Origin of the sequence: Paraburkholderia dipogonis (assembly GCF_046027395.1) — a bacterium.
GTDB classification, from domain to species: domain Bacteria; phylum Pseudomonadota; class Gammaproteobacteria; order Burkholderiales; family Burkholderiaceae; genus Paraburkholderia; species Paraburkholderia dipogonis_A.
The window spans coordinates 1-41,760 of the sequence record NZ_JAQQEG010000059.1; the positions used below are offsets into that span (position 1 = coordinate 1).

37 protein-coding genes and 1 pseudogene are annotated in these 41,760 nt (G+C 64.9%); 31 read left to right on the plus strand and 7 right to left on the minus strand.

All coding sequences use genetic code 11. The annotated features are described in order from the left end of the window. Nucleotides 1–98: 98 nt before the first annotated feature. On the minus strand, nt 99–503 hold the full coding sequence (locus PQR32_RS38165; protein WP_408239835.1) for a hypothetical protein: 405 nt from the start codon (nt 501–503) through the stop codon (nt 99–101). A gap of 393 nt (nt 504–896) precedes the next feature. On the opposite strand from PQR32_RS38165, the gene PQR32_RS38170 reads away from it, so the two are divergent. The 4 genes from PQR32_RS38170 (at nt 897) to PQR32_RS38185 (ending at nt 4,616) form a co-directional block, all read left to right on the plus strand. Next, nucleotides 897–1,823: an ABC transporter ATP-binding protein gene (locus tag PQR32_RS38170; protein WP_408239838.1), complete on the plus strand. Its 927-nt coding sequence runs from the start codon at nt 897–899 to the stop codon at nt 1,821–1,823. Beyond that, complete coding sequence (locus PQR32_RS38175) at nt 1,820–2,581, plus strand: ABC transporter permease (protein WP_106282490.1); 762 nt, start codon at nt 1,820–1,822, stop codon at nt 2,579–2,581. Before PQR32_RS38170 ends, PQR32_RS38175 begins: the two co-directional genes overlap by 4 nt. A 56-nt stretch (nt 2,582–2,637) precedes the next feature. Beyond that, complete coding sequence (locus PQR32_RS38180; RefSeq protein WP_408239841.1) at nt 2,638–4,053, plus strand: amidase; 1,416 nt, start codon at nt 2,638–2,640, stop codon at nt 4,051–4,053. A 272-nt stretch (nt 4,054–4,325) separates the two neighbouring features. Beyond that, complete coding sequence (locus PQR32_RS38185) at nt 4,326–4,616, plus strand: hypothetical protein (RefSeq protein ID WP_408239844.1); 291 nt, start codon at nt 4,326–4,328, stop codon at nt 4,614–4,616. A 99-nt stretch (nt 4,617–4,715) separates the two neighbouring features. On the opposite strand, the gene PQR32_RS38190 is transcribed toward PQR32_RS38185, so the two are convergent. The 4 genes and pseudogenes from PQR32_RS38190 to PQR32_RS38205 all read right to left on the minus strand — a co-directional run bounded on the left by PQR32_RS38190 (nt 4,716) and on the right by PQR32_RS38205 (nt 8,613). Then, entirely contained in the window at nt 4,716–5,582 is an 867-nt protein-coding gene (locus tag PQR32_RS38190) for an SDR family NAD(P)-dependent oxidoreductase (protein ID WP_408239847.1), read from the minus strand. 109 nt (nt 5,583–5,691) lie between these two features. Further along, a pseudogene (gene ribBA / locus PQR32_RS38195) lies at nt 5,692–6,789 on the minus strand (bifunctional 3,4-dihydroxy-2-butanone-4-phosphate synthase/GTP cyclohydrolase II); the annotation flags it as partial. 37 nt (nt 6,790–6,826) lie between these two features. After that, nucleotides 6,827–7,630: an enoyl-CoA hydratase/isomerase family protein gene (locus PQR32_RS38200; RefSeq protein ID WP_408239850.1), complete on the minus strand. Its 804-nt coding sequence runs from the start codon at nt 7,628–7,630 to the stop codon at nt 6,827–6,829. Nucleotides 7,631–7,641: 11 nt separating this feature from the next. Then, nucleotides 7,642–8,613, minus strand: a complete 972-nt coding sequence (locus tag PQR32_RS38205) for an alpha/beta hydrolase (protein WP_408239853.1) — start codon at nt 8,611–8,613, stop codon at nt 7,642–7,644. A gap of 270 nt (nt 8,614–8,883) precedes the next feature. Here PQR32_RS38205 and PQR32_RS38210 point away from each other — a divergent pair, with 270 nt between their 5' ends. After that, a complete protein-coding gene (locus tag PQR32_RS38210) occupies nt 8,884–10,065 on the plus strand; it encodes a helix-turn-helix transcriptional regulator (protein WP_408239856.1) in 1,182 nt (393 codons plus the stop codon). A 69-nt stretch (nt 10,066–10,134) separates the two neighbouring features. On the opposite strand, the gene PQR32_RS38215 is transcribed toward PQR32_RS38210, so the two are convergent. Further along, complete coding sequence (locus tag PQR32_RS38215) at nt 10,135–10,485, minus strand: VOC family protein (protein WP_408239859.1); 351 nt, start codon at nt 10,483–10,485, stop codon at nt 10,135–10,137. Nucleotides 10,486–10,792: 307 nt separating this feature from the next. On the opposite strand from PQR32_RS38215, the gene PQR32_RS38220 reads away from it, so the two are divergent. The 26 genes from PQR32_RS38220 (at nt 10,793) to PQR32_RS38345 (ending at nt 40,680) form a co-directional block, all read left to right on the plus strand. Beyond that, nucleotides 10,793–11,947, plus strand: a complete 1,155-nt coding sequence (locus PQR32_RS38220) for an LLM class flavin-dependent oxidoreductase (protein ID WP_408239862.1) — start codon at nt 10,793–10,795, stop codon at nt 11,945–11,947. Nucleotides 11,948–12,071: 124 nt separating this feature from the next. After that, nucleotides 12,072–13,265, plus strand: coding sequence for a flavin-dependent monooxygenase (locus PQR32_RS38225; protein ID WP_408239865.1), 1,194 nt, complete (start codon nt 12,072–12,074; stop codon nt 13,263–13,265). A gap of 11 nt (nt 13,266–13,276) precedes the next feature. Next, a complete protein-coding gene (locus PQR32_RS38230) occupies nt 13,277–15,037 on the plus strand; it encodes an FAD-dependent oxidoreductase (protein WP_408239868.1) in 1,761 nt (586 codons plus the stop codon). Further along, entirely contained in the window at nt 15,034–15,552 is a 519-nt protein-coding gene (locus PQR32_RS38235) for a flavin reductase family protein (protein WP_408239871.1), read from the plus strand. The genes PQR32_RS38230 and PQR32_RS38235 overlap by 4 nt, the downstream gene beginning before the upstream one ends. Before the next feature lie 17 nt (nt 15,553–15,569). Beyond that, nucleotides 15,570–17,267: an FAD-binding protein gene (locus PQR32_RS38240; RefSeq protein ID WP_408239874.1), complete on the plus strand. Its 1,698-nt coding sequence runs from the start codon at nt 15,570–15,572 to the stop codon at nt 17,265–17,267. Nucleotides 17,268–17,288: 21 nt separating this feature from the next. Next, entirely contained in the window at nt 17,289–18,053 is a 765-nt protein-coding gene (locus tag PQR32_RS38245) for a glucose 1-dehydrogenase (RefSeq protein WP_408239877.1), read from the plus strand. Nucleotides 18,054–18,064: 11 nt separating this feature from the next. After that, nucleotides 18,065–19,138: a 2Fe-2S iron-sulfur cluster-binding protein gene (locus PQR32_RS38250; RefSeq protein ID WP_408239880.1), complete on the plus strand. Its 1,074-nt coding sequence runs from the start codon at nt 18,065–18,067 to the stop codon at nt 19,136–19,138. Nucleotides 19,139–19,205: 67 nt separating this feature from the next. After that, nucleotides 19,206–20,843 (plus strand): FadD3 family acyl-CoA ligase, encoded by a 1,638-nt coding sequence (locus PQR32_RS38255; protein WP_408239883.1) that lies wholly within the window; start codon nt 19,206–19,208, stop codon nt 20,841–20,843. 76 nt (nt 20,844–20,919) lie between these two features. Beyond that, a complete protein-coding gene (locus tag PQR32_RS38260; protein ID WP_408239886.1) occupies nt 20,920–21,816 on the plus strand; it encodes a VOC family protein in 897 nt (298 codons plus the stop codon). A gap of 6 nt (nt 21,817–21,822) precedes the next feature. Next, nucleotides 21,823–22,707, plus strand: coding sequence for a CoA transferase subunit A (locus tag PQR32_RS38265; RefSeq protein ID WP_408239889.1), 885 nt, complete (start codon nt 21,823–21,825; stop codon nt 22,705–22,707). Nucleotides 22,708–22,717: 10 nt separating this feature from the next. Then, a complete protein-coding gene (locus tag PQR32_RS38270) occupies nt 22,718–23,515 on the plus strand; it encodes a CoA-transferase subunit beta (protein WP_408239892.1) in 798 nt (265 codons plus the stop codon). Nucleotides 23,516–23,523: 8 nt separating this feature from the next. Beyond that, nucleotides 23,524–24,441 (plus strand): enoyl-CoA hydratase, encoded by a 918-nt coding sequence (locus tag PQR32_RS38275; protein ID WP_408239895.1) that lies wholly within the window; start codon nt 23,524–23,526, stop codon nt 24,439–24,441. Then, nucleotides 24,438–25,520 carry an NAD(P)H-dependent flavin oxidoreductase gene (locus tag PQR32_RS38280; protein WP_408239898.1) on the plus strand — a complete coding sequence of 361 codons (1,083 nt, stop codon included), beginning with the start codon at nt 24,438–24,440 and terminating at the stop codon, nt 25,518–25,520. Before PQR32_RS38275 ends, PQR32_RS38280 begins: the two co-directional genes overlap by 4 nt. Before the next feature lie 43 nt (nt 25,521–25,563). Next, nucleotides 25,564–26,373, plus strand: coding sequence for an enoyl-CoA hydratase family protein (locus PQR32_RS38285; RefSeq protein WP_408239901.1), 810 nt, complete (start codon nt 25,564–25,566; stop codon nt 26,371–26,373). Then, nucleotides 26,370–27,551, plus strand: a complete 1,182-nt coding sequence (locus PQR32_RS38290; protein ID WP_408239904.1) for an acyl-CoA dehydrogenase family protein — start codon at nt 26,370–26,372, stop codon at nt 27,549–27,551. The genes PQR32_RS38285 and PQR32_RS38290 overlap by 4 nt, the downstream gene beginning before the upstream one ends. 87 nt (nt 27,552–27,638) lie before the next feature. Beyond that, entirely contained in the window at nt 27,639–28,703 is a 1,065-nt protein-coding gene (locus tag PQR32_RS38295; RefSeq protein ID WP_408239907.1) for an acyl-CoA dehydrogenase family protein, read from the plus strand. After that, nucleotides 28,700–29,851 (plus strand): acetyl-CoA C-acetyltransferase, encoded by a 1,152-nt coding sequence (locus PQR32_RS38300; RefSeq protein ID WP_408239910.1) that lies wholly within the window; start codon nt 28,700–28,702, stop codon nt 29,849–29,851. Before PQR32_RS38295 ends, PQR32_RS38300 begins: the two co-directional genes overlap by 4 nt. Nucleotides 29,852–29,878: 27 nt before the next feature. Beyond that, nucleotides 29,879–30,754 carry an SDR family oxidoreductase gene (locus PQR32_RS38305; RefSeq protein WP_408239913.1) on the plus strand — a complete coding sequence of 292 codons (876 nt, stop codon included), beginning with the start codon at nt 29,879–29,881 and terminating at the stop codon, nt 30,752–30,754. A 4-nt stretch (nt 30,755–30,758) separates the two neighbouring features. Continuing rightward, the gene (locus PQR32_RS38310; protein ID WP_408239916.1) at nt 30,759–31,997 is read left to right on the plus strand and encodes an acyl-CoA dehydrogenase family protein; all 1,239 of its coding nucleotides are present in this window, start codon (nt 30,759–30,761) and stop codon (nt 31,995–31,997) included. Beyond that, complete coding sequence (locus PQR32_RS38315) at nt 31,997–33,190, plus strand: acyl-CoA dehydrogenase family protein (RefSeq protein ID WP_408239919.1); 1,194 nt, start codon at nt 31,997–31,999, stop codon at nt 33,188–33,190. The genes PQR32_RS38310 and PQR32_RS38315 overlap by 1 nt, the downstream gene beginning before the upstream one ends. After that, the gene (locus PQR32_RS38320; protein WP_408239922.1) at nt 33,187–33,990 is read left to right on the plus strand and encodes an SDR family oxidoreductase; all 804 of its coding nucleotides are present in this window, start codon (nt 33,187–33,189) and stop codon (nt 33,988–33,990) included. Before PQR32_RS38315 ends, PQR32_RS38320 begins: the two co-directional genes overlap by 4 nt. After that, entirely contained in the window at nt 33,990–34,484 is a 495-nt protein-coding gene (locus PQR32_RS38325) for a MaoC family dehydratase (protein WP_408239939.1), read from the plus strand. The genes PQR32_RS38320 and PQR32_RS38325 overlap by 1 nt, the downstream gene beginning before the upstream one ends. A 31-nt stretch (nt 34,485–34,515) precedes the next feature. After that, nucleotides 34,516–35,721: an acetyl-CoA C-acyltransferase gene (locus PQR32_RS38330; RefSeq protein ID WP_408239924.1), complete on the plus strand. Its 1,206-nt coding sequence runs from the start codon at nt 34,516–34,518 to the stop codon at nt 35,719–35,721. 121 nt (nt 35,722–35,842) lie between these two features. Then, nucleotides 35,843–36,841 carry a WD40/YVTN/BNR-like repeat-containing protein gene (locus tag PQR32_RS38335; protein WP_408239927.1) on the plus strand — a complete coding sequence of 333 codons (999 nt, stop codon included), beginning with the start codon at nt 35,843–35,845 and terminating at the stop codon, nt 36,839–36,841. Between the two features lie 110 nt (nt 36,842–36,951). Beyond that, entirely contained in the window at nt 36,952–39,447 is a 2,496-nt protein-coding gene (locus PQR32_RS38340) for an efflux RND transporter permease subunit (RefSeq protein WP_408239930.1), read from the plus strand. A gap of 156 nt (nt 39,448–39,603) precedes the next feature. Continuing rightward, nucleotides 39,604–40,680: a 3-ketosteroid-9-alpha-monooxygenase, oxygenase component gene (locus PQR32_RS38345; protein WP_408239933.1), complete on the plus strand. Its 1,077-nt coding sequence runs from the start codon at nt 39,604–39,606 to the stop codon at nt 40,678–40,680. A 56-nt stretch (nt 40,681–40,736) separates the two neighbouring features. Here PQR32_RS38345 and PQR32_RS38350 read toward each other — a convergent pair whose 3' ends face one another. Then, nucleotides 40,737–41,534, minus strand: a complete 798-nt coding sequence (locus PQR32_RS38350; protein WP_408239936.1) for a tyrosine-protein phosphatase — start codon at nt 41,532–41,534, stop codon at nt 40,737–40,739. Nucleotides 41,535–41,760 lie beyond the last annotated feature (226 nt).

The window sequence follows — 41,760 nt, forward strand, 5'->3', positions numbered from 1 at the left end:
CCCCCCCCCCCCCCCCCCCCCCCGCGGCGCCGCGCCCCCCCCCCCCCCCCCCCCGCCCCGGTTCGAACCGAGTGACTCAATGCACGGGTAGCCGTGTTTTACTGGCCGTTTTGCATCGTGCCGCCGGTGCCGTTGTTCATGCCATTACCGGTGCCGCTGCGCGTACCGTTGTTCATGCCGTTACCCATGCCACTGTTCGAGCGGTTCATCGACGGGCTATTCGGCGTCGCGCCGGTGCCGGTGCCCAGACCGCCGCCGGTACCGGTGACGCCCGGCGAACCGTAGCCCGAATCGCTCGGGCTCTTCATCGATCCAGCGCCGACGCCGGGCGTAGCAGTCCCGCCCGCGCCCCCAGTCGTGCCGCCGCCCGCGCCCACGCCAGTGCCGCCGCCACCCGCGCCGCCGCCGGCTCCTCCCGCGCCGCCGCCAGCCTGTGCATAGGCGCCGCCCGACAATGCCATCACGAGCGCTGAAGCAAAAATCGTCCTGGTAATGCGTTTCATGGTTCACCTCCATAGAGTCGGTTTGATGTCACGCAAGCGCTTGTCGCTCGCATACATGGAGTGCCGCAAGCGGTGTGCCTCGCTCGAGTGCGTTACGCTTGAACAGGAGGGCGCGGCAGCATGCCAACAATCGAGCATGGGGCGTTCCCGGCGTCGCGTCATCAAAACCGATACGGAAACCGAACTATTTTGCGGTGCAGCGAAACAGGTCTAGCGTGCGCGTCTTGCCGTGCCGTCGCGGCTCGCCTTGTCCGACGCCTCGACCCTACGTGTTACCGGTGGACCGCGCGCGATGCGCTGCACGCTTTCGCACTTTCCATTACATTGCGGGTGCGGCGGCGCTTCAGCATCGCTCCCTCCAATCAAACAACGGTATCTGCCATCGTCGATTCCATGCAGCCAATCGTCTCAGTCACGAACCTGTCGAAAACCTATGCCACCGGTTTTCATGCACTCAAAAACATCAATCTGGCGATCAACCGCGGGGAAATCTTCGCCTTGCTCGGCCCGAACGGCGCTGGCAAAACGACCCTCATCAGCATCATTTGCGGCATTGTCAACGCGAGCGAAGGTAGCGTGACCGTGGACGGCCGCGACATCGCGACCGACTATCGCGGCGCGCGCTCGCTGATCGGCCTCGTGCCGCAGGAACTGACCACCGATTCCTTCGAAACCGTCTGGGCGACCGTGTCGTTCAGCCGCGGGCTGTTCGGCAAGCCGAAAAACCCGGCATACGTCGAAAAGGTGTTGCGCGATCTCTCGCTGTGGGAAAAGCGCGATAGCAAGATCATCACGCTCTCGGGCGGCATGAAACGGCGCGTGCTGATCGCCAAGGCGCTCTCGCACGAGCCGCGCGTGCTGTTCCTGGACGAACCGACCGCCGGCGTGGACGTAGAGTTGCGCCGCGATATGTGGAAGCTGGTGCGCTCGCTCGCCGAGAGCGGCGTGACGATCATCCTGACCACGCACTATATCGATGAGGCCGAGGAAATGGCCGACCGCATCGGCGTGATCAGCGCGGGTGAGATCATGCTGGTCGAAGAGAAAACGGAGCTGATGCGCAAGCTCGGCAAGAAGCAGTTGACGCTGCAACTGGAGAGCCCGCTCGCGCAAGTACCGGCCTCGCTCGCCGGCTACGGGCTCGACGTCGCGAAGGGCGGCAACGAACTGGTCTACACCTATGAAGGCGAGGGCGGGCGCACCGACATCATCGCGCTGCTCAAGGCGCTCGACGACGCCGGCATTCGCTTCAAGGACCTGCACACCACGCAGAGTTCGCTCGAAGACATCTTCGTCAGTCTGCTCCGAGGTGACCAATGAACATCTACGCCATTCGCGCGATCTACAAGTTCGAGATGGCGCGCACCTGGCGCACGCTGATGCAGAGCATCATCGCGCCGGTGATTTCGACTTCGCTTTATTTCGTCGTGTTCGGCGCGGCGATCGGCTCGCGCATCAAGGAAGTGGACGGCATCAGTTACGGTGCGTTTATCGTGCCGGGTTTGATCATGCTGTCGCTGCTGTCGCAAAGCATTTCGAATGCGTCGTTCGGGATTTACTTTCCGCGCTTTACCGGCACGATCTACGAGTTGCTGTCGGCGCCGGTGTCGTATCTGGAAATCGTCGTGAGTTATGTGGGCGCGGCGGCCACCAAATCGATTCTGCTCGGGCTGATCATTCTCGCGACCGCGGGCTTGTTCGTGCCGCTGCAAGTGCAGCATCCGTTCTGGATGATCCTGTTTCTCGTGCTCACGGCGGTCACGTTCAGTCTGCTCGGTTTCATTATCGGCATCTGGGCGGATAGCTTCGAGAAGCTGCAACTCGTGCCGCTCCTGATCATCACGCCGCTGACTTTTCTCGGCGGCAGTTTCTATGCGGTCAATATGTTGCCGCCGTTCTGGAAGGTCGTGACGCTGTTCAATCCGATCGTCTATCTGGTTAGCGGATTTCGCTGGAGCTTCTATGGTCTCGCCGATGTGAATGTCGAGGTGAGCCTCGGCATGACCGCGCTTTTTCTGGCGGTGTTTTTGTTGATCGTTGCGTGGATCTTCAAGACCGGTTACCGGCTCAAGACCTGAAGGGCGCGCCTCATGCGAAACTCTCGGACACCCCTAACACGGAGCCAATAGCCATTATGTCCGTCGATCTCAGTCTGATTGAGCGAAGCGCGTGCGAAGTCGTCGATCTGTTGCGCGAGGAAGCGGTGAGTCCGCACGACCTGCTCGACACGCTCGCCGCCCAGATGGCGCGCGTCGAGCCGCAGGTCAACGCGCTGCCCACGCTGTGTTTCGAGCGCGCGCATGCTCATGCCGACGCGCTGCTGAAGAAGCCCGTGGCCGAGCGCGGCTTGCTGTGCGGCCTGCCGGTGCCGATCAAGGATCTGACCGACGTGGCCGGCGTGCGCACCACGCGCGGTTCGCTGGTTTACCGCGACCGTGTGCCGGAAACGTCGGATGCCGGCGTGACCTTGCTCGAAGCACGCGGCGGCGTGGTCTATGCAAAATCCAACACGCCCGAGTTCGGCTCCGGCGGCCATACGTATAACAGCGTGTTCGGCGTGACGCGCAATCCGTGGAACCCGGCGCTTTCGGCGGGCGGTTCGTCCGGCGGCGCGGCAGCCGCGCTGGCGTCGGGCACAGCGTGGGTCGCGCAGGGCTCCGATCTGGCGGGGTCGCTGCGCACGCCGTCGGCGTTCTGCGGCGTAGTCGGCTTGCGGCCGACGCCGGGCCGGGTCGCGTACGGTCCGGCCGCCAATCCCTACGACACGCTCGGCATTCACGGACCGATGGCGCGCAGCGTGACCGACGCAGCGTTGCTGCTCGACGCGATGTGCGGCCAAGTCGAGAGCGCGCCGTTGTCGCTGCGTGAGCCGGCGACCTCGTTCCTCGAGCATGCGCGCCGGCCGCAACGGCCGGCGCGTGTGGCATTCAGCGAGGGACTCGGCATCGCCACCGTCGAGCCGGAAATCCTGGCGATCTGCCGCAAGACGATGGACCGGCTTGCGGCGGAAGGCGTCGGCGTGGAGGAGAGCGATCTCGACCTGAGCGCGGCGACGCAGGCGTTTCACACGCTGCGCGGCATTGCCTACGCGACGAATTACGAAGACGTGCTGGCGCAGCACCGCGACGTGCTGAATCCCAACGTGATCTGGAACATCGAGTTCGGTCTGCAACTGGACAACCGCGCCATGCGATCGGCGCAGCGCACGCGCGCGGAACTCTTCTACAAGCTGAATGCGCTGCTGCAGCGCCATGACGTGCTGATCTGTCCGGCTTCGATCGTGCTGCCGTTCCCCGTCGAAGCACGCGATATCCGTGACGCGGCCGGGCAGCACTTCGAGACTTACATCGACTGGCTCGCGATCACGTATGCGCTGACGCTCACCGGCATGCCGGTCATGGCGATTCCTTGCGGGATGAGCGCGAGCGGGCTGCCGGTCGGTATTCAGATCGTCGGCAAGCCGCGTGGCGAGGCGGCGTTGCTTTCCGCGGCGCGCGCAATCGAAGAGATCATCGGCACCTGGGCCACCGGCAAGCCGCAAGTCTTGTGAAAGTCGTCACCGCGTCGATCTCACTGCCTTGATCCGACGTGACGGCGCTCGCCGTCACGTCCGCGACCTCGTTTTACTTCCTCCGCAATCCCCCTTAGTCCGTCCGGACGATGCCCGCGCGGGCCGAATCACCGTCAATGTCCGTATGAACCGGCAAGCGGCGCAGCCTCGATCGTGGCGCGCCGTATTGCGGAAAAAACGCCGTGCGGCAGGCATTCAGGCCGCGAGCATGGACAGGCACGGAGACAGGCATGAGGCAGGAGGGCGGCAAAATGAAAGCGAGAATTCAGCGCGATGGACTGGTAGCCGGTTTGCTGGTGGCGATCGGCGTGATCGGCGTGTCGGTGCGGCAGTTATACGCGTGCGCATGGAGCGACGAATTTCCCGGCATGGTGTGCACGGCGGGCTCGTCGTTGTCGCTGTTTCTCGGCATCACCGGACTGGCCGCGCTGGCAGGCCGGGTGTGGGCGCGCCGTTCAGGGGCGGACGAGCAATGCTTTACGTTTCTCGGCGCGGTAGGCGGCGCCGCGGTCGTGTTCGCGATGGTGGTGAGCGGTCTCTAGCGCAAAGCACGTCTGTTTACATTGAGCGCAACCGGACATGGCTCGATACGGCGCTTGCTTATGACGTATCGAGCCTCTCCATGTGCCCACGGTAACGTATCAGGCAACGATAGCAGGATGCGCCTGCACCGGCCCGCCCAATGCTTCGCGATGCGACGGCGGCCGGCGTCCGTCGAGTTCGGTGACGCCGTACTCGTCAGCAAGCTCAGCGCCGACCAGCACCATGCCCGACTTTTGCATCCGTTGCGGATCGCGATACAGCGCGTCGATCACACGCCCGGTGAACTGCGGCGTCTCCGCCAGTTCGCTGAACCCGGCATATTGCTCGGGATGTGCGGCGATCACGCGCGCGGTGCGCTCCGTTTGCAACATGCCCATCCAGATCGACACCGCAGCCACGCCATACGGTTTCAGATCGACGGCCATATCCTTGGCGAATTTATCGACGCCCGCTTTCTGCGCACCATATGCCGCGCCGTGCATATAGCAACTCGCACCGAACGACGACGTGAACGCGATCAGGCCGCTGCCCTGCGCGGCCATCATTTGCGCGGCGTGCCAGCTCGCCACATACGCGGATCGCAAGCCGACGTCGAGAATGTCGACGAGATCGAGCGGCTTCTCCCAGAACGGCGCGGGGCGAATCAACTCGTCGTGCAACGTGGTGGCGTTGTTGACGAGAATATCCAGCCGCCCGCTGGCATGGCGAATGTGTTCGAAGACTTCCGCGACTTGCTGGTCGTCGGCGTGATCGCAGGTCAGGGCGATGCCCCTGCCGCCCAGTCTGTCGATTTCGATTGCGGTTGCGTGCACCGTGCCGGGCAAGGGCGCGTCGCCTTCGCGTTGCGTCCGGCCGGTCACGTAGACGGTTGCGCCGGTTGCCGCAAGCGCGAGGGCGATGCCTTTGCCTGCGCCTCGCGAGGCGCCGGTGACGAGGGCGACGTAGGGTTGTGTCCGTGCAGTCATGGAGGATTCAGCAGGAAGCAGTGTGGAGTTCGGACGAAGCGTTTCGAAAGCTGGCCTGTGTCGATGAGAAGGAATGACGAACGCCGGCCTTTTGCGGCATGGATTCGAACGCATGCGGATTGTCGAGATCCGCTTCGCCCAGCGGAATGAACGCCATGATCTCCAGGTCGTGGCCCGAAAGCGCCGGCAGTCTGAAAGGACTCGACAGCACGTTCAGTCTGCGCACGCCGAGATCGCGCAGAATCTGCGAGCCGATACCCGACAGGCGTCCATCCTTGCGAGTGGTGGCGCACGACGCACTGCGGCTCGCATCCGCATGCATGTCGCAATCGAGCAGCACCGCCACGCCGCATCCGGCCGCGTCGATCTTTTGCAATGCCGCGTGCAGCGGCCACGAATGCGCGGACGGCTCGGCATCGAGCAGATCGAGCAGCGAGAAACATTCGTGCACGCGCGTCAGCACCGGCACTTCGGGCATCGGGGTGCCGCGCATCAGCGCGAGATGCGTGGAAGCGCGCACGGTGTCGCGATACTGGATCGCGCGGAACGGGCCCCACGGCGTGTGCAGCGGCCGCTCACCGACACGTTCCACGAGCGATTCGTTGATGCTGCGATAGTGGATCAGATCGGCGATGGTGCCGATCTTCAGTTTGTGGAGTCCGGCGAATTCGATCAGTTGCGGCAGGCGCGCCATGGTGCCGTCGTCGTTCATGATCTCGCAGATCACGGCGGCAGGCGTCAGGCCGGCGAGCGCGGTGAGATCGCAACCGGCTTCCGTGTGTCCGCCTCGCACCAGCACGCCGCCCGCACGCGCCGCAATTGGGAACACATGTCCCGGCTGCACCAGATGCTCGGCGCGCACGTCTGCGTGAACCGCGGTACGGATCGTGTGCGCGCGGTCGGCGGCGGAGATGCCGGTGGTCACGCCTTGCGCGGCTTCGATGCTGATGGTGAACGCGGTGCCGTATTGCGTGCCGTTCTGTTGCGCCATCGGCGTGAGCTTCAGCCGTTCGCAATGTTCGGCGCTCAGCGTCAGGCATACGAGGCCGCGTCCGAAGCGCGCCATGAAATTGATCGCTTCGGGTGTGACGTGATCGGCGGCGATCAGCAGATCGCCTTCGTTCTCGCGATCTTCCTCGTCGACCAGAATGATCATGCGGCCGGCTTTCAGTTCGGCGACGATTTCGTCGGTGGTGGCCAGTTTCATCGTGGTGATCCGTGCGGGGTGAAGAACACAAACGGCGTCAGCGTGCGCCGGAGCCGAAAACGGGGGGACGTCTGCCGAAAAACGCGTCGATGCCTTCGCGGAAATCGTCGCCGGCCGCGCAGTGCAGGAAGCTGCGCTGTTCCGCGTACAGATGCTCGCCAAAGCTACGCTGCGGCGCGTGCAGCAGCAGATCCTTGGTGTGTGCGAAGGCATCCGGCGCGAGCGCGCCCATGCGTTTGAGCAGCGAGCGCGTGGCCGTGACGAGTTCGTCGTCCGCTACGACCCAGTTGACGAGGCCGGCACGCAGCGCTTCATCGGCGCTGTGGGGTTCGTCCAGATATAGCCACTGCGCGGCTTGCCTTGCGCCGAGCGCGCGCGGCAGCATATACGTGGCGCCGCCGTCGGGCGAGGTGCCGATGCGGCCATAAGCGGACTTGAATGTAGCGCGTTGCGCCGCGATAGCCAGATCGCAGGCCGCCACGAGGCTCAAACCGAAGCCCGCGACCGCGCCGTTGATGCTGGCAATCACGGGCTTGCGCGAACTCGTGATGGTCTCGACCACGCTTTGCGCGAGCCGCACCAGTTTGCCGATCGCGCGGTCGCGGGCCGCCGGCTGGGCATCGAGGGCGGCGCGCATGGCCTGTAGATCGCCGCCCGCCATGAAGGCGTCGCCGGCGCCGGTGAGCACGATGGCGCGGATTTCGTCGTGATTGGCGAGGCGCGTGAGCTTGGCGTTCAGTTCGGCCGCCATGGCTTCGTTCAAAGCGTTCAAGGCGTCGGGGCGGTCGAACGTGAGCGTCGCGATGCCGTCTTCGGCCGCAAGGCGAATCAATGCTGTCATGTCAGGTCGGATCAACGAAGTACGAAAGGCTCGACATGCAGCGCGTAATACAACGCGCGCGCGGCTGTCGTGATTGCATGATCGGCGGCATCGAGCACGCTGAGCAGGCTGGCGAAGCCATGCATCTGGCCAGGCCAGCGCATATGGGTGGTCAGCACGCCGACTTGTGCGAGCCGTTGCGCGTAGTGTTCGGCTTCGTCGCGTAGCGGGTCGTACTCGGCGCTGATGATGGTGGCGCTCGCCACGCCGCTGAGATCGGCGGCGGCGAGCGGGCTGGCGAGCGGATCGGCGCGATCGGCGCTGCTGTCGAAATACTGGTTCTTGAACCAGCGCATCTGATCCGCGCTCAGGAAGTAGCCATTACCCATCGATTCATATGACGGATGTTCCGTTGCGCAATCCACCACCGGATAAAGCAGCAACTGGTGCGCGATATTCACGCCGCTATGACGCAACTGTTGTGCTGCCACGGCGGCGAGATTGCCGCCCGCGCTATCGCCGGCGACAGCCAGCGTACCCGCGCGCACGCGCAGATCGGCTGCATTGGCGGCGGCCCAGCGCACGGCGTCGAGCGCATCGTGCGCGGCGGCCGGGAAGCGCGCTTCGGGCGCGAGCCGGTAATCGACCGAGAGCACCACGGTTTGCGCCCGTTGCGCGAGGCATCGGCACAGGTTCGCGTGCGTATCGAGCCCGCAGGCTACGAAGCCGCCGCCGTGAAAAAACACGGTGAGCGGCAGCAATGCGTCGCGCTCGACGCCGCCACTTGTGGCCGCCTGTACAGGCCGATAAAGACGCGCGGCAATCGAACCGTTCGCCGTGGGAATCAGCAGGTCTTCTTCCGCCGCGACCGTGTCGCCGGGTGCAAAAGCGCCGCCCGCAGCGATCATCGCGCGGTAAGCGGGCGCGCTGAGTTGCGTGAAGTCGAGTGCGGGTATGCCGGCGAAGGCGGCGAGCACGGCCTGCGCCTGGGGATCGAGCGCCATCGGGTCTCCTGAGAAGGCTGTTATGAAAGCGGAAATACCGGGTATTGCAAAGCGAGCGCGAGCCACGCGACGAGCGAATGGCCGCGCCTGCAAGCGCTGATTGCATTGAAGCGCGGCGCCATGACGCGGGCATCGTCCGATTGGACGAGAGTTCATTTGCACGCTCAGCGAAACTTCCCTCAGCTAAGTAGTTCCACCGATGCCAGCAGCCGGAGCGCCCCGTAAGCTTGACGTCGCGATGCAAAGTCGCATGGAGGACGGAGCGTGTTGATGGAGACAAAATGGGCCCCTGAAGAGGGCCAGGCCGCGGGCGAACTCGCGGACATGAGCGTGGCGCAGTTCAGTGAACTTGCCGCGCGTATTTATCAGGGTCCGCTCGAAGCCACGCCGTGGGCCAGTGCGCTGGAGTTGATCCGCACCTCACTCGGCGCGAGCTACGCGACGCTGATTCTGCGTTCGCCTTCGAGCGACCGGCGCGGCCTGATGGTGCATGCATCGGAAACCGGGCCCGGCGTGCCGGGCGAAGCGTCGTACAACAACTACTACTATTCACTCGACCCGTTCGTCGGCTTGCCCGCCGATCGCGTGGTGACGGTCGACGAAGTTTTCGGCGACACCGGCTGGCTCACCAGCGAGCTGTACAAGCAGTTCCTGAAGCCGGCGGATATCCGCTACATCATGGGCGCGGATCTGCGCACGGAGTCCGGCGTGGAATGCCGTTTCCGCGTGTGCCGCAGTCATGGCGCGACGCATTTTTCCGCACGCGACAAGGCGTTTTGCGCGCTCCTGCTGCCGCATTTGCGCCGAGCGGTCGAACTGCATTCGCGGCTCGATATCGTCGAATCGGAACGCACGCTGTATGCGAGCGCAATCGACCGGATGCTGGTGGGCACGGTCACGCTCGACGAGAGCGGGGCCATCATGCGCACCAACAGCGTGGCCGACGAAATTCTCGCGCAGGCCAATGGGCTGCGTATCGTGCATGGCCATGTCGAGGCCACCGACGCTCAGGAGAACCGCAATCTGCAGCGCCTCGTGCGTCATGCGTTGATGGGCCACTTCGGCACCGCCGCGCCGATTGTCGAAGCCATGCCGATCACACGCGGTTGCGACAAGCCGCGACTCGGCGTGCTGGTGCGCACGATTCCGCTCTCGGACTGGTCGGAGGACAACAAGCGCCGCCCGGCGACGGTGCTGTTCCTGCGCGATCCGGATCGCAAGTCGCAGGGTTCGCAGGAGATCGTGCGCAAGCTGTTCGATCTCACGCCGGCGGAGACGTCGCTTGCCTTGCTGTTGACCAACGGCTTGACGCTCGAAGAAGCCGCCGACGAACTGGGCATCAGCAAGAACACCGCGCGTGCGCATCTGCGGGCGATTTTCTCGAAGACCGGTGTGACGCGTCAGGCGACGCTCGTGCGGATTCTGCTGGGCAGCGTGGTGCCGCTCGGTTAGTGCTTTGGCGGTTGCATGCCCGCCACGCTTTTCCTACGCGCGGCGGGCGCTGTAACACACCAACGCGTTTCAACCCACGCGCTTCTGCGACAACACCAGCAACGCGCCGTGTTTGTCCTCCAACACCGCGCGCCATTCGTGCGGACCTTGCTGCACCGGCACCCTCACTGAAGCACCGGCCGCCACGACGCGCGCCATCGCTGCATACAGGTCGTCGTTTTCGTCCACACGAAACACCAGCGCCGCGCGTTCGACGATCCTTTCCTCGCCCGCCACTAGCGCCACCGTCAGAGCGCCGCCATCGAGCGCGCAATAGCGCTCGCCGTCGCGGAATTTCACCGCCAGTCCCAGCCCGTCGACAAAGAGCGGCAGCGCCGCGTCGATCGTATCGACCGGGTACAGCATCATCGAAGCCTTCATTGCATTGCACTCCCATCGGTTGAGCATCGTTGCATCGTCGTTGCACAGCGCTTCGATCGTGCGCCACGCACGCGCGCCGCACGAGGTCCAATCGGACTAGCCCGCACACGAAAAACCGGCGCGAAACGCCTTCGATCAAAGCGTCCACGTCAAAGCACGCGCCGTTAATCCAAATAGACGATGCCGGCAAGCACGCGCGATCTGAAACTCCATTCCGTGGACCGTCACGATCTTCGCGAGGTTCATCGCCGGGTCGCGGGCGGACCGCCCGTTTCAGCACAGTCCAAAATTCATGGAGACGCACGCAATGAAGTTTTCTCTGATCTACGAAGCCCAGACAACGGACGCTTCGCGGGAAGGCGATCACCGGGTATTCAAGGAGACCGTCGAGCAGGCGCTCCTCGCCGAGCAGATGGGTTTCGATACCGTATGGTGCGTCGAACACACGTCGCTGACCAACTACGCGCACATGAGCGCGCCGGAAACCTTTCTCGCGTATCTGGCGGGCCGCACGACCCGCATCGGTCTCGGCCATGGCGTGATCTGCCTGCCGCCCGCGATGAACCATCCGATCAAGGTGGCGGAGCGTGTCGCGCTGCTCGACATCCTGTCCGGCGGCCGCGTGCATTTCGGCGTCGGCAAGGGCGGCAGTCAGCAGGAAGCCGGCGCGTTCGGCTACGACCTCGCCGAGCTGCAGCCGATGATCGACGAATCCATGTACCTCGTGCCGAAGATGTTCGTGCAGGACGAGATCGAGCACGACGGCAAATACATCAAGATCCCTAAGCGACCGATTCACCCGAAGCCGTTCCAGGACCCGCATCCGCCGATGTACATGGCGTGCACCAACAACGACGGCCTGCTGCGCGCCGGACAACGCGGCCTCGGCGCACTCGTGCTCGGTTTTGGCGGCCCCGATGAAGTGGCGAAGAAGAACGCGATCTATCGCGAAGCCTGGGCGACGCGCAAGCCCGAGGACCAGGTCGGCTTTCGTCCGACCCAGCATCTGGCCGCGCTGTGCCCGACCGTGGTCATGAGCGACGGCCAGCAGGCGCGCAAGATCGGCATTCGCGGCCAGCGCTATTTCATGGAGTCGCTCGCTTACTGGTACACGGGCGGCGAGCGTCCTGATCCGGCGAACTGGGGCGACGATCTCGTGAAGGGCAATACCGGCGAAATGGTGATCCGTTCGCGCTTCGCTTCGGAAGAGGTGGTGGTCGATTTCAGCGACCCGGCCCTTTCGATGATGAACCCCAACCACGCGTACGGCACCGTGGACGACTGCATCGGCTACGTGGGGCGCTTGATGGAAGCGGGCGTGGACGAGGTGCTGTTCCTTTGCCAGATGGGCACCGTGCCGCAGGAAGCGCAGCTCGAAACGATCCGCAATATTGGCGAGCACGTGATTCCTTATTTCAACCGCGTGAAGGCGGGCAAGCAGAAGGCGCAGGCCGTGGCGTAACGGCGCTGAAGCCTGAACCGGCGCGTCGCTAGTCCCTTCAGACGATGCGACGCGGCCGCCGCGCCTCGAAGATGAACCCAACAGAACAAGCGCGAAACCTCTCGCGCCGACCCAGGAGACAGCCGTGCATCGCGACAACGACTCGAACGCCCTTGCCGCCGAACTGATCGCCCGCGCCGAAGCGCTCGCGCCGGTGTTGGCCGGCCGCGCCGCGCAAGCCGAGGCTAACGGGCGCATTCCCGCCGAAACAGTGGCCGATTTTCAGGCGGCCGGACTGTTCAAGGTGCTGCAGCCGAAACGCTATGGCGGCTACGAACTCGACCCGCAAACTTTCTTCGAGATTCAGATGGCGGTGGCGCGCGGTTGCATGTCGAGCGCCTGGGTGTACGGCGTGGTCGGTGTGCACAACTGGCAGCTCGCGCTGTTCGACGAACGCGCGCAAGAAGATGTGTGGGGCAAGGATCAAAGCACGCTGATCGCGTCCACCTATATGCCGGTGGGACGCGTGACGCCGGTTGAAGGCGGCTTCCGGCTGTCGGGCCATTGGAAGTTTTCGAGCGGCAGCGAATTGTGCGACTGGGTGTTTCTCGGCGCGCTGGTGCCGCCGGGCAAAGACGGCGAGCCGCCGGAATACCGCACCTTTCTGCTGCCGAAGAGCGACTACACGATCCAGCAGGACTGGGACGTGCTGGGCTTGCGCGCGACCGGCAGCCACGACATCGTGGTGAACGACGTATTCGTGCCGGACTACCGCACGCATAAAGCCATCGACGGGATGATGGGCACGAGTCCCGGCCTCGCGCTCAACGACGCGCCGCTGTTTCATCTGCCGTTTGCACAGATATTCGTGCGCGCCGTCTGCACGGCCTGCATCGGCGCATTGCAAGGCGCGCTCGACGATTTCACCGCGTACGCCGCCACGCGCGTGAGCGCCAACAGCGGCGCGAAGACCACCGACGATACGGGCGCGCAAACGGCCTGCGCCGACGCGTCGGTAGCGCTCGACGAGATGAAGCTGCTGCTCAAGCGCAATTTCGCTGAACTGATGGCAGCCGCTAACGGCGGCCCTGAAGTGTCGATCGAGCGGCGCGTGCTGTTTCGCTATCAATCCGCGCAGGTCGCGGAGCGTTGCGCGCAGGCTGCCAACGCGCTGTTGCGCTACGCGGGCGGCAACGGCATCTACAACCGCAATCCCCTGGTACGGCGTTTCCTCGATCTGCATGCGGCGCGCGCGCACTACGCGAATAACGTCGACCGCTTCGGTCAGAATCTCGGCGCCGTGATGCTGGGACGCCCGAACACCGATTTCTTCATCTGACGGATGCGCTCATGAGCGAACAGCAAACGCAGCAGATGCATGTGTTCGACGTGGTGGTGGTCGGCTCCGGCGCGGGGGGCATGCTGGCCGCGTGCCGCGCCGCCGACCGTGGCCTCAGCGCGGTGGTGATCGAAAAGAGCGAGGTGTACGGCGGTACGTCGGCGGTATCGGGCGGCGGCATCTGGATTCCGTGCAATCACCATATCGCCGAACTCGGCGCGACCGACACGCGTGAAGCGGCGCGTACCTATCTTGATGCCTGCACGAAAGGCGTGACCGCTTCGGACAGACTGGACGCGTACCTCGACGTCGCGCCGGAAATGCTGCGCTATGTCGAAGCGAATACGCCGGTGCGGTACGAGTCGTTGCCGAAATACGCGGACTACTTTCAGCATCTGCCGGGCTCGATGCCGGGCTATCGCGCGCTCGATCCGTTGCCGGTTGATGGCGCGTCCCTCAGCGCGGAATTCGCGCGGCTGCGCTTGCCTTCGCCGGGCACGCTGATCGGCGGACGCGTGGCGGTGACGTCGAAAGAAGCGCATGTGCTGTTGTCGAAAGCGCCCGGTTATATCGGGCTCGCGTTGAAGCAATTTGGGCGCTACTGGTTCGATTGGCGTGCGCGTTTTCACTCGCGGCGCGATCGGCGGCTTACGCTCGGCAATGCGCTCGCGGGCGGCTTGCGCCGCGCCTTGCTCGATCGCAACGTGCCGCTGTGGCTGAATTCGCCCATGCGTGAACTGCTCGAAACCGACGGCCGCGTGACGGGCGTAGTGGTCGAATACGGCGGCCAGCGCGTGCGCGTGCAGGCCAAACGCGGCGTGATTCTCGCGGCCGGCGGCTTCGAACGGAATCAGGCGATGCGCGAGCGCTTTCTGCCGCGTCCGACGCAAGCGCAATGGAGCGCCACGCCACCCCACAACACGGGCGACGCGATCGCCGCCGGCATGCAACTCGGCGCGCGCGTCGCGTTAATGGAGCACGTGTGGGGCGCGCCGACCGTGCACGTCGATCATGAGGAAAAGCAGCGCGCGTTGTTCGTAGAGCGCAATTTGCCTGGATGCGTGGTCGTCAACGGACTCGGCAAGCGCTTCGTCAACGAAGCAGCGCCGTATTCCGAGTTCGTGCCGGCGATGTATCGCGACCATGCGCAGACGGGCGCGAGCGTGCCGGCGTGGATGGTATTCGACGCGCGGTTCCGCCATCAATATCCGTGCGGGCCGATCATGCCCGGCGCGATGATGCCCGACTCGCGCATTCCCGCGCCGTTCCGTCCGCTGCTTTACAAGGCCGAGTCGCTGGATGCATTGGCCGCGCAAATCGGCGTGGATGCGCAAGGCCTGCGCGACACAGTGGCGAAGATGAATCGCTACGCCGCGAGCGGCGTGGATGAAGAGTTCGGCAAAGGCGGCAACGCGTTCGACATCTACTACGGCGACCCGAACGTCAAACCGAACCCGTGTCTCGCGCCACTCGAAACCGGCCCGTTCTACGCGGTGCGGATCGACGCGGGCGACATCGGCACGAAGGGCGGACTGTTGACGGATGCCTCGGCCCGCGTGCTGCGCGAGGACGGCTCGCCGATCGCCGGCCTCTACGCGATCGGCAACACCAGCGCCTCGATGATGGGCGCGAGCTATCCGGGCGCGGGCTCGACACTCGGCCCGGCGATGACCTTCGGCTACATCGCCGCCAATCATCTCGCCGACGGCGAGCCCGTTGCATCGGACAGCGCCCGTGCTTCAACCAGCGAACTTCGCGGAGTCACACCATGACCGATTTCAACTCTCATCCGCTGCGCGCCGACATGTTGCTGGCCATGCGCCGTCTCGCGCGCTCGGTCGCCGTCATCAGTTGCAGCGACGACGAGCGGCGCTATTCGATGTCGGCGACCGCGGTCGATTCGCTGTCGACCGAGCCGCCTTCGCTGCTGATCTGCATCAACCGCAACTCGTCGATCTTTCCGCCGCTCGATCAGGGCGTGCCGTTCTGCGTGAACGTGCTGTCGGCGCAGCATCGGCATATCGCGATCGATTGCAGCGGCCGCCTGAAGGGCGAGGAGCGCTTTACCACCGGAAACTGGCAACGCTCGGCGCAGGGCGTGCCGTTTCTGCTCGATGCGCAGGCCAGTCTGATCTGCACGCAGGACGGCCGCTTCGACTACGGCACGCACGCGATCTTTATCGGCCGCGTCGAACAGGTGTTGATCAGCGGCGAGGTCGACCCGCTCGTGTACGTGGATGGTGTTTATACAACCGCGACGGCGCCAGCGCGCTGCGTGACGGCTTGAGCGAGGCGCACCGCGACATGCACGACTCATCGTCCGCACAACAGGACTTCGCGACGCCGGTGGATGCGCCGCTCGTCATCGACGATCCCGCGCGCATGCGCTGGGATGATGTCTGCGACGTGCTGGTCGCGGGCTTCGGCGCGGCAGGCGCGTGCGCCGCGCTGGAAGCGGCGTCGGCAGGCGCGAAGGTGCGCATTGTCGAACGCTTCGAAGGCGGCGGCGCGAGCGCCAAAAGCGGCGGCGTGGTGTATGCGGGCGGCGGCACGCGCTATCAAAACGAGGCCGGCTACAGCGATACGCCCGAAGCGATGTTCGCCTACTTGCAGCAGGAAGTCGGCGAAGCGGTGTCCGCCGCGACGCTCGCGCGTTTTTGCGCGGGCAGCGTCGATATGCTGCGCTGGCTCGAACGGCTCGGCGTGCGCTTCGCCGCGTCGGTGCCGCCGCGCAAGACTTCGTATCCGCAGAATCGCTATTACCTGTACTACTCCGGCAACGAGGCCGTGGGCGATGCCGTGCGCAGACACACACCCGCGCCGCGCGGACACCGCGTAGTCGGCGACGGCATGTCGGGACGTGTGCTGTACGACACGCTGCGCCGTGCCGTCGAAGCGCAGCCTTTCATCGACACCTTGCACCACGCAAGCATCCGGCGGCTCGTCACCGATCGCGGCGGGCGCGTGATCGGCGCGCAGGTCTGGCAAGTGGCGCCGGGCCGCGCGCAGCGTGCGCATCGGCGGCTCGCGCGCTGGGCCGAACGTCTGCACAACGGCATGCCCGCGTGGGCGGACCGCTTGCGCGCCGCGTTGCATCGTATTGAAATGCGCGAGAGCCGCCTCATCACGATCAAAGCCGATGCGGTCGTGCTGAGCACCGGCGGCTTCATCTTCAACCGTTCGATGCTGGCGCAGCACGCGCCGCGTTATCTGCCGAACTGGCGGCTCGGCACCACGGGCTGCGATGGCAGCGGCATCCGGCTCGGCGTGTCGGCGGGTGGTGTGGCCGCGCGGCTCGAACGCGTGTCCGCGTGGCGCTTCATCAATCCGCCCTATGCATGGGCGCAAGGCTGCGTCGTGGACCGTCGCGGTGAGCGGTTCTGCAACGAGGAAGTGTACGGCGCAGCACTCGGCCACGCGATGTGCGAAACACGCGAAGGCCGCGCTTGGCTGATCCTCGACGCGCGCCTCGTCAAGCAGGCGCTCAACGAGTGCGTGCGCGGCAAGCTCTGGGCATTTCAAAGCGTGCCCGCGCTGCTGCTGATGCTCGCGGGCCGCAAGCGCGGCAACTCGCTGGCGGAGTTGGCTACGCGCATCGGCTGCGATCCGGCCGTGCTCACGCGAACCGTCGTCCGATACAACACCGCCGCGCTGAACGGCAGCGATAGCGAATTCGGCAAATCCGCCGCGATGCTGCAGCCGCTCACATACGGCCCGTATTACGCAATCGATATCTCGGCCAACAGCCGCATGTTCCCGTGTCCGTCGATCACGCTCGGCGGCTTGCGGGTCGACGAAACCAGCAACGCGGTGTTGTCCGCGCAAGGCGAGCCGGTCGAAGGCTTGTTCGCCGCTGGCCGCGCCGCGTGCGGACTCGCATCGAATCATTACGTGAGCGGTCTTTCGCTCGCGGACTGTATCTGGTCCGGCCGCCAGGCGGGCCGGGCCGCAGCGGGCGTGGTTCTCGCGAACGCCGCCCATTCCCTGACTGAAACTGACTGACACTGACAAGAGAGAATGAAGATGGGAGACAGACTCAAAGGCAAGATCGCGATCGTGACGGGCGCCGCGAGCGGCGTCGGCAAACAGGATGCGCTGCTGTTCGCTCGCGAAGGCGCGCGCGTCGTGCTGACCGACGTCAACGAGGAAGCGGGCCGCGAAGTGGCGGCGCAAATCGGCGATGCGGCGCTTTTCGTGCGTCACGACATCACTTCCGAGGCGGGCTGGAACGATGTGTTCGGCGCCGCGCAGAGCAGCTTCGGCACGCCGGACGTGCTGGTCAACAACGCGGCCGTGCTGTTGCTCGGCAATATCGAGGACACCACGCTCGAACAATGGCAGCGCGTACTGCGCATCAACGCCGAAGGCTATTTTCTCGGCTGCCGCGCGGCGGTGAAGGCGATGAAGGAGAAGGGCGGTTCGATCGTGAATATGTCGTCGGTCGCGGCGTTGGGCGGACTCGGCGCGTTCTGCGCATACTCGGCCAGCAAGGGCGCGGTGACGGCGCTGACGCGCGCGATCGCCGCGCATTGCAAGCAGCAGGGGTACAAGGTCCGTTGCAACACCATTCACCCCGATGGCATTCTCACGCCGATGACCGCGCCGTTCTTCGGCGCAGCCGAAGAAACGCGCGAGGCGCTCACGCAATCCGTCGATCCGCATGCGCGCATGTGCTTGCCGGAAGACATTGCGAATCTGGTGCTGTTCCTTGCATCGGATGAATCGCGCTTTATCAACGGCAGCGAGTATCGGATCGATAACGCGCAGCTGATCATGGGCGTGGCCTGAGTTCGCGCGCCATGGCCGATTCGCGTTTTCACCGGCTCAAAGTGACGGACGTGATCGCGGAGAGCGCCGACGCGCGCTCTTTCGTGTTCGATCTGCCGCAGACATTGCGCGATGCGTTCAGCTATCGCCCGGGGCAGTTTCTCACGCTCAAGGTGCCGTGCGCCGACGCGACCGTGCAGCGTTGCTATTCGCTTTCGAGCGCGCCGGGTATCGACCATGCGCCGAAGATCACCATCAAGCGCGTGCGCGACGGACGCGCGTCGAACTGGATGTGCGACAGCGTCCAGCCCGGCGACGAACTGGACGTGATGGCGCCGGCGGGCGTTTTCACACCGCGCTCGCTCGACGGCGATCTGCTGCTATTCGCGGGCGGCAGCGGCATCACGCCGGTGCTGTCCATCCTGAAGTCGGCGCTGGTGAACGGGCGCGGCACGCTGACGCTGATCTATGCGAACCGCGATGCACAGTCGGTGATTTTCGCCGATGAACTGCGGCAACTCGGGCAGCGGCATGCGGGCCGTTTGCGGGTGATCCACTGGCTCGACAGCGTGCAGGGTATTCCGCAGCAGCGTCATCTGGAAGAGCTGGCGCGGCCATGGAGCATGCAGGAGTGTTTCATCTGCGGACCGGCGCTGTTCATGGAGAACGCGCTGGCGGCGATGCTTGCGTTAGGCTTGCCGCGCGCAAAAGTGCATGTGGAGCGGTTTGCTTCCTTGCCTGATTTGCCGGCGGCTGTGGTGAAGTCCGCCGCGCAAGCAACACCGGCAGCAACGGAATCGATCGGGACGGAAGCGGAAACCGCAGCCGCCGCGGCGAAAATCGAAACCGTGCTCGACGGCGTCACTTTCCATGTAGTGAGCGAACCCGGCGAAACCCTGCTCGACGCCATGTTGCGCGCCGATGTTCCCGCGCCCAACTCCTGCCGCAACGGTTTATGCGGGGCCTGCATGTGCCGGGTCGTCGACGGCAGCGTGAAGCTGAACGCCAATCACGTGCTCGACGCGGCGGATCTCGCCGAGGGCTGGACGCTCGCGTGCAGTGCCACACCCGCCAGCGCGACGCTGCGCGTGGCTTTCCCCGACTAGGTTCGCGGCGCGCACGCGCGGCTCTCGTGTGTTGCGCGTGCCGCGAACCCTCTTCATCGAATTCATCATGACGCTGAACCACATTCTGACGACGCCCGCGTTGATCGCGCGAGGCGCCGCGCGCTACGGCACGCGCATCGCGATCGAAACGGTACAGGGCAATCTCAGCTACGCGCAACTCGACGCCGCGCGGATCACGGCAGCGCGCGCGTTGATCGGTTGCGGTATCGAGCCGGGCGAGCGCGTCGCGATCTGGGCGCCGAACGTCGCGCTGTGGATCGTCGCGGCGTTGGCGATTCACAGCGCGGGCGCGGCGCTGGTGCCGATCAATACGCGCATGAAAGGCCTCGAAGCCGGCGCGATTCTCGAGGACAGCGGCGCGCGGCTGCTGTTCTGCTGCGGTACGTTCCTCGGCGAGTCGTATCCGGCGATGCTGGCCGCGCATCGTCCGGCGTCGCTGGAGCGCATTGTCGTGTTCGACGGTGAGGCGGAACACGCCACAGCCGGCGCGCATGGTCGCGACGAAACGTGGGACGCGTTCCTGCTGCGGGCTGCGGGCACGTCGATGGAGACGTTTCGCAGCCGTGAAGCGCAAGTGCGTCCCGACACGTTGATGGACATCATGTTCACGTCCGGCACGACGGGCCGCCCGAAAGGTGTCATGACCACGCACGGCCAGAATCTGCGCGCGGTTCATGATTGGGCGCAAATCGCGACGCTGCGCGAGGCCGACCGTTACCTGATCGTCAATCCGTTCTTCCATGCGTTCGGCTACAAGGCCGGCTGGCTCGCGGCACTGGCGAGCGGCGCGACGGTGTTGCCGCATCTGGTGTTCAACCCGGAGCGCGTGCTCGAACGCATCGTGCGGGACCGCGTCTCCGTGTTGCCAGGGCCGCCGACGCTGTATCACGCATTGCTCGACATGCCGGGTCTCGCTGAGCGCGATCTGTCCTCGCTGCGCGTGGCGGTGACGGGGGCTGCGGCGATCGCGCCGAGTCTCATTGAACGAATGCGCGCGCAGCTCGGCTTCGAGACGGTGCTGACCGGCTACGGTCTGACGGAATCGTGTGGCTTCGCCGCGCTGTGCCGGCGTGGCGATGACGCCGAAACCGTCGCGCACACCTCGGGCCGCGCGATGCCGGGTGTCGAGATACGTATCGCCGACAGCGACGGCAGCGCGCTTGCGCCGGGCCAAACCGGCGAAGTGCTGATTCGCGGCTACAACGTCATGCAAGGCTACTTCGGTCAGCCGGAAACGTCGCTCGACACGATCGACGCCGACGGTTGGCTGCACACCGGCGATCTCGGCACGCTCGACGAACGCGGCTATCTGCGCATCACGGATCGTATCAAGGACATGTTCATCGTCGGCGGCTTCAATTGCTATCCGGCGGAGATCGAACGGCTTTTCAGCGCGCATTCATCCATCGCGCAGGTGGCGCTGGTCGGCGTGCCCGACGCGCGGCTCGGCGAAGTAGGGCACGCCTATATCGTGTTGCGCTCGGGCGAGCACGCGAGCGTTGAGGAACTGACCGAGTGGGCTCGCCAGAACATGGCGAACTACAAGGTGCCGCGCTATCTCACGCTGGTCGATCAGTTGCCTGTCAGCGCGGCCGGCAAGGTGCTCAAGTACCGCCTGCGCGAGGGTGCCGCAAGCACTGTCGCGGGCAGCGAAAAAACGGCTGAAAACACCGCCGCGAGCTAGTCCCAACAGACGATGTTGCACACGCTGCGCACCGCCAGAATAAGCCTGACAACAACAGCTTCTGGAGGAGTCGGAGATGATCGATGTGCGGGCTTTAGGCTACGTCGTCGTGCAGTCGGCCAAGGTCGACACATGGCGCGATTACGCCGAAAACGTGCTGGGCATGCAGGCGCAGGAAGCAACGGATGGCGCGCTGTATCTGAAGATGGACGAGCGCGATTTCCGCTACCTGGTCGTGCCCGGCGACACCGATCGCTACTTCGCGTCGGGCTGGGAACTGGCCGACGCTGCCGCGTTCGACCACGCGATTCGCACGCTCGAATCGAACGGTGTCGAAGCGGTCCGCGCGAGCGCCGACGAAGCGACACTGCGCCGTGTGCAGGCGATGGCGTGGTGCGTCGATCCGTCCGGCAACCGTCACGAGTTTTTCTGGGGCGTGCGCGCCGATTTCCGACGCTTCGCTTCGCCGCTCGGCGTGCCCGGTTTCGTGACCGGCGCCATGGGCCTCGGCCACGCGGTGCTGCCCGCGCCGCACTTCGACGCCACCGATGAATTCCTGCGCAACGTGCTGGGCTTCGAGCTGTCCGACATCTTCCGCGTCCGCTTTACCGACGACCCCGCCGAGCCGGAAAAGCGCATCCACTTCCTGCACTGCAAGAACGCGCGTCACCACAGCCTCGCGATCATGGATCTGGCGGTGCCGTCCGGCTGCATTCACGTGATGGCCGAAGTCGATTCGATGGACGAAGTGGGCCGCGCGCTCGACCGCGTCGCGGCGCAAGGCGTGAAGCTCTCCGCCACGCTCGGCCGCCATTGCAACGACCACATGGTCTCGTTCTACATGAAGACGCCGGGCGGTTTCGATCTGGAATACGGCTACGGCGGACTGACGGTCGACTGGGCACAGCACTGCGTCTATGAAGCGACGCGCGTGAGCCTGTGGGGACATGACTTCAGCGTGGGATTTCGCTAGGCCGATATGAAAACACTCGACAAACAACTCAGCGCGCGCGACGTGGTCGCGCAACTCGCCGACGGCATGACGATCGGCATCGGCGGATGGGGTCCGCGGCGCAAGCCGATGGCACTGGTGCGCGAAATCGTCCGCTCGAATCTGAAGGACCTCACGGTGGTCGCGTATGGCGGCCCGGATGTCGGCCTGCTGTGCGCGGCGGGAAAAGTGCGCAAGGTGGTGTTCGGCTTTGTCTCGCTCGATGTGATTCCGCTCGAGCCGCATTTCCGCCGGGCGCGCGAAACCGGCGCGCTCGACGTGTGGGAACTCGACGAAGGCATGTTGCAGCTCGGCCTGCGTGCCGCCGCCGCGCGCTTGCCGTTTCTGCCCACGCGAGTCGGCCTCGGCACCGATCTGCTCAAGCATGCGCAGCATCTTCGCACGGTCGAATCGCCGTACGGCGGCGAGACGCTGCTCGCCATGCCCGCCATCGAACTCGACGCCGCGCTGCTCCACGTGAACGCGGCGGACCGGATGGGCAATACGCGCATCGACGGCCCCGATCCTTTCTTCGATGCCTGGTTCGCGCGTGCGGCGGCGAAGTGCTTCGTCAGCAGCGAGACGGTCGTGGACTCGCTCGCGAGCAGCGACCTCGATCTGGCGCGCCGCAACACCTTCGAGCGTTCGCTTGTAACCGGCGTGGTGCATGCGCCGTGCGGCGCGCATCCGACCTCGTGCGCGCCGGCTTATGGCTGGGATCTGCCGCATCTGAAGACGTATTGCGCGAGCGCCGAGGGCGAGGCGCAAACAGCGGCTTATCTGCACGACACGGTAGGCACCGACGAAGCCGGCTACCTGCAGCGCGCAGGCGGCCGGTCCCATGTGGCGGCGTTGCCGTTGCCGATTCTGTAATGGAGCGCAGATGAGCGACTCTCTCGATTATTCTCTCGCCGAACTCATGATCATTGCCGCGGCGCGCGTCTGGCGCGACGACGGCGAAGTGCTGGCGACCGGCATCGGTACAGGTCCGCGCCTCGCTGCAGGTCTTGCACGCCTCGCCTACAACGCCGGTTTGATGCTCACCGATGGCGAAGCCTATCTGGTCGAAAGCCCGGTGCCGCTCGGGCCGCGCGAAGCAAGCTACCGCGTCGAAGCATCGGGCCTGATGACCTATGAGCGCGTGTTCGATTGTGTGTGGCATGGCAAACGGCATGCGCTCGTGATGCCCACGCAGATCGACCGCTTCGGCCAGGCCAACATTTCCTGGCTCGGCGACGACTATTCAAAGCCGAAAACACAACTGCTCGGCGCGCGCGGTTTCCCGGGCAACAGTATCAATCACGCGAATTCGTTTTTCGTGAGCGGGCATGGCAAGCGAACGTTCGTGGCCGGTGAAGTCGACATGGTGTGCAGCGTGGGCTACAACCCGGCCCGCGAGATTCCAGGCATGCGCGCTTTCACGGATCTGCGCAGCATCATCACCGATCTGTGCGTGCTGGACTTCGGCGGCCCGGATCATGCGGTACGGGTGCGCTCGTTGCATCCAGGCGTCGGCTTCGACGAAGTCCAGGACGTCACCGGCTTTCCGCTGCTCGCGCATCCCGACATGCACATAACGCCGCCGCCGACCGGGAGCGATCTGCGCATCGTACGCGCGCTCGATCCGCACAACCTGCGCGCGAGCGTCGTGCGCAACAATCCGGCGCCGCGCCGCGCGTGAGGGACGTCATGTCGAACCAGACATCCACGGCGGAATCGAAAGCCGAAGAGCCGGTCGTCGAGTATCGCGTGAGCGACGGCATTGCGACCATTACGATGAATCGCCCCGAGTACCACAACGCGCAGAACTCGAAGATGACTTACGCGCTCGACGCGGCGTTCAAACGCGCATCGAACGACGACGCGGTGAAAGTCATCGTGCTCGCCGGCGCGGGCAAGCATTTTTCGGCGGGCCACGACATCGGCACGCCGGGCCGCGACATCGATCAATCGTTCGAGCGGGAATCGCTCTGGTACGACCACGTCGGCAAGGAAGGCGGCGAGTTTCTCTACGCCCGCGAGCAGGAAGTCTATCTCGGCATGTGCCGCCGCTGGCGCGATCTGCCCAAGCCGACCATTGCGATGGTGCAGGGCGCGTGCGTGGCCGGCGGGTTGATGCTGGCGTGGGTCTGCGATCTGATTGTCGCGTCCGACGACGCCTTCTTCTCCGATCCGGTCGTACGCATGGGCATTCCCGGCGTCGAATATTTTGCGCATGCGTATGAGCTGAATCCGCGCATCGCCAAAGAGTTTCTGTTTCTCGGAGAGCGGATGGATGCGGCGCGCGCCTATCAGATGGGCATGGTGAACCGCGTCGTGCCGCGTGAGCGCCTGCAGGACACCGTCACGGAGATCGCCGCGAAGATCGCACGCATGCCGAGGCTCGGCTTGGCGCTCACCAAACAGGCGGTGAATCACGTCGAAGAACTGCAAGGCAAGCGCGCCGCAATGGATGCCGCGTTCGCATGGCATCACTTTGCCCACGCGCACAACGAACTGATCAGCGGCGACCGGCTCGGTGGCTACGACGCCCGCAAGATGGCCGACTCGCAACGTGCAACGCCCGCCAACGTTGCGGATGCGGCGGCAAAAGGAGAAGCGGCATGAGCGCGGCGCTGCATACGCCGCTCTGCGATCTGCTCGGCTGCCGCTATCCGATTGTGCAAACGGCGATGGGTTGGGTCGCCGACGCGCGGCTCGTGGCCGCGACCTGCAATGCGGGCGGCTTCGGTTTTCTCGCCGGCGCGACGCTCGAAGCCGACCGCGTGGAAGCGGAGATTCTGCGCGTGAAGGAACTGACCGACCAGCCCTTCGGCATCAACTTCCATATGTTCCAGCCGAACGCGGCGCAGGTCGTCGATCTGGCGATTCGCCACAAGCTGCGCGCCGTGAGTTACGGACGCGGCCCCGACGCGAAAACGATCCGCCGTTTCAAGGACGCGGGCGTGATGTGCATTCCCACCGTCGGCGCGCCGAAGCATGCGCAGAAAGCGGTCGAACTCGGCGCCGACGCGGTCACGGTGCAGGGCGCGGAAGGCGGCGGCCACACCGGTTCGATGCCGACCACGCTGCTGCTGCCGCGCGTGCTCGATGCGGTGAACGTACCGGTGATCGCCGCAGGCGGTTTCTTCGACGGACGCGGCCTTGCTGCTGCGCTCGGCTACGGCGCGGCCGGCATTGCGATGGGCACACGCTTTCTGATGACCGAAGAGTCGCCGGTGCCGCGCGCGACGCTCGAACGTTACGTCGCGGTGAACGACCCGTCGCACATTCGCGTGTCGGCCGCGCTCGACGGCTTGCCGCAACGCATGATCGACAACCCGTATCTATTGCGGCTCGAAGCCTTCGGTCCATTGCGCCGCACGCTGTTCGCCTTGAAGACGGCCGAAGCATGGCGCCGCCAGAGCGGCATGAGTTTCGCGCAGATGGTGTCGCTCGGACTCAAGGCGTTACGCGATCACAACTACACCGCGAGCCAGACGCTGATGGCGGCCAACGCGCCGTTTCTGATCCAGCGCGCGATCGTCGATGGCGCGCCCGACGAAGGCGTGTTGCCCAGCGGCCAGGTGGCCGCGGTGATCGGCGCGCTCGAATCGTGCGAAGGCCTGATCGCCCGCATCGTCGACGATGCGGTGGCGCGACTCGACGCGCTTGCCGCGGTGCGCGGCATCCCGGTTCACGCCTGAACCGCCAAAGCACATCCACACCATTCATCAGGGACGACAGACCATGACACAAGCCCTCGACAGCGTCCGCTCGCTGCCGTTCAGGATCGAACGCGAAGGCGGCATCGGCGAGCTGGTGATCGATCAACCGCCGGTCAATGCGCTCGACTCGCAAGGCTGGCAGGCGCTCGCCGATGCGATCGACGCGCTCGGCTGCGACGACAGCGTGCACGTAATCGTGTTGCGCGGCGCGGGGCGCGGCTTTTGCGCGGGCGTCGATATCAAGGAACTGGCCGCGCATCCGGAGCGGATCGTCGCGGTCAACGCGGGTAACTATGCGACTTTTCGTGCGGTGCACCGCAATCCGAAGCCGGTGATCGTCGCGGTGCACGGCTTCGTGCTCGGCGGCGGAATCGGCATCTGCGGCGCGGCAGACGTGATCGTCGCGTCGGAATGCGCGCGCTTCGGCGTGCCCGAGATCGACCGCGGCGCGATGGGCGGCGGCGCGCATTTGCAGCGCCTGTTCGGCGTGCAGAAAGTGCGCGCGATGTATTTCACCGGCGAGATGGTCGATGCCGCCGAAGCCTATCGCCTGGGCGCGGTCGAACGCGTCGTGCCGCGCGAACAATTGCGTGACGCGGCGTTGGAATTGGCCCGCAAGATCGCGGCGAAAAGTCCCGCGATGCTGCAACTCGCCAAGGAAGCGCTGAACGGCGTCGAGGACGGCGACCTCGAAGACAAATACCGCTGGGAACAGGGCTTCACGTTGCAGGCCTACATGACGAACGATTCGGCCGAAGCACGCTCGGCGTTCGTCGAAAAACGCGACGCGCAGTTCGATGCCGCCCAACGTCAGGCCGGAGCGCGCGCATGAAGCTCGATTACACGCCGGCGCAGCGCGCGTTTCGCGCCGAGATTCGCGGCTGGCTCGCCGAGCATGTGCCGCGCGAACCGCTGCCGAGTTTCGATACCGAAGCGGGCTTCGCCGCGCATCGCGCATGGGAGCGCACGCTGCATTCGGGCCGCTGGAGCATGGTGACGTGGCCGCGCGAGTTGGGCGGACGCGGTTGCGATCTGATCGAGTGGCTGATTTTCGAAGAAGAATACTGGCGCGCCGACGCGCCGATGCGGGTGAATCAGAACGGCATTTTCCTGCTCGGCCCGACCTTGATGGACTTCGGCACCGAGGGGCAAAAGGCCCGCTTTCTGCCCGCAATGGCGGCCGGCGAACACGTGTGGGCGCAAGGCTGGTCCGAGCCGAATGCGGGCTCGGACATGGCTGCGATTCGGGCGAGCGCGACTCGCAGCGACGGCGGCGCGGGCGGCGAGTACATCCTCAACGGCCAGAAGATCTGGTCGACGCGCGCGGTCTGGGCCGACTGGCTGTTCGGCCTGTTTCGCAGCGATCCGCAATCCACGCGCCACCACGGCCTGACTTTCCTCATGGTGCCGCTGAACACACCCGGCATCACCGTGCGGCCGATCCGCCAGCTGAACGGCCACACCGGCTTCGCGGAGATTTTCTTCGACGACGTGCGCGTGCCGCTCGATCACCGTCTCGCCGGCGAAGGCATGGGCTGGCAGGTCGCGATGGCGACGGCCGGTTTCGAGCGCGGCCTGATGCTGCGCTCGCCGGCGCGCTTTCAGCGCACCGCCGAAGCGTTGCGCGAGCTCTATCTGGCGCATCGCGCCGAGGCCGATCGCGATCCGGCTCTGCGCGAACGCGTGATCGACGCATGGATGGATGCGCAAGCCTACGCGCTTTCGACCTACGCAACCGCCAGCCGCTTGCAGAAGGGCGGCCATATCGGCGCGGAGTCGAGCACCAACAAGGTGTTCTGGTCCGAACTCGATCTGCGCATGCATCAGACCGCGCTGGACATTCTCGGCGCACGCGGCGAAGTGGTGCCGCGCACGCGCGAGCAACACGCCGCGCTTGGCAACTGGCTCGACGGTTTTCTGTTCGCGCAGGCCGGGCCGATCTATGCGGGCACCAACGAGATCCAGCGCAACATCGTCGCGGAACGGATGCTCGGGATGCCGCGCTCGTGAAAGCCGCGCTTGTTGCCGCGTGCGTTGCAGATGCGGCACGCCGCATCGAGGCCGCATTCAGACGCTTAAAGGATTGAGCGAGGAACTATGGATTTCGTAATCAACGAGGATCAGGAAGCGCTGGTTAGCAGCGTCAGGCGTTTTCTCATGACGGAGATGACGCCCGAGCTGATCCGCGAGTTGTGGAACACGCCGACGGGGCGCTCGGACAGCATCTGGAATCTGTTCGCCGCGCAAGGGCTGACGGCGCTCTCGGTGCCGGAGAGTCATGACGGCATGGGTCTCGGCGAAGTGGAGTGGGCATTGCTTGCGCAGACCTACGGCTACTTTGCCGCTCCCGAGCCGTTGCTCGATACCGCGCTGGTGGCCGTGGGCATGCTCGAAGCGCTGCCCGCGAGCGAGCGGCGCGACACGTTGTTGCGTGACATCGCGGCGGGCTCGGCGCGCGTGTCGATCGCGCATCCGGTGAACCCGTATGTCAGCGACGCGCATGTTGCTCAGGTTTTGCTGGCCGAGCGCGATGGCGAGTTGCACTGGCTCACGCCGCACGCGTGCCGACTGAATGCGGTGGAAAGCGTCGATCCGTCGCGGCGTCTGTTCGAAGTCGAATGGGAGCCTTCGTCGGACACGCGCGTGGCATTGCGCGACGAAGCGGCGCCGATTCTTGCCGGCGCGCTGGATCGCGGCGCATTCGCCGTCGCCGCGCAATTGCTCGGCCTGACGCAGCGCGTGCTGGACATGGCGATCGACTACAGCGCGCAGCGCAAGCAGTTCGGCAAACCGATCGGCTCGTATCAGGCGCTCAAGCATCTGCTTGCCGACGTCGCGATCCGCTATGAGTTCGCGCGGCCGGTGGTGTATCGCGCCGCGTGCGCGATCGCCGACAACGATCCGCAACGCGCGCTGTATGTCTCTCACGCCAGGCTCGCCGCCACCGCCGCGGCGCAACTCGCCGCGCGCCACGCAATGCAGGTGCATGGCGCGATCGGCTACACGTGGGAACTCGATCTGCAGATCTTCATGAAACGTATCTGGGCGCTCGCAAGCAGTTGGGGCGATACGACGTTTCACAAGGCCCGCGTCGCGGCAGCGCTGATCGATGTGCGCGTGCCCATCGGCCCGGCCCATACTTTCGAACTGGAGTCACGATGAAACAGGCTTATATCGTCGACGCGCTGCGTACGCCGACCGGCCGCCGCAAAGGCGGACTCGCGCAGGTGCATGCGGCGGACCTGGGCGGCTTCGTGTTGAAGGAACTGGTCTCGCGCAACGCGATTCCCGCAGAAGAATACGACGACGTGGTGTTCGGCTGCGTCGATACGATCGGCCCGCTGGCGGGCAATATCGCTCGCACCTGTTGGCTCGCCGCGGGTTTGCCGCTGACAGTGCCCGGCGTGACCGTGGACCGTCAGTGCGGTTCATCGCAACAGGCGGTGCATTTCGCCGCCCAGGCGGTGATGAGCGGCACTCAGGACGTGGTGGTCGCGGGTGGCGTGCAGACCATGACCCAGATTCCGATTTCATCGGCGATGACGGCGGCCGTGCCGCTCGGTTTCACCGATCCCTTTTCCGGCAGCATCGGTTGGCGGGCGCGTTTCGGCGATGCGCCGGTCTCGCAGTTTCACGCGGCGCAGCGGATCGCGGATCACTGGAATCTGTCGCGCGAAACGATGGAACAGTACGCGCTCGAAAGTCACCGGCGCGCATTGGCCGCGATCGAGAGCGGCTACTTCGCGCGCGAGATAGTGCCGTTCGCGGGCGTCGCCGACGATGAAACGCCGCGCAAGGACACCACGCTCGCGAAAATGGCGTCGCTCGAACCGTTGATGCCGGGCGGCGCGCTGACAGCCGCCGTCTCCAGTCAGACTTGCGATGCGGCAGCGGCCTTGCTGATCGTCTCCGAAGACGCGCTCAAACGCTACGGCCTCACGCCGCGAGCGCGCATCCATCATCTGAGCGTGCTCGGCGACGATCCGCTGTGGATGCTCACCGCGCCGATTCCCGCGACGCGTCACGCGTTGCGCAAAGCCGGCCTGACGCTTGACGACATCGATGTCGTCGAACTCAATGAGGCGTTCGCGTCGGTCGCATTGGCGTGGCTCGCCGAAACGCGCTATCCGCACGCACGCACCAATCCAAACGGCGGCGCGATCGCGCTCGGCCATCCGCTCGGCGCCACCGGCGCGCGGCTGATGACCAGCCTGCTGCACGAACTCGAGCGCACGCAAGGCCGCTACGGCTTGCAGACGATGTGCGAGGGCGGCGGGCTCGCCAACGTCACCATCATCGAGCGCCTGTAAGCGCAACACTGTCTACGAGGATCAAGCATGGGAATCTGCAATGGCCGCACGGTGATCATCACCGGCGCGGGAGGCGGGCTGGGCCGCGAATATGCATTGGCGTATGCCGCCGAAGGCGCGGCGGTGGTGGTCAACGACATTCGCCGCGACGCCGCGCAAGCCGTGTGCGACGAGATCGCGCGGGCCGGCGGGCGGGCGCTCGCCAACGCGGACGACATCACGCGCATCGACTCCGCGCAACGCATCGTCGATGCCGCGCATGAGGCGTTCGGCGAGATTCACGTGCTGGTGAACAACGCGGGCATCTGCCGCGACCGGATGTTCGCCAGCATGACCGAGGACGATTGGGACGACGTGATGCGCGTGCATCTGCGTGGCCACTTCTGTCTTTCGCAATTGCTTGCGCGTGCATGGCGCGAGGCGTCGAAGGCGGGCGCCGCCGTAGATGCTCGCATTATCAACACCAGTTCCGGCGCCGGTCTGCAAGGCTCAATCGGCCAGGCGAACTATGGCGCGGCGAAAGCGGCCATCGCGGCGCTCACGTTGATGCAGGCCGCCGAGTTGCAGCGCTACGGCATTCGCGTGAATGCACTGGCGCCCGCCGCGCGCACCTCGATGACCGAGGGTGTGTTCGCCGACATGATGAAAAAGCCCGCCGACGGTTTCGACTACTTCGATCCCGCCAACGTCGCGCCGCTCGTGGTGTGGCTCGGCAGCGAGCAGTCACGCGATGTCACCGGCCAGGTGTTCGAGGCCGCCGGCGGCATGATCGCGGTCGCTGAAGGCTGGCGCACGGGACCGCGAATCGATCATGGCGCGCGTTGGAACGTCGCCGAGATCGGCGGCGCGGTCGCCGCGCTGGTCGCACAGCGCGAGCCGGCCCAACGCGTCTACGGAAGCTGATCCGATGAACCTCGCTCTCTCCGAAGAACAGATCATGATTCGCGACGCGGCGGCCGAGGTGCTGACCGAACGCAGCGCGTCGGCGGCCGTGCGGCACGCGGTCGAACACTGCGCCGGTCGTGACGAAGCGTTGTGGCGCACGCTTGCGGGAGAACTCGGCTGGTGCGCGCTGACGGTGCCGGAAGCGTCGGGTGGCGCGGGTCTGGGCGCGACCGAACTGGTGCTGATGATGGAGCAGATGGGCCGGCGTCTTGCCTGCGTGCCTTACTTCGGCACGGTCTGCCTCGCGGCGACGGCGCTCGCGCACGGCGACACCGAAGCGGCCCGCGAGCGGCTCGCGCGAATCGCGAGTGGTGAATCGAGTGCAACGCTGGCGCTGCCGCTTTCCGCAGGTTTCGATTTCGCCGACGCACGGCGCGTGCCGCTGTTCGCCGAAGAAACCGCTAGTGGCTATCGGTTGTCGGGCACGTTGGCTCAAGTAGTGGACGGCGTGAGCGCGGAGCTTCTGCTGGTGCCGGCACGTATCGCGAATGAAGCGCAGGCGGTCGCGCTATTCGAGTTGCAGGGCGTGGATGTCGCAGGTCTGACGCGCACGCCGCTCGTTACGCTCGATGCAACGCGTCCGTTGGCGCGGCTCGATCTGCGTGCCGTCGAGGTGCCGCGCTCGGCATTGCTCGTGCGCGGCAGTCGGGCTGAGCGCGCGCTTTCGCAGTCCGCCTGGTTTGCCGCGCTGGCGCTCGCCGCCGAGCAGGTGGGCGGCGCGCAACAATGCCTCGACCTCACGCTCGCCTACACGGCTGACCGCGTGCAATTCGGCCGCGCGATCGCCTCGTTCCAGGCCGTCAAACACCGCTGCGCGCAGATGATGGTCGAGATCGAGGCGAGCCGTTCGATGGTGCTCGGCGCGGCGCAGGCGTGGGATCGCGCCGCTGCCGCTGCAATCGATGTTGATGACGATGACACGCTCGCCGACATCGCCGCCGCAAAAGCCGCCGCCAACGACGCTTTCCGTTTCTGCGCGCAGGAAGCCGTTCAACTGCACGGCGGCGTGGGCTTCACCTGGGAATACGACCCGCAACTGTATTTCAAGCGCGCGCAGGCAGCGGGCGCGATGTTCGGCACGACCTCGCAGATGCTGTCGTTTATCGCGCAACACGTGATGGCTCGCGACGAGCGGGCGTCGAACACGGCGGCGCTTGCGCATGCCAATCACACGCAAAACGTGCTCGCGGGAGTCCTGTGATGAACAGCGAAACGCAATTTCAGCGCTTGCGCGTCGAAGTCGCCGACTGGATGCGCACGCATCTGAGCGGCGAGTTCGCTTGCCTCAAGTACCGTGGCGGTCCCGGCGACGAGGAAGCTTATCCTGCGCTGCGCAAACAATGGGAACGCGAACTCGCGGCGGCGGGCTGGACTGGCCTCGGCTGGCCCGCCGGCGAAGGTGGCCGCGGCTTCAGGGTGGCCCAGCAGGTGATCTTCCACGAGGAATATGCACGCGCCGGCGGGCCGGGCCGAATGGGCCACATCGGCGAAGGCTTGCTGGGACCGACCCTGATCGCCTGCGGCACCGAAGATCAGCGCAAGCGCTTCCTGCCCGGCATCCTCGACGGCACGCAGTTCTGGTGTCAGGGCTTTTCGGAACCGGGCGCGGGCTCCGACCTCGCGAATATCCGCACGCGCGCTGTCCGCGACGACCAGGGCAACTGGCGCGTGCACGGCCAGAAAGTGTGGACATCGCTTGCGCACGACTCCGACTGGATCTTCGTTGTCGCGCGGACCGATCCGGAGTCGCGTGGCAATCGCGGGCTCTCGTTCCTGCTCTTGCGGCTCGATCAACCCGGCATCGAGATTCGTCCGATCAAGCAGATGAACGGCGGCGCCGAATTCAACGAAGTGTTCTTCGATGGCGCGCTCGCCGCTGCTGATGACCTCGTCGGCGCACCGGGCGACGGCTGGCGTATCGCGATGACCTTGCTCGGCTTCGAACGGGGCATGTCCACGCTCGGCCAGCAGATGCAGTTCATCCGCGAACTCGAATGGGTGATCGATGCCGCTCACGAAGCGGGTGTCGCGCACGACGCGGTGATCCGACAACGCATTGCACGCGCGTGGGCCGGCTTGCGTGTGATGCGCTACAACGCGCTGCGCATGCTGGCCGGCGCCGACGAATCGTCCGGCGGCGCATTGGGCCGCGAAGCGCTGATCTACAAGTATTACTGGTCGAACTGGCACCGCGAGTTGGGCCAGCTCGCGATGGACGTACTTGGACTCGATGCCAACCTGATCGCCGCCAACGATGAAAAGCGCACCCGTCTGCAAGGCGTCTTCCTGTTCTCGCGCGCCGACACGATCTACGCGGGCACCAACGAAATCCAGCTCAACATCATGGCCGAGCGCGGGCTCGGCATGCCGAAGGAACCCAGAGGAACGCTATGAACGAGTCTCAAACGGTGCGCAGCGCGCCCGCTTATGTGCCCGGCCATCGGTTGCTGGCGGGCAAGTCCGTGCTGATTACCGCCGCGGCCGGCGTGGGGATCGGTTTTGCCGCCGCAAAGCGGTGCGCGGAAGAATGCTGCCGCGCGCTCTTTATCTCCGACATCCACGAGAGACGGCTTTCGCAGGCGGTCGAAACGTTGCGCGCTGAAACCGGCTTGCAGGCGATCTACGGGCGCCTCTGCAATGTTTCAGTGGAAGACGACGTGCGCGCGCTGGTGGCCGACGCCGAGGAAAAACTGCAAGGCGTGGACGTGCTGATCAACAACGCCGGACTGGGCGGCGCGCGTCGCATCGTCGAAATGGACGATGCGGAATGGTCGCGTGTGATCGACATTAGCCTCACCGGCACCTTCCGCATGACGCGGGCGATGTTGCCGCACATGCAGCAGCGCGGGCATGGCGTGATCGTCAATAACGCATCGGTGCTCGGCTGGCGGGCGCAGGCGGAACAGGCGCACTACGCCGCGGCGAAAGCCGGCGTGATGGCGCTCACGCGCTGTGCCGCGCTGGAAGCCGCGCCTTACGGCGTACGTATCAACGCCGTGGCGCCGAGTATCGCGCTGCACGATTTTCTGAAGAAGTCGGCTTCGGCCGATCTGCTCGATCAACTGGCGTCGCGCGAAGCATTCGGACGCGCCGCCGAAGTGTGGGAGGTGGCGAACGTGATGGTCTTTCTGGCAAGCGACTACGCGTCGTATATGACCGGCGAAGTGCTGTCGGTCAGCAGTCAGCATGCGTGATGGAGAACGCCGTGGCTGAAGCATATGCGTTGGAACCTGGCGCGCGCGTATTCGCGCATCCGCGCGAGTTGATCGAGGCGGCCGGTGAACAGCTCGGCGCGAGCGCGTGGCTCGAGGTCGATCAAACGCGCATCGACCGTTTCGCCGATGCGACGCTGGATCATCAATGGGTCCACGTCGATGCCGAACGCGCCAGGGACGGTCCGTTCGGCGCGTGTATCGCGCACGGTTTCCTCACGCTCTCGCTGGTCAATTTCTTTTTGCCGCAGATCGTTTGTATCGAAGGCGCGCGGCTCGGCGTCAACTACGGCTGCGACCGGATACGCTTTCCCGCGCCGGTGCGAGTGGGAGCGCGCGTTCGCGGCGTCGGCGAGTTATTGCGCGCCGAAGCGTTCGAAGGCGGCGTGCAGGCGTGGATACGCGTGAGCGTCGAGATCGAGGGCGAGTCCAAGCCCGGTTGCGTGGCCGACACCATCAGCCGTTACTACCTGTAGAAACCTGTAGAACCCGTAGAGGAAAGAGTTCATGAACGAAGCGGTCATCGTGTCGGTTGCACGCACACCGATCGGCAAAGCGTATCGCGGCGTGTTCAACGATACCGAAGCGCCCGCGTTAGGCGGCCACGTAGTGCGGGCGGCGCTGGAGCGCGCGCAACTGGAAGGCGCCGAGATCGACGACGTGCTGATGGGCTGCGCCGCGCAGCAGGGCACGCAGGGCTACAACATCGGCCGGCTTTCGGCTGCGGCGGCGGGGTTGCCTGCTTCGGTGCCGGGCATGGCGATGGACCGCATGTGCTCGTCGGGGCTGATGACGATCGCGACCGCCGCGCAGAACATCGTATGCGGCGACGCGCGGATCGTGATCGCGGGCGGCGTCGAATCGATCACGCTCACGCAGAACAAACACAAGAACGCGTACCGGGCCCGCTCGAACGCGGTGTTGGCGAATCAGCCTTCGGCGTATATGGCGATGATCGAAACGGCGGAGGTCGTGGCGCGCCGCTACGAGATTTCCCGCGAGGCTCAGGATGAGTACGCGTTGACGAGCCAGCAGCGCACGGCGGCTGCGCAGGCAGCGGGCCGCTTCGATGAAGAAATTGTGCCGCTGGAAGTGCAGCGCGCCCTGTTCGACAAGGAAGGCAAGCAAACGGGCAGCGAAACCGTGCGCGCCACGCGCGACGAATGCAATCGCGCCGACACGACGGCGGAGAGCCTCGCTGCGCTGAAGCCGGTGTGGAGCGGAGGTGAAGCGGTCGCACAGGGCGAGTTCATCACGGCGGGCAACGCGTCGCAATTGTCTGACGGCGCCGCAGCCGTGGTGATGATGAGCGCGGCGGAAGCGAAACGACGCGGCCTCGCGCCGCTCGGCATCTATCGCGGCATGGCGGTAGCCGGTTGTGACGCCGACGAAATGGGCATCGGCCCGGCGCTCGCGGTGCCGAAGCTGTTGGCGCGGCATCGGCTGACGGTGAACGACATCGGCCTGTGGGAAATGAACGAGGCGTTCGCGTGCCAGGTGATCTATTGCCGCGATCAGTTGCGCATTCCTGATGAGCGGTTGAACGTGAACGGTGGCGCGATCTCGGTAGGCCATCCGTTCGGCATGTCGGGCACGCGCATGACTCTGCATGGTCTGCTCGAAGCGCGGCGCCGTGGGGTGCGCTACGTGGTCGTGACCATGTGCATCGGCGGCGGCATGGGTGCGGCGGCGCTCTTCGAAACAGCGGCGTAGATCGCGGTCGGAGGTTTGCATGGGACCAGAGTAAGCGCTAAAGCGCCAACTCTGGTCGACCGCTCTGCATGGGACCAGAGTAAGCGCTAAAGCGCCAACTCTGGTCGACAGGAGACAAAGTATGAAATCGACACTGCCTGGTTTGCTGCTCTCGGCGGCCGTGCTGGGCGCGGCGCTATTCGCGTTCTCGCCACGGCCGGTGCCGGCGTTCGCGGCCACGGCCATCGAAGCCAATCATCTGCAGATCAATGGGCTCGCCAGCGCGGGCATGGGACTCGTCGCGGTGGGCGAGCGCGGCGTGATCCTGCTGAGCGGCGATAGGGGCGCATCGTGGCGGCAAGCGGCGGTGACGCCCAATGAAGCCTCGGCGCTCACCCAGGTGTTCTTCGTCTCGCCGCGCATCGGCGTCGCGGTCGGCCACGACGGCTGGATCGTGCGCACCGTCGACGGCGGCGCGCACTGGAGCGAAGTGCGCTTCGGTCACAAACATTCGGACCCGCTGCTGTCGGTGTGGGGCAATGCGGCCGGGCTCGTATTCGTGACCGGCAGCTTCGGCCAGCTGTTCGTCTCGCACGATGCCGGCGCGAGCTGGACCCAGCAGAAGACGCCCGCCGACGACCGTCATCTGAACGCGATTGCTGGCGACGCCAGCGGCCGTCTGATGATCGCCGGCGAAACCGGCACGCTGCTGCGCTCCACCGATTACGGCGCGACCTGGGAGAAGCGTCCCGTGCCGTATCAAGGCTCGCTGTTCGGCATGCTGAAACTGGCCGATGGCGACTGGCTCGCGTACGGCATGCGCGGCAACGTGCTGCGCAGCACCGATCAGGGCGAGACGTGGACGCATGTGGATAGCGGCGTCGGCACCTCGTACTTCGGTGCGGTGCAACTCGCCGACGGCGAACTGGTGCTGGTCGGCCAGGGCGGCGCGATCGTCACCTCGCGCGATGGCGGTGTGACTTATACGGTGCGCAAGGTCGGCGGCGTGCAGAGCCTTGCCGCGGTGGTCGATGCCGGACATGGCGAACTGGCGCTCGGCGGTGAAGCAGGCGTTGCGCTATTGCCGGTCACGGCGCCGCCGCGAGCCGGTCAGGCCGCAAACGGCGCGCCGTCTTCCTGACACTGCGGCTCGCACCGCTCCCTCATCGTTCGCCGATTTTTGCCATGCGCTCGCTGGCCGTTAGTCAGCCGCGTGCGCGGGCTTTCCGTAGTCCTGCCGTGAGACGCACCATGAACGCATCGTCCCATTCTTCCGAGTCCCGCTCTCCGTCGCGTTTGTCACGCTTTGTCGAGCGCTGTGCCGACGCCATCATGCGTCACCGGCGCATCCTCCTGACGCTTTGTCTCGCGCTGACGGTTGCGCTGGGTTGCTCCGCGACGCGTTTGCGGCTCGACCCCGGGTTCAACAAGATGATCCCGATGCAGCATCCGTACATGCAGGTGTTCAATCGCTACGCGAGCGCCTTTCCCGGTGCGAACACGATTCTCGTGAGCCTGCGCTGGAAAGGTCATGGCGACATCTACAACCAGGCGTTCATGGACGATCTGCGCCACGCCACCGACGACGTGTTTTTCATCCCCGGTGTGAATCGCTCGCGCGTGTTCTCGCTGTTCACGCCGAACGTGCGCTATACCGAAGTGACCGAAGCCGGTTTTCGCGGCGACGTGGTCGTGCCTGGCCAGTTCAGCAGCGCGAATCCCGCCGATCTCGCCACGGTGCGCCGCAACGTCGCGCGTTCCGGGCAGATCGGCCGGCTGGTCGGTAACGATCTGCATTCCGCGTTGATCCGCGCGGAGTTGCGCGAGACCGATCCAGCGACCGGCAAGCATCTGGACTACAGCGCGGTGGCGCGGCAACTCGAAGAGATTCGCGCGCGGTATTCGAAGCAGGATGTCGAGGTCGACATCATCGGCTTCGCGAAACTTGTCGGCGATGTGGAGGCGGGCATTAGTGGCGTGATCGGTTTCTTCGCGTTGGCGTTTCTGATTACCGCGGCGTTGCTGCTGCTCTACACGCGTTCCGCGAAAACCACGGCACTCGCGCTCTTTGTCGCGCTGCTGCCGGTGGTTTGGCTGCTCGGCGCGCTGCCGATTCTTGGGCTCGGCATCGATCCGATGTCGATACTCGTGCCGTTCCTGATCTTCTCGATCGGCGTCTCGCACGCGGTGCAGATGACGAACGCATGGAAACAGGCCCTGGTGGCCGGCATGCCTTCCGTCGACGCCGCGCGCGACGCGTTTCGCAAACTGTTCGTGCCGGGCACCGTGGCCTTGCTGACGAATGCGCTGGGCTTCATGGTGATCATGCGTATCCAGATCGAGATCGTGCGTGAGTTGGGCGTTACGGCGTGTCTCGGCGTGCTGCTGATGATCGTCACCAACAAGGTGTTTCTGCCGATTCTGCTGTCGTATACGCGGCTCGAAACGGCCACGCTGGCGCGCGCGCAGCGCCGCGCGGCGGCCGGCGGCAGCCGGCTGTGGACGCGTTTTGCCGTGTTCGCGCGGCCCGTGCCTGCGCTCGGCGTGTTTGCGGTCGCGCTGGTGTTGCTCGCGTTCGGCGCGAAGGCGTCGCGCGATCTGCAGATCGGCGATATCGGTTCCGGCGCGCCCGAGTTGCGCGCCACCTCGCGCTACAACCTCGACAACACGCGCATCACGAGCGAATACAACATCGGCGTCGATGCGCTCTCGGTGATCGTCGAGACCAACGGTTTCGACGATGCCTGTCTGCACTATCCGGTGATGAGCGCGATCGAACGCTTCGAAATGGAGATGCGCGGCGTGGCGGGCGTGCAATCGGTGGTGAGCGTGCCGTCGCTCGCGAAGATTTCGATTGCCGCGTTCAACGAAGGCAATCCGCGCTGGGGCGCGCTGCCGCGGTCCAGCGATGGCCTCACGCAAGGCGCCAACGCGTTCGATCCCGACAACGGTATGAACACCGCGAACTGCCAGACGATCCAGGTGTTGATCTATACGTCGAATCACGAGGGCAAGACCATCGCGCACATCGTCGATGAAATCAAACGCGTTGCCGCGCAGGATCACACGCCGAATGTTGCGTTTCGGCTCGCGGGCGGCAATGTCGGCGTGATGGCGGCAACCAACGAGGCGGTCGGCGACGCCGAAGTCGCCATGCTGCTGTCGATCTTCGGCGCAATCACGCTGTTGTGCGTCGTGACGTTCCGTTCATGGCGCGCGGTGTTGTGCATCGTCGTGCCGCTGACGGTGGTGTCGATTCTGTGCAATGCGGTGATGGCGTGGCTCGGCATCGGCCTGAAGGTCGCGACTCTGCCGGTGATTACGCTCGGCGTCGGTGTCGGGGTCGATTACGGCATCTATCTGTATGAACGCTTGCAGCACGAACTGCGCGGCGGGGCGAGCCTGCCCGACGCGTTCGCGGCCGCCATGCGTCAGCGCGGCACTGCCGCATTGTTCACGGCGGTGACGATGTTCATCGGCGTGGGGACGTGGGCGTTTTCCGCGCTGAAGTTCCAGGTGGATATGGGCGTGTTGCTCGCCTTCATGTTCCTCGTGAACCTGTTCGGCGCGGTATTTCTGCTGCCGGCGCTCGCGGCGTGGCTCGGTGTCGAACGCGCGGAGCGGCGCGCGGGTGGCGCGACGGCTGCCACTCCTGCAGCGCTGACCGTGAGCGCTGCGCCGTCCGCTGCCGCCTCCGCGAAAACCGCGCAGCCTGCCACGTTGGAGCATGGCAATTCGGCGCGTTAGGGCTAGTTGAGCTACCTAGTCCGTCGAGACGATGAACGAACTTCGAGCCGCGTCTATCGTCAGGCGTGAGCGCGCGAATCCGCGCGCTTTCCAAAAACCATGCCTATGACGGCGGCGGGCTGGCAACGCCGCGTTTTCCATCGGAGGAGATAACAGATGTCCGCACGTCCCTACAAAATCGAGGCGCAGCCGCTCGTGCAGCGCTATGCGCGCGGCTGGCATTGCCTCGGTCTCGCAAGCGAATACAAGGACGGCCAGCCGCACACGCTGAATATTTTCGGCCAGCGTCTTGCCGCGTTCATGGACTCGCATGGCCGCGTAAATGTGGTCGACGGCTATTGTCCGCATATGGGCGCCGATCTGAGCACCGGACGCGTCGATGGCGATACGCTGGTCTGCCCGTTTCACGGCTGGCAGTGGGGCGGCGACGGCAGTTGCCAGTCGATTCCCTATTGCAAGAGGATCCCGCCGAAGGCCAGGATCGGCACCTGGCAGACCTGCGAGCAGAACCAGTTGCTGTTCATCTGGCACGATCCTGAAGGCAACCCGCCGGGCGATGAAGTGGCGATTCCGCGAATCGAAGCCTGCTTCTCCGCAGAGTGGTCGGATTGGGTGATCGACCGCATGGTGATCGGCACCAATTGCCGCGAGCTGGTCGACAACATCTCCGACATGGCGCACTTCGCGACCGTGCACGGCGCGCCGGTCGATTACTTTGCGAATCTGTTCGAAGGGCATAAGGCGACGCAACTGCTGGTCGGTCGAAGCGAGCGCCTGGGTGACGATGAACTGATCGCACTGTCCACGTATTTCGGCCCCGCATATCACATCACCGAGATGACGGGAAAGAGCGGCGGGCATCCGATTCATTCGATCCTGCTGAACTGTCACGTGCCGATCGATATGCACAGCTTCGAGTTGCGTTACGGCGTGATGGTGAAGAAGGTGCCGGGTTTGTCGGAGGAGCAGAACATGGAGATTGCGCGCGCGTATTCGAGGCAGGCGCAGGCCGCGTTTTACGAGGACGTCGCGATCTGGGACACCAAGACGCGGATCGACAATCCTCTGCTGTGTGAAGGCGACGGGCCGCTCTATCAGATGCGCGACTGGTACTCGCAGTTCTATCTCGACTCGGCGTATGTGCGTCCTTCGAGTACGGCGAAGAAGGTGGTGGAGATCAAGGTGCGCGAGGGTGGGGCGCCGCCGCCGTTACGACACGTTTTTGAAGGCTGATCGATGTTTTGAGGGCGGTGCATGCACCGCCTTTTTTTATGGTGCGGCCTGATTGATTATGAAGGCTGCTCAGGCGCGCTGAGATAGTTTGCGCGGATCTTGTCGACGTTGACGTGCAGGACATCGACGAGGTAATGCTGCATGCCGCCGTATTGCTGGTCGATGACTTCCATGGCCGCGCCGATGTAGTCGGGGTCGACGGCGAGCAACGGCGCCAATACGTCGGGGGCGACGCCGATTTTTTCTAATTGCGCGGTGGCTTGTGCGTTGGCTGCGGCGTTGTAGCGGTTCGATTCCAGGTAGTTCGCGATGGTGGTCGCGCGGTCGACGCCGAGCGCGGATAGCAGCAGGACGGTGGCGAAGCCAGTGCGGTCTTTGCCTGCGGTGCAGTGGTAGAGGATGGTGCGGTTGGCTTCGGCTAGCTTCAGGAAGCGGGTGAATTGGGGTTGGTATTTTTCTGGGAATTGTTTGTATAGCGAGATCATGAAGTTATGCGTTTGCGTGGGGGTTGAGCGCTTTAGCATTGGGATGATTGCTTCCGGTGCCAGGTTGCCGGCTAGTACTGGGTCTGCTTCGTATGGGAATTGTTTTGTGAAGCTTTGTTCTGTTGGGGTTTTTTCGCTTGCGGCGCGGAAGTCGACGATTGTGTCCAGGTGCATTGATTTTAGTTCTTCAATGTCGGATGGGCTGGCTGAGGTGGGGTTGCCGCTGCGGTACAGGCGATGTGGGTTGATGTGACGGTTGTCGCGGGTTTCTATTCCTGATAGGTCTCGGGTGTTTTGTACTTTTTCTAATGGGATGTGGTGGTCTGTTGTCCAGACTGTTTGTGCTGGGGCTGGGAGTGTTGAGGCCATTAGGAATGTGGTTACGGTTATTGATTTGAGCATTTTTTTTGCCTGTTGGTTGTCTGGCTTTCTGGTTGGTTGTGGTGATGGGGCTTTGGCCTTTCCTTGATTTCTTAGTGGTCTATTAGCGTTGCCCCTGTGCGGGGCGGCACCTACTTCTCTTTGCCGCCGCAAAGAGAAGTAGGCAAGAGAAAGCGGCTCACACCGCTAGCTTATAAGCGGGTCCCCCGCACAG

Bases quoted from the DNA above. Each gene is read 5' to 3' on its own strand.
- PQR32_RS38350 (WP_408239936.1), bottom strand. From the start codon at position 41,534: ATGGCCTCAACACTCCCAGCCCCAGCACAAACAGTCTGGACAACAGAC.
- PQR32_RS38280 (WP_408239898.1), top strand. From the start codon at position 24,438: ATGAGCGCGGCGCTGCATACGCCGCTCTGCGATCTGCTCGGCTGCCGC.
- PQR32_RS38205 (WP_408239853.1), bottom strand. From the start codon at position 8,613: ATGGCGCTCGATCCCCAGGCGCAGGCCGTGCTCGCCGCCTTCGCCGGC.
- PQR32_RS38310 (WP_408239916.1), top strand. From the start codon at position 30,759: ATGAACCTCGCTCTCTCCGAAGAACAGATCATGATTCGCGACGCGGCG.
- PQR32_RS38320 (WP_408239922.1), top strand. From the start codon at position 33,187: ATGAACGAGTCTCAAACGGTGCGCAGCGCGCCCGCTTATGTGCCCGGC.
- PQR32_RS38220 (WP_408239862.1), top strand. From the start codon at position 10,793: ATGAAGTTTTCTCTGATCTACGAAGCCCAGACAACGGACGCTTCGCGG.
- PQR32_RS38340 (WP_408239930.1), top strand. From the start codon at position 36,952: ATGAACGCATCGTCCCATTCTTCCGAGTCCCGCTCTCCGTCGCGTTTG.
- PQR32_RS38200 (WP_408239850.1), bottom strand. From the start codon at position 7,630: ATGACAGCATTGATTCGCCTTGCGGCCGAAGACGGCATCGCGACGCTC.
- PQR32_RS38215 (WP_408239859.1), bottom strand. From the start codon at position 10,485: ATGAAGGCTTCGATGATGCTGTACCCGGTCGATACGATCGACGCGGCG.
- PQR32_RS38285 (WP_408239901.1), top strand. From the start codon at position 25,564: ATGACACAAGCCCTCGACAGCGTCCGCTCGCTGCCGTTCAGGATCGAA.
- PQR32_RS38270 (WP_408239892.1), top strand. From the start codon at position 22,718: ATGAGCGACTCTCTCGATTATTCTCTCGCCGAACTCATGATCATTGCC.
- PQR32_RS38295 (WP_408239907.1), top strand. From the start codon at position 27,639: ATGGATTTCGTAATCAACGAGGATCAGGAAGCGCTGGTTAGCAGCGTC.
- PQR32_RS38185 (WP_408239844.1), top strand. From the start codon at position 4,326: ATGAAAGCGAGAATTCAGCGCGATGGACTGGTAGCCGGTTTGCTGGTG.
- PQR32_RS38330 (WP_408239924.1), top strand. From the start codon at position 34,516: ATGAACGAAGCGGTCATCGTGTCGGTTGCACGCACACCGATCGGCAAA.
- PQR32_RS38170 (WP_408239838.1), top strand. From the start codon at position 897: ATGCAGCCAATCGTCTCAGTCACGAACCTGTCGAAAACCTATGCCACC.
- PQR32_RS38210 (WP_408239856.1), top strand. From the start codon at position 8,884: ATGGAGACAAAATGGGCCCCTGAAGAGGGCCAGGCCGCGGGCGAACTC.
- PQR32_RS38275 (WP_408239895.1), top strand. From the start codon at position 23,524: ATGTCGAACCAGACATCCACGGCGGAATCGAAAGCCGAAGAGCCGGTC.
- PQR32_RS38255 (WP_408239883.1), top strand. From the start codon at position 19,206: ATGACGCTGAACCACATTCTGACGACGCCCGCGTTGATCGCGCGAGGC.
- PQR32_RS38265 (WP_408239889.1), top strand. From the start codon at position 21,823: ATGAAAACACTCGACAAACAACTCAGCGCGCGCGACGTGGTCGCGCAA.
- PQR32_RS38300 (WP_408239910.1), top strand. From the start codon at position 28,700: ATGAAACAGGCTTATATCGTCGACGCGCTGCGTACGCCGACCGGCCGC.
- PQR32_RS38335 (WP_408239927.1), top strand. From the start codon at position 35,843: ATGAAATCGACACTGCCTGGTTTGCTGCTCTCGGCGGCCGTGCTGGGC.
- PQR32_RS38190 (WP_408239847.1), bottom strand. From the start codon at position 5,582: ATGACTGCACGGACACAACCCTACGTCGCCCTCGTCACCGGCGCCTCG.
- PQR32_RS38180 (WP_408239841.1), top strand. From the start codon at position 2,638: ATGTCCGTCGATCTCAGTCTGATTGAGCGAAGCGCGTGCGAAGTCGTC.
- PQR32_RS38290 (WP_408239904.1), top strand. From the start codon at position 26,370: ATGAAGCTCGATTACACGCCGGCGCAGCGCGCGTTTCGCGCCGAGATT.
- PQR32_RS38240 (WP_408239874.1), top strand. From the start codon at position 15,570: ATGCACGACTCATCGTCCGCACAACAGGACTTCGCGACGCCGGTGGAT.
- PQR32_RS38230 (WP_408239868.1), top strand. From the start codon at position 13,277: ATGAGCGAACAGCAAACGCAGCAGATGCATGTGTTCGACGTGGTGGTG.
- PQR32_RS38315 (WP_408239919.1), top strand. From the start codon at position 31,997: ATGAACAGCGAAACGCAATTTCAGCGCTTGCGCGTCGAAGTCGCCGAC.
- PQR32_RS38345 (WP_408239933.1), top strand. From the start codon at position 39,604: ATGTCCGCACGTCCCTACAAAATCGAGGCGCAGCCGCTCGTGCAGCGC.
- PQR32_RS38305 (WP_408239913.1), top strand. From the start codon at position 29,879: ATGGGAATCTGCAATGGCCGCACGGTGATCATCACCGGCGCGGGAGGC.
- PQR32_RS38250 (WP_408239880.1), top strand. From the start codon at position 18,065: ATGGCCGATTCGCGTTTTCACCGGCTCAAAGTGACGGACGTGATCGCG.
- PQR32_RS38165 (WP_408239835.1), bottom strand. From the start codon at position 503: ATGAAACGCATTACCAGGACGATTTTTGCTTCAGCGCTCGTGATGGCA.
- PQR32_RS38325 (WP_408239939.1), top strand. From the start codon at position 33,990: ATGGAGAACGCCGTGGCTGAAGCATATGCGTTGGAACCTGGCGCGCGC.
- PQR32_RS38235 (WP_408239871.1), top strand. From the start codon at position 15,034: ATGACCGATTTCAACTCTCATCCGCTGCGCGCCGACATGTTGCTGGCC.
- PQR32_RS38175 (WP_106282490.1), top strand. From the start codon at position 1,820: ATGAACATCTACGCCATTCGCGCGATCTACAAGTTCGAGATGGCGCGC.
- PQR32_RS38245 (WP_408239877.1), top strand. From the start codon at position 17,289: ATGGGAGACAGACTCAAAGGCAAGATCGCGATCGTGACGGGCGCCGCG.
- PQR32_RS38260 (WP_408239886.1), top strand. From the start codon at position 20,920: ATGATCGATGTGCGGGCTTTAGGCTACGTCGTCGTGCAGTCGGCCAAG.